This is a genomic window from Adhaeribacter soli (genome assembly GCF_008727925.1).
GTDB classification, from domain to species: domain Bacteria; phylum Bacteroidota; class Bacteroidia; order Cytophagales; family Hymenobacteraceae; genus Adhaeribacter_A; species Adhaeribacter_A soli.
The window spans coordinates 1-57,671 of sequence record NZ_VTWT01000014.1; the positions used below are offsets into that span (position 1 = coordinate 1).

The window sequence follows — 57,671 nt, forward strand, 5'->3', positions numbered from 1 at the left end:
GCTGCTGAATTGCGATGCAAAAGTAGCAGCCTTAAACGGAGTTTGCAAGCCACTGCTTCTTATTCAGCCTAAATTTTCGGTAACACACACGGAAACAGAAGGAAAAATTTTCAGGCTTTCTATTTTAAGTAGCTTACTCTGCTTTGGCTTTTGGCTTTTTATAGATAGGCACGGTGCTGCATGGTTCGCCATACATAATAGATGAGGCCACCGGCAGTAGTTTCTCCATGATCTTTACATAGGCATAGGTTGGTACCGGAACCTGACCACAACCTTTAATTACCAGTTTAGCATCTTCGTAATCTTCGGGATTTATTTTTTCGATGGCATTGTGAAACAGCTCCTGCTCCAGTGCTTCCAAATTGCCGAAGACATACTTATTAACGTGCGGCTGCAATTTGGTGGCCAGGAGCATGTAAGCCCAAGTTGGTACGATGGCGTCGGCGGAGCAGATGATGGCTACGTTTTTGCCGGCGTATTGCGACCAATCGTGCGTTTTGATGAATTCGCGGAAATCCTTTTCGCGGAGCATGAGCCCCATAAAGAGGTTTTCCTTTATATCGTAAACAACCCGTTCGCCGGGATGAATAAACTCTTCGAGGTTAATGGTAGTAAGGGCGCTTTGCGCTACCCGGTTTATGAATTCTGACATAATCTTAATTTTTAGCTTTGGCGGTAGTTACGTGTACTTCTTTCACATAGAACGGCTCGTAATATGCAACATTTTCGAATTGCTGCGCCTGAAAGTGCTGCCAGGCCAGTTGCGAAACGGCTTCGGCTGATGGGATAACAGTTTTCAGGAAGATTGCGTTTGCATTTTCCCCGTTTAAAGTTTGCCATTTGGCTGCCCCACTGCCGAAGAAGATGATTTTCTGGGTTTCCAGTTCTTCGGCAAAAGAAGCTTCATCCAGTACCATGGCCTGATCGTTCCTTATTTCTTCCAGCGAACCGGTGAACAAGCCCGTGTAAACTTCCATGCGGCGGGCATCGATCATGGGGCAGAACAGATATGCTTCCGGGTTGGCTGTGTGGGGAATTACCTGTTGGGCTAATGCTTTTAACGTGGAAACGGCAATGAGCGGGATATTCAGGGCGTAGCACAGGCCTTTGGCAGTGGAGGTACCGATGCGGAGACCGGTATAGGAACCTGGTCCGCCGGAAACTGCTACGGCCGAAAGCTCCTTCAAATGGAAACCACAGTTCTGAATTAATTGCTGAATGAGCACGGTAATGTGGGAGGAATGCGATTTTTCGAGCCGCAACTCCGAAGTACCGATCAGCTTTTCGTTTTGCGCCAGGGCAATGGAGCAAACGGTGGAGGATGTTTCCAGCGATAAGATTAAGGTCATGCTTTTATAATATCTGCAAAATTAATTCAAAAATCCGGATTGGCGGCATGCCGGCCAATACCAACTTCAGGAGGCACTTTTTTAACGGAAATGCCAGCGTTTTACAACAGAAAAGCTGCACCATTGCTGATGCAGCTTCTGAAAACGGTAGGTTTCCGGTTAGAAAACCCTTTATTTTTTATTTGGGTTCGATTTCAACAAGCCCTGGAATTTCTGAGGATCGTTGAGCACGTTCATGGCCGTGATAATATCCTGATCGTCGTCGAAGGAAGCTTCGATGGCGCCTTTCTGGAAATAGTAGCGCAAGGCAATTTCCTGCTCCAGCAATTCTTTGATCTCCGGTTTAAAGCGGCTCAGGTCGTTGGCTTTATTATGGGCGATCTTCTTTTTCAGAACATCCACATCGGTTTTGATATCGTCGTAGTGCTTTTCGTCTTTGGCTTTTTTCACCAGATCTTCTATCGATTTTTCTACGCTGGTAGAATAAGAAATGTCTTTTTTACCTAAAAACGCTACGAATTTCTGATACTCGGCATCGGAAATGCTGAATTCTTTGGCCGGTGGAATGGTAGGATGTTCGGAGCGGTACTTATTAGCGTATTCGAAAAGATAGCCTTTATTTACCAGCGTTTTGGAAATATCGGCAAAGTCTTTATCCTTCACTTCAACATCCGGGGCAACTCCTCCCCCGTCGAAAACGGTACGGCCGCCGGCAGTTTTAAAGGCTACCCGCAAGGAATCCGGAATTTTACCAAGGCTGCCGTCTTCTTTGCGGTGCGAATAATCTACTTCCTGAATGCAGCGGCCGCTCGGGATGTAATATTTAGCAGTAGTAACTTTCAGCTGGGAATTATAGGAAAGCGGACGCGTTGCCTGCACCAGCCCTTTACCAAAGGTCCTTTCGCCTACCAGAACGGCACGGTCGTAGTCCTGCATTACGCCGGAAACGATCTCGGAGGCCGAAGCGCTGCGGGAACTGGTAATAATTACGAGCGGGATCTGGGTATCGAGCGGTTCGTCGAGGGCTTTGTAAACTTTATTCCATTCGGTTACTTTGCCTTTGGTGCTTACAATGTCCTTGCCTTTTTCCACGAAGAGGTTCGAAATGTTTACCGCTTCGTTCAGCAAACCACCGGGATTATCGCGTAAATCGAAAATGATCTTTTGGGCGCCCATTTCCTTCAGCTTCATCACGGCATTTTTCACTTCGCGGGAAGCATCCATGGTAAAGCCGGAAAGCTGGAAGTAGCCAATATCATTCGTTACCATCCCGTAGTAAGGCACGTTATCGATCTGAATTTTATCGCGGGTAATAGCAACTTCGAACGGTTTTTCTACGCCGTAGCGCTTCACTTCCACTTTCACGACGGTACCGGCTTGGCCTTTCAGGAGCTTGCTTACGTCGGAAGAATTCTTTTTATCGAGCACCAGGCCGTCGATCTTCAGAATTTCATCGCCGATCAGCAGGCCTGCTTTCTGGGCCGGCATGCCTTCGTAAGGCAATTGCACAATGGTTTTGCCGTCGCGTTTGCCCACTACCGCGCCAATACCGCCGTACTGGCCGGTGGTCTGGGTGCGAAAATCTTCAATATCGTCTTCAGAAATATAATTGGTGTAGGGATCCAGACTTTTCAGCATGGCATCGATACCGGTTTTTACCAGCTTGCCGGGCGTTACCTCATCTACGTAGTAGGTGTTTACTTCTTTGAAAAGGGTGGCAAAAATATCGAGGTTTTTAGCAATGTCGAAATAACGCTCGTTTTCGGTCTTAAAAGAGAAAAGACCCAAACCCAGCCCACCGATCAGGAGACCGGCAACAGTTTTCTTCAGCATAGGAAATACGAAATAGTTTTGAAACCAAGGCCGGATATTAGCCTTGTTCTTTAAGCAAACGTTCTAAACCGGAATTTAGTTTTTTTTCGATTACGTTGTACGCCGATTTTTCTTTGCCGATGTAAATAATACCCACTACGGCGTAAGATTGCCCGTTTTCGGACAGCAACTTATGTTTATTCAGACGATACGCTTCGCGAATCTGCCTTTTTATGCGGTTGCGGTCGTGGGCGCGTTTGAAATATTTTTTGGAAACAGAAATGAGCACCTGCGGAAAATCGGGTGAAGGCGCTTCGGCTTTGAGGGAAACAAAGCGGAGGGGATATAAATTAAAAGCAGAACCCTTGGCGAAAAGCTGAGAGATCAGCTTTTTACTGCACAAGCGTTCTGCTTTCGAAAAAGTATGGGAAATGGTGCCTTCCGGTGCGAACTGAGATTTATCGGATTGCATTCGCGAAGGTTATACTGCAGGGCAGTAAACCGGGAAGATTAACCTTTGTGTCTTCTTTCGTCAGAAACAGTAAGTCTCTTTCTACCTTTTGCACGGCGGCTGGCTAATACGCGGCGGCCGTTAGCAGTTTCCATACGTGAACGGAAACCATGCTTATTTCTTCTTTTTCTCTGTGAAGGTTGGAATGTTCTTTTCATCTCGCACCAATTATTTTATTAATTCGGATTGCAAAATTAGGAATACTTTTCCCTAATTCCAAACAAGCTTCTATTTAAAATTTAAGAAAATGGATTTCCGGGGCATTAGCGGCACTTTTTAAGGTAAAATTGGTACTGTTTTCACCCCGGCTAATCTGCTAAAACTTCCAGATCATGGCAGAAAACAAGGTAAGCACCGATAAAATAACGCCAAACATCAGCACATCGTAACTTATGCGGAGGAACTTGTATTTACGGGCCACCGATACGCCCAACCCGTGCAGGTCGCGGACAAGGGCATGCTTGAGCTCAATTTCATTTGCAGTTAGTTTATCCATGGCGGCTTCGTATTCATCCAGCTTTATTTTATAATAATCTTCGAAAAACAGCAGGCTCTTCGGTTGCGTAAGAATATCTTCCATGGTATAAAAACCCCGCGCATTAAACGGACGGGTAGATATCATGGCCAGAATCATGGTGGCGGTGCAGGTAATAATAAGAATTATTCCCGGAATGAGGTAAACCGATGGCGCGGTAAAACGGTGCAGAAAAACAGAAAACGTAACCGAAATGATCAGGGTACAGGTACCAATTAAAATATTGGCCCGCCGATCGCCACGTAGGACACATGGTTGCGCGATATTGCCCGATACATGCCGGTGATGTTTCTTCTTCTTTGCTTTTCCTTTTTCTTATCCTTTTTCTTTTGCTTTTTCTTTTGCTTTTTCTGCTGGGATTCTTGCTCAGGCAAGGCCGGGTTCTCGTGGTTTGATTCGGGTTCTGCCATGAGTCGCAAAGAAATTAGTGTAGGCCGGAACGAAATACAACAGCTGTCTGACCAAACTACGCAACCTGCAATCGGAAGTTAAAAGATTGTTGGCGCTCATACATTTGCATAAACCCTGAAATTCTGCCATCTTTCCCGGTTTCCCGTAAAATGCTATTCTTTTAGCCGAAAAAAGTAAAGAACATGATCCATTACCACGTTTCCTATAATAATCCCCTCTCCTATTTTCTGCAAATTGAAATGCGTATTCCGGCTTTGCAGCAGCCGCTGCTGCACTTGCAACTGCCGGCCTGGCGCCCGGGCCGCTACGAGCTTCAGAATTTTGCCCAGAAAATAAGAAAGTTTGAAATAGTTGATGCCGACAGCCAGCCGGTGCATTACGAAAAAATAACCAAAGACCGTTGGCTGGTTCATACCGAAAACCTGCCGGAAATTACCGTACGCTACGATTTTTACGCGCACCAGATGGATGCCGGTGGAAGCTGGCTCGATGAAACGCAATTGTACATAAATCCGGTGAACTGCTTTATGAGCGCCGAAGGTTTCGAGAATTTGCCTTGCGAACTGGTACTGAATATTCCGGAAAACTGGCAGATCGCCTGCGGCATGAAAGCCAAGAACCAGAATACGCTCCTGGCCCGTAACTTCGATGAACTGGTAGATTGTCCGCTTTTTGCTTCCGCTACTTTGCAGCACGAAGTTTATACCGTGCAAGGCATCCCGTTCCATATCTGGATCCAGGGCAATTGCAAACCCGACTGGCCGGCTATTTTAGCCGACTTCCGCGATTTTACCGAGGAACAGCTACGTCTTTTCCACGATTTTCCGGTGCAGGATTACCATTTCATGTTCCAGATCCTGCCTTACAAGCATTACCACGGCGTAGAGCACAGCAATTCTACGGTTTGCGTTTTAGGCCCCGCCGATGCTTTGATGCAGCGCAATACCTACAAAGAGTTGCTGGGCGTAAGCTGCCACGAACTTTTTCATACCTGGAACATCAAGAATATTCGTCCGGCCGAAATGATGCCGTATGATTACACCCAGGAGAATTACTTTAAGACCGGTTTCGTAGCGGAAGGCATTACAACGTATTACGGCGATTATTTATTGGGCCGGTCCGGCGTTTTCAGTGCCAACCAGTATTTTGATGAGCTGAACGGCGTGCTTAAAAAGCATTACGACGATTATGGCCGCCACAACTATTCCGTAACCGATTCTTCCTTCGACACCTGGCTGGACGGCTATAAACCCGGCATTCCGGACCGCAAAGTTTCCATCTACCACAAAGGCGCCCTGGCTGCTTTAATCCTGGATCTGGAACTCCGCCGCGTGAGCGAAAACCAATATTCCCTGGATGATATTATGCGTCGCTTATATAATGAATTCGGCAAAACCGGCATTGGTTATTCCGAACAGGATTATATAAACCTGGTCCTGGAAACCGGCGGGCCTTCTTTCCGGGAATATTTTGAAGAGATCATTTACGGTACCGTTCCGCTGGAAAATTCGTTGGATACTGCGCTTCGGTTTGTAGGTTGCGAGCTCCGCGAAGAGAATAACCCGATCAGTTACGAACGCAAATTCGGTTTCCGGGCGGTTATGAAAAAAGAATGGCCGAACGTTTCCGCCATCATGCCCGATGCTCCGGCCGCCTTCGTTTTCACCACCGACGATGACATTATTGCCGTGAACGGCCGCCGCGTTGAAAACAACCTGAACGAGCTATTTAAGGAAGGCGAAAGCTTTGAAGTAGCCGTTTTCCGCAACTACCAGCTCCGCACCGTGAAACTGGAAACCAACGGTCGTAATTACCTGAGCAATTACATTGTAGCAAAACGCCCCGATGCCACCGAAGCTGAAAAAGATAATTTCCAACGGTGGCTGAATCAGAAGTTTTAAGGGGTTTTTGGGTTAAAACGGAAGCTAGGAGGGTAAAAGAAGCAGCAAGGTAAAATAGGTGTCATCCTGAGCGACAGCGAAGGACCTCGTCGGCTTGAAGCAGAAAAGTTAACTAAACGCAAAAATGAAAGGTCTGCATTTTTTCGTGTACATCGTAACGAACCCAACTAAAACGGTTTTGTATACCGGCGTAACCAACGATCTTGCAGACCGCATACAACAACATTACCAAAACCGAGGAAACAAAACTACTTTTACCGGCAGATATCACTGTTATAATCTACTTTACTACGAAACCTTTTCAGGAATTGAACAAGCTATAAGCAGAGAAAAGGAAATAAAGGGCTGGACCAGGGCAAAGAAGGAATGCTGATCGCCACTGTAAATCCGAATTGGGATTTTCTGAAAGCTTAATTTCTTTTAGTAAGCATTTCTGCAGTACGCCGACGAGGTCCTTCGCTCGCGCTCAGGATGACAGCTTTTAATTAGCTTTAGTAGCTATATTTAGACATTTAGAATCACATGGAAAACAAAACTTCAGCAACCCAGCACTTAGGGCATTCCAACGTAATGGGGCCGGAACTCCGGAAGCTGGTGGAAACACAATTATTAGCAGAGCTGCCCCATTATAAAATGGACAAGCCCAACTTGAAAATTGATTGGTCAAACAGTCAGGTTGAAGGGCACTCTACAGCTTATTTAGATGGAACAGTAGAAAACTATTCCGGAATTCTGGTACTGGATGAGAACAACCAGATTGTGGCTGATGGCTGGATGGAGTTTATTCTGGAACCGGATTTCTTCCTGGCTTACTGGGATCATATTACTACCCGCGAAGGCAAAAAGAAACTCAGCGAAAAGCAGATGCCCGGTATTCCGAAGCACGTCTGGAAGCAGATTCCAGAGGCGTTAAAGGAGAAGTATAGCAGGAAGCGGTTGAAGTAATTCAATTTATAAAGGTAGCATGAACCACAAAAAAGCGGCCCGGAAGCTTATTCCGGGCCGCTTTCCTTTTCATAGCTCCATTTTATTGATACAGATTAGTTATGCGTTTTATCGCTGGTTGGGTTGCTGCGGGCGTTATTGCCTTGCAGCGATTGTCCGCCCGAAACCGAATTATGCTGGCTGGAACCGCGACCGGTTGGGTTACCGCCTTTCGGGATATTCCGGTTTGGGTTCTGCACCGGACTGTCTTCACTCTGAAGCGTCGGGCGGTTATCGCGGGCAGTACCAGTTTTCTGAGGCTTCATTTTTTCATTCTGCTCCTCATTCGGAATCATGCCTTTTGCCCGCATTTGGTTCATTGCATTCTGGTCTTTATTCGGAATTTTCTTATCAAAATCTTTCATAGCCATGGTTTGGTCCTCCTTAATTAAGTTTGAACTGTCTGTTATTTTACCATTGGCCAGAGCAATTAGTTACAAACCAGACTTATAAGCAATAAAAAAGGGAACCTTACAGCTCCCTTTCTTCTCAAAATGCTATGCTTTTAATGCTAAAAACTAAACGGCTGCTTCTACGCTGAAATTCACCAGCTCCACGAACTGCTGCACGCGGGCATCTATTTCTGTCTGCTCCAGGTTGAGCATGCGCTCGGTGCCGAATTTCTCTACACAGAACGAAGCCATGGCAGAACCGTGAATAATGGCGCGCTTCATATTCTCGAAAGAAATATCGCCGGTGCTGGCCAGGTAACCAATAAAACCACCCGCAAAGGTATCGCCGGCGCCGGTCGGGTCGAACACATCTTCCAGCGGTAAAGCAGGCGCAAAGAATACTTTTTCCCCGTGGAACAACAAGGCACCGTGCTCACCTTTCTTAATGATCAGGAATTTCGGCCCCATGGCCATGATTTTCTTGGCAGCCTTCACCAGTGAATATTCGCCGGAAAGCTGACGGGCCTCTTCGTCGTTAATGGAAAGTACGTCTACCATCGCAATAGTTTCCAAAAGCTCCGGCAAAGCAATGTCCATCCAGAAGTTCATGGTATCCATCACGATCAGTTTCGGACGGTTTTTCAGACGCTCGATCACCAGCTTCTGTACCTGTGGCGCCAGATTGCCCAGCATCAGGTACTCGCAATTCTGGTAGCTATCCGGAATAACAGGATCGAAACTGCCCAGCACGTTCAATTCCGTTACAAGCGTTTCGCGGCTGTTCATGTCGTTAAAGTAGCGACCGCTCCAGAAGAAGGATTTTTCATCTTCTTTTATCTGAAGGCCTTCGGTATTCACGCCGTGCTGTTGCAGCAGGGCAATGTCTGACTTCGGAAAATCGCCGCCTACTACCGCGACCAGGTTTATTGGCTTGGTGAAGTAAGACGAACACAGGGAAATATAGGTAGCGGCGCCGCCAATAATTTTATCGGTTTTTCCGAACGGGGTTTCCAGTGCATCGAAGGCAACCGAACCAACAACAAGTAAGCTCATGCTTTTTTTAGTTAAGAGTTATGAGTTAAAAGTTATGAGTTGTTTTTAGAATTAGAAATTAAAAATTAGAAATTAGAAATGTTTTTTTTAGCCTTAAAGCCTACCGTTATCCGGATTATTAAAGCCACGAATCATTTCCACTTTTAACTCATAAATTTAACTCTGAACCAACCCAATTAACTGCAAATAAAAAAAGCCCCTGAAGGTTCAAGGGCTTTCGTTGGGTGACCGATGGGATTCGAACCCACGACTTCCAGAATCACAATCTGGTGCTCTAACCAGCTGAACTACGATCACCATGTTCAAATTGGTTTGCAAAAGTAGGCAGCATTTTTCAATAGTGCAATAGTTCGGCTACTTTTTTTCTAAAAAATCATACCATTTGCTCGTAAACTTTCTTCGTAAGGCTCTATGTGCACCATTACATTGTATACCTGGGGTTTGGCAGCAATAATAGCATCCTTTACCTGGTGGGCAATATCGTGGCCTTCACGCACCGTCAGGTCACCGTCTACAATTACATGTAAGTCCACAAAGTACTCGAAGCCCATTTTCCGGACCAGACACTTCTCCGTTCCGATCACATTGGGCACCGTAGCAGCCGCTTTGCGCACTTCCTCGGCAAACTCCGAAGGCGGCGCGGCATCCATGATCTCGGTAAAAGCCGGTATAAAAATATGATAGGCGTTCAGCACGATTATGCCGGAAGCAATTAAAGCAGCCCAATCGTCGGCGGTTTCGTAACCATCTCCGCCTATCAGCGCAATGGAAATTCCTACAAAAGCCGTGAGGGAAGTAATAGCATCGGCACGATGGTGCCAGGCATCGGCTTTTACGGCCGTGCTTTCCACTTCGGTGCCTACCCGGTGCGAATAGCGGTACAGGCCTTCCTTTATTACAATGATAATTCCGAGTACGATCAGGGTAAATGGTTCCGGCGTTTTATGGGGCGTAAGAATATGCTCCACGCTTTGAATACAGATCAGGATGGCTGCCCCAACCAAAGCTACCGCCACCACAATTGCCGCCAGCGGTTCCGCCTTCCCGTGGCCGTAGGGGTGGTCGGCATCGGGTTCTTTGGAAGCAGCCTTCAGCCCGATCCAGACAATAAAGGAAGTCAGCACATCGGAAGCGGATTCGATGGCGTCGGCAATTAAAGCATAGGAGTTCCCCAGAATGCCGGCGGCACCCTTAATCAGCACCAGGCCCATATTTGCCAGGATCCCGATCAGCGTAGAACGAAGGCCTTTTTCGGAGGGATGCGGAATTTCGGGATTTCGGCGTGCGGTGTTCAAGGTTGTGTTGTTTACCCCACCCAACCCTCCCCTAAAAACAGGGGAGGGCTTTTTGGGCGGTGCTTATTTTGAATTTTGTGGTTAAAATGATACGGTTTTGCGGGGAAAAGGTGAATCAGGAATAATGTCTGAACTATGATTCTTATGATTTCCCTGACTTCTATGATTCATGTACGGACAGGGCTTGACCTGTCCCACGCATTCCTGATCAGGCATTCCTTATCAAACATTTCAAATCAAGAAATCCTGTGCTTCTGAAAAATCCTTAAAAATCGTGTTCAAAAGATTATCGCAATAACGTACACCCAAAATCCTGAAAATCCTTAAATCCTGAAAGTCCTGATTCAGATAACCTACAAAGGTCGATCGAAGAGGAGGCGTTCGCCTTTTTTGCTTTCGTCGAAACGTCCGTTCTCGAAAGCTAAGTGGCCGGAAACGATGGTATGCGAAACCGAAGAGCGGAACGTTTTGCCTTCGAACGGCGACCAGTTGCACTTATAATAGATGTTTTCTTTGCTTACGGTGTAAGGCTCATTCAAATCTACCAGTACCAAGTCGGCCCAGTAACCTTCCCGGATGAAACCTCTTTCGCGTACCTGGAAACACTCGGCCGGGGCGTGGCTCATTTTTTCTACCATGCGCTCCAAGGAAATACGGCCGTCGTGGTAAAATTCGAGCATTAACTGTAAGCTGTGCTGCACCAGCGGTACTCCGGACGGCGATTTTTTGTAGCTCGCCTGTTTTTCTTCCCACAAATGCGGGGCGTGGTCGGTGGCAATAATATCGAGGCGGTTATCTAACAAGCCCTGGAATAAGGCTTCTTTGTGGCGGGCTTCTTTCACAGCCGGGTTGCATTTAATCTGGCTTCCCAAGGTAGCATAATCCGATTTATCGAACCAAAGGTGGTGTACGCAAACTTCGGCGGTAATGCGTTTTTCTTTTAAGGGAATATCGTTCCGGAAAAGGGCCAGTTCTTCTTCGGTGGAAATGTGCAGGATGTGCAGGCGGGTGTTGTGTTTCTCGGCCAGTTTAACGGCCATAAAGCTCGACTTAAAACAGGCGGCCGTGCTCCGGATCTCCGGATGGCATTCCACCGGAATTTCGTCACCGTATTTTTCTTCGTAGATCGTCAGGTTATCGCGGATGGTTTGTTCGTCTTCGCAATGTACGGCAATCGGCAGACGGGCTTTTTCGAAGATCTGCTCCAGGGTGCCTTCATCGTCTACCAGCATGTTGCCGGTAGAAGACCCCATAAATATTTTGATGCCGCAAACGGTGGCGCCGTTGGTTAACAGAACTTCATCCAGATTATCGTTGGTCGCGCCCATGAAGAAAGAATAGTTAGCCAGCGAGGTTTCGGCGGCGCGGTTAAATTTATCTTCGAGCAGTTCCTGGGTAGTGGCGTTCGGAATCGTATTGGGCATTTCCATGAAGGAAGTGGTACCACCGGCCACCGCTGCCCGCGCTTCGGAATGGATGTCGGCTTTGTGAGTTAAACCGGGCTCGCGAAAATGCACCTGATCGTCGATTACACCGGGCAAAAGATGCAGGCCGGTGGCGTCTATTTCGCGGTCACTTTTTTCGGTCAAATTACTACCGATTTTCTGGATACGGCCGTCGGAAATAAATACATCGCTCTGAAAAACGCGGCCTTCGTTTACCAGCGTGGCATTCTTGATCAGGATACTTTTCATGCCGCAAAGATAGGGAGAAGCAGTCGGATAGTTGCTCTTTCCTATCCGAACTTACCTTCATTGCCTGGCTTTATGGTTCTACAAGATCTGCAGGCACTACCTGGACTCTTAAAACCGCATCATACTCATCCTCAACAGATAAAACAAGCTGTTATAAAAAAAATATATTGCTATATAAAATTATGTCTGTAAATTAACCTGTCAAAAATACAAGTACTTCAGTAACTATTACAATCCTGTTTCAATTCATTAACCTAATTTTTATTTTATGCAGAAACATTTACTAAAACAAGGTACCGGATCCAGGAAAGCCTGGTTACCGGACCGATTCTCAGTAAAATGGCTGATGATCCTGGCAGCCCTATATTTGCCAGGATTTGCCGGCAGTCTCCTTGCACAAACCAGCGTGCAGATCGGAACCGGAACAGACATTGCGGCTAGCACTCTCTATGGCCCAGTTTACCGCTATTCGAGTACTTCTACGACCAATGGCGCCAGAACGAACATGCTCTGGACTGCTGCCGAAATGGCCGCTGCCGGCATTCCGAGCGGTGCTATTATTACCAAGATAGAATTCAACAAGGCCAATACCGCAAACTTTAACGGCAATGTGCCTTTTAAAATGCTGGTCGCTAACACCAGTAACACCGCCCTGAATACTACCGACACCTGGGCCAGTATTTTACAAACCCATACCCAGGTAATTAACAATACGGCTTTTAATTTACCAGCCACAACTGGTTGGGTACCTTTCACCTTCAGTGCCCCCTTTAACTACACCGGCGGCGCATTCGAGGTGGCAACCGAACACAGTGTTGCATCCTTGGCTCAGCCCCGTTCCACCGATAAAATCCAGTGGGAATTTACCAGCGGCCATGCAGGCAAAATTGTGGGAGTATCCGATCCCAACGGCGCGACTCTAAGCGGCACTGTAACAGGCTACAAAGAACGGCCTAATATCCGGATCACCTTTACCTCCAATACCTGCACCAGCCCACCTATAGCCGGAGCGACAGAGAGCTCAGCCAATATAGTTTGCCCAAACACAAGCTTCAACTTAAGCTTAAACGGCAACAGCATTGGCGTTGGCCTCACATTCCAATGGCAATCATCGCCAAATGGCACTACCTGGTCCAATATTCCAGGGGCTGAATCGGTAACTTTCACTACATCCCAGACTACTACCAATTATTACCGGGCGGTATTAACCTGCTCAGGCAGTAGTACCAGTTCTACACCGGTACAGGTATTTACGCCAGCCATTCTTTCCGGCACCTATACCATCGATAAAAGACAGGCTACTAATTTAAATACCCGCACATTTGCATCATTTAAGGAGGCGGTCGATATCATGACTTGCGTGGGCATTAACGCAGCTACAACTTTTAACGTAGCCTCTGGAAGCGGCCCGTATAACGAACAAGTAGTTATTCCAGCCATTACCGGAGCCTCTGCCAGCAACCGGATCACCTTTAACGGAAACGGAAACACCATTGGCTTTAATGCAACTGTTACCGGAGCCCGGCATATCTTCAAGTTAGACGGAGCCGATTTTATAACCCTGAACAATTTTGTAATAGATGCTACAGATGGTTCTTATGGCTGGGGTATTCATTTAATTAATGAAGCTGACAATAACAACATTACCAACAACATCATTAACAGCAGCCTTACCAGCGCAACTTCATCTGCTTTTGCGGGTATAGTGGCTACCAATTCCACTTCTACTGTCGGCACTGCCGGGAACAACGCCAATAATACTACTATTTCTGGCAACACCGTGAGCGGAGGCTATCATGCCATTTCGCTTTCCGGAAACGGGACCACTGCGCCGGCAATCGGAAACGTAATTACCAGCAACACGGTAAAGAATGGCTATATCTACCACATTCACCTGGAAGATCAGGATGGCACTCAGGTATCCGGCAACGACATTCACCGCATGGACCGGGGGACCGTTTCCTCTTTCTATGCCGTTTATGTAACCGGAGCAAGCCGCAATATCCTGATCCAGAAAAATAAAATGCACGATGGTTTTACAGCCTCACCGGGCAGCACGAGTGTGGCTTATCCGCTTTATTTTACCTCCGCTGATGCGCTGGTTGGTCAGGAAAACAAAGTGATCAATAACCTTATTTACAACATCAATACCAACGGTACCATTTACGGAATGTACAACAGCGGTTCCGACGGCGTATACTACTATCACAATACGATCTCGTTAGACAATACCGCCAATACTGGTACCATGCGGGGCTTTTACCAGACTACTGCCGCTACCAATATTAAATTCATCAACAATATTGTAGCCATGAATACCGGCACAGCCGGGGTTAAGCACGCGATCTATTTCGGAACGAATGCAACCGGTATCGAATCGAACAACAACGTGCTTTATCTGACCGGCGGAGCCAGTGGCAGCGGCATTGGTTACCTTACTTCCAACCGGGTAACTTTAGCCGACTGGACTGCCGCCACCGGCGACGATGCCAACAGCGTAAGCTCCGATCCGCTTTTTGTGGATGCTGCCAACGGCAACTTCATTCCAACTTCGTCTGACATAGATAATATAGGCAGAAATGTTGGCGTTACTACCGACTTTGATGGCGGCGCTGCCCGTAGTACAACTACCCCGGATGCCGGCGCTTTTGAATTCAGCCCTCCTACCCTGGATGCCGGAGTAATTGCCATTTCTCCGCTACCCACGCCGGTGGCTCCCGGCGTAAGTACGCCAATTGAAGTCACCATTCAGAACTTCGGTTTAGATCCGATCTATTCCGTAACTATAAGCTATAAAGTTGACGGAGGTACTGCTACAACCTATAACTACACCAATGCTTCGGGCTTGGCCTCAGGAGCAACCGATACAAAAGTGATCGGTAATTACGCTTTTTCTGCCGGCAGCCATACCCTGGAAGCCTTTACCTCCAAACCAAATGGTATAATCGATGCCAACGCGGCTAATAACAGCACCACCATTTCGGTTTATGCCTGCAGTCCGTTAGCTGGCGCCAAGACCATTGGCGGCACGGCCGGCCCGAACAACTTTGCTTCCTTTACAGATGCGGTAGAAGCCTTGAAGATCTGTGGGGTAAGCGGAGCGGTAACCTTTACGGCTATGGGCAATGCCACCTTTAATGAGCAGATCGAAATTCCGGCTATTACAGGCGCCAGCGCTTCCAATACCATTACTTTTGACGGCGCCGGGCGTACCCTTTCCTTCGACCCGACTGTGTCAGCAGCCCGGTATGTAATAAGACTGAACGGCGCTGACCATGTAACCATTAAGAACCTGAACATTGAGACCACCGGAACCGGAACCAGCGCCTACGGCTGGGGTATTCATTTCATTAATGGCGCCGACAACAATACCATTCTGAACAATACCATTACCATTGGTTCTACCAGCACTACCGAAAGCAATTCGGCCGGTATCGTATTCTCGAACTCTAATACTACTGCCACTACTACCGGCAACAATGGCAACAACAACGTAATTTCCGGCAATACGATTACCGGGGGGTATAAAGGGGTAGGGTTGTATGGTTTGTCGACAAGCACAGGCGCTAACCAGATCTTAAACAATTCCGTACAGGATGTCTACGCTACCGGAATTGAATTAGGAGGTGCTTACGCTACGCTGGTGGAAGGAAACAATATCAGCCGTCCAACCAGAACAACAGTTGGCACTTTTGAAGGAATAACCTTAAGCGGCGCCACTCAGAACTCCGTTATTACCAAAAACCGGATCCATAATACCCACGGAGGAGCTTCCTCTCTTTCCGGCCAGGTTAACGGCATTTATTCTTCCTCCAACGATGCACCGGTCGGTAAAGAAAATATTGTAAGCAACAACCTGATCTACAACATCAATAATACCGGTACTATTTATGCCCTGTATAACTCCGGCAGCGCTGGTGTTTTCTACTACCACAATACCGTTCATCTGAACAATACTGCCAACACCGGTACAAACCGGGGCTTTTACCAGACTACTGCCGCCACCAATATCCGGATCATCAACAACATGATAACGATAGCCGGCGGCACCACCGGAGCTAAGCACGCCCTGTATTTCGGAACCACAACTTCCGGTATTACCAGCAACCGCAATAACCTTTACCTGACGGGCGGTTCCAGCTCCAGCGGCGTTGGATTTTATTCCAGCAATCAGGCTACCTTAGCCAACTGGAAAACAGCAAACGGAGGCGCTTATGACCAGAACAGCATAAGCGAAGACCCGGATTATGTAACTACCGCTGGCGGCGACAACCTGAAGCCAAATTCCCCGGCCGTAAACAACCTGGGCCAGAACCTGCTTACCGTAGTTCCACAGGATGTACTGAACGTAAACCGGACCACCACGCCGGATATGGGAGCGTATGAGTTTACCCCACCAGCTACCGCCGATGCCGGAATTACTGCCATTCTTTCGCCAGGAATTTCACTGGCTCCGGGAACGAATGCCCCGATCCAGGTTACACTGAAAAACTTTGGCGGTGCACCGTTAACTTCTGCTACTGTTAAATTCAGCATTAATGGTACGGTAATCGGTTCTCCTTTTAACTTTACGCAAACGCCAGGCCTGGCCACCAATGCTTCTACCACTATTACCATTGGCAATTATACGTTTGCTACCGGCGGCACCTATACGTTACGAGCCTTTACCGAATTGCCGAACGGCACTACCGACATAGATCCGACCAACAACTTTACCGAAATAACGATAAGCGTTTGCAGTCCGCTTTCCGGTACCAAGACCATTGGCGGAACTCCGGCGGCAAACAATTACTATGCTACCTTTACCGATGCGGTAAAAGCACTGGTGGATTGCGGAGTAAGCGGACCTGTAACCTTTAACGTGGCAGCCGGTACCTACAACGAGCAAATTACAATCCCGGAAATTACCGGTGCCTCTGCTACCAACAGAATTACGTTTAATGGTAATGGCAGAACTATTGGCTTTACTTCAGCTAATACAAACCAGCGCGCTGTTATCAAGCTCGATGGCGCCGACTATATTACCCTGAATAATCTGGTAATAGATGCAACTTCCGGCACCTACGGCTGGGGTATTCATTTAACCAATGGCGCCAACAACAACACCATTACCAACAACACCATCAACAGCAGCCTTACCAGTACCTTAAATAACTTCAGCGGCATTGTGGCCAGCGGTTCAAATACTGCTGCTACTACCGATGGTGTGAACGCCAGCAACACTACCATTACCGGCAACACCGTGAATGGAGGCTACTATGGTATTATTCTGGTGGGCAACGGCGCTACCGGCCAGGCTATCGGCAATACGGTAATGAACAACACGGTGAAGAATTTCTATAATTACGGTATTTATTCAGATGGCCAGAATGGTACGGTAATAAGCGGGAATGACATCCATCGGTTAGACCGGGCCTCGGCCAGCTTGTCATCTTTCTATGGAATTTATGGTACTACCAGCAAAAACCTGCTGATCGAGAAAAACAAGATCCACGATCCGTTTGCTAACAACAATGCCAGCACCAGCTTAGCTTACGGCATCTACTTTACCACAAACGATGCCGCCGCTGGTTCCGAAAACAAAGTGATTAACAACCTGATCTACAACATTAAAAATAATGGTTTGGCTTACGGCATTTATAACTCAGGCTCAGATGGCGCTTATTACTACCACAACACCATCGACCTGAACCACCCGGCCAATACTAGCACCGTTCGCGGCTTCTACCAGACAACTGCCGCCACCAACATTGTATTTAAAAACAACAACGTGACCGTTACCGGCGGAACCACTGGCGTAAAACATGCTATTTACTTCGGAACGAATGCTACCGGTATTGTTTCGGACAACAATAACCTGTACCTGACCGGCGGCGCAAGCGGCAGTGGCATTGGCTACCTGACTTCCAACAGAGTAACCCTGGCTGACTGGACAACCGCAACCAGTGACGATGCAAACAGTGTAAGCGGTGATCCGGGATATGTAAGCGCTGCTACCGGAAACCTGAAACCTACCAGCGGAATCCTGAATAACAAGGGCGCCAACGTGGGAGTAACCACTGACTTTACAGGCGCATCCCGTAATGCAACTACTCCAGATCCGGGCGCTTATGAATTCAATGCACCATCGTGCGTGGCCGGCCAGTGGACAGGAGCGGTATCTACCGACTGGACCAATGCTGGTAACTGGTGCGGAGGTATATTGCCAACACTAACCACCGATGTTCTAATACCGGCAGGCACACCGTTCTCGCCCGTAATTTCTTCTAACCAATCGGTACGGAACATTACTATTAACACCTTTGCCAAGCTTACTATTTCCGGAGTACAGCTAAAAGTTTATGGCACGTATGTGAACAATGGTAATCTGGTAGACGGAACGGGTGTGAACGATGAGATCGCATTTGTGGGTACTTCTGTTCAGACCCTTGGCGGATCCGGTTCTTCCGTGATCAACAAACTGAACGTAGGTGCGGCAGGCGTAAACCTGGGTGGACCGGTTTCTATTAAACGCGCTATTGTTCTGAACGGGAACCTGGCGACCAACGGCCACAAGCTTACTTTACTATCTAACGCCGATGGCACCGCAATGGTGGTAAACAACAGCTTTGCCGTTACCGGTACGGTTACCGTGCAGCGTCACATCGACAACAGCCTGAACAGCTCGATCGGTTATCGTCATTATTCCTCCCCGGTACAGAATACAACCCTGGCAGATCTCGCCACCGGCGGCTATACTCCGGTCGTAAACCCTGCTTACAACAATGCTGTTAAACCAGGTTTGGTGCGGCCGTTCCCGAACGTATTCGCTTTTGACGAAAGCCGCCTGAACTCCGACAGTGCCCGCTTCGAAGACTTCGGTTTCGGCTGGGAATCGCCGGCCTCCACCAGCAGCCCAATGAGACCTGGTCACGGGTATTCGGTAAACACGCCGGTGCGGACGGTAGATTTTAACGGCACCCTGAACAACGGAACCGTAAACGTTGGCACTTTAACCAGAGGCGCTACGGCTAACTCCGGCTGGCACCTGCTTGGTAACCCGTATCCTTCGCCAATGGACTGGGATCAGGTAACCAAACCTGCCGGCATGATGAATGCAGTTTATACCTTCCGTTCTGACTCCCGCTACGGTGGCAGCTATGCTTCTTATGTAAATGGTGTAGGAAACCTGACCGGCGGTGTAATTCCGGCGATGCAGGGCTTCTTTGTGCGGGTTTCTTCAACGGTTTCCGGTTTCTCGTTCAGCAACGCCGACCGGGTAACCAATTATACAAACCCTTCCTTCTACAAAACTGCTGAAACCCGTCCGCTGGTACAGCTTAACCTGAGCAATGCTAAAGGCTTGGCCGATGAACTGTTCATTTACCAGGAGGCAGGCGCCACCGTGAACGATGATGCCGCATTTGACGCTTACAAAGTTCAGCCAAACAGCGCCGATGTACCAACCCTGTATGCCATTACGCCAAACGGCAAATCGTTAGCAATTAACGGGGTGCCGGTACTAAGCCAGGAAACGATAATTCCACTTGGTTTCTATGTGGGCGCTGCCGGAACGTATACCTTTGAACCGGCCCAGCTGCTTAACCAGGAAACCGGAGCGGAAGTGTACCTGGAAGACCGCCAGACCGGTACATTGCACAACCTGAGAACCAGTGGCAATTATACCTGTCAGTTGGTTGCCGGCAGCAACGCTACCCGTTTTGCCCTCCGGTTGAAACCAGCAGCCAAGGCTGTTAACCCGGTTGCCGTTCAGGAAGCCCGTTTATTCCCGAACCCGACTTCTGCTTCTAAGGGCTTCACCCTGAGCGTTGGCGGACTGACAGATGCCAATCTGAAGGTGATGGTTTACAACCAGGTTGGTCAGTTAGTAGAAAGCAGAACCATTGAGGCAGTAAACGGTATGGCAGAAGCCCAATTCTCTACCCGGAACCTGGCCAAAGGCATTTACTCGCTGAAAGTAGTTTCTGATAATTTCCAGACAACTAAAAAGGTGATCGTGCAATAAGCCCTTATACCTTAATTTTTTTAAAAACCGGAGGCCAACGCTTCCGGTTTTTTGTTTTAGAAGGGAACCGGTAAAAGCATATTTACCGCGCCAACCCGTCCTTCCGAAACTGCCTGAAATCGGGAAGCGCTTTTTAAGATAAAACCTATATCATTTTAGCTGGTTTCAGATGAATTGAAGAGAACGCAAGCCTTCCGGTGTTTTTCCGTACCTTTGCACACTATTTCAAGATTTTACCTGTACCGCCATGACCGAAGAAGCGAAAGACCAGCACGAAGACAACCAAAATGAATCTGCTGAAAACACGGAGCAATCTGCTGAAAATGCAAATAAACCCGAAGAAACAGCAGCGCCGGAGATTACTTTCGCCGATTTCAAGCTGAACAAGCAGTTGCTGAACGCCATTGAAGAAGCTGGTTTTACTACGCCAACGCCGGTGCAGCAGAAAACTATTCCGCTCATTACGGCCGGCCACGATGTAATGGGCATTGCTCAAACCGGAACCGGTAAAACCGCCGCCTTTGTACTGCCGATCTTAATGAAGGTGAAATACGCCCAGGGAAATAATCCGCGGGCTCTGATTGTAGTACCCACGCGCGAGCTGGGCATGCAGATCGAAGATCATATTAAAAAGCTGGCCAAATATACCGATATCCGTTTCTTTGCGATCTACGGCGGACTTGGTCCGAAAAGCCAGATCGAGCAGATCGAGAAAGGCGTAGATATTTTAATTGCCACGCCGGGCCGTTTGATGGAGCTTTACCTGAAAGGTGCTCTGATTCTGAAAGAACTGAAAACCCTGGTACTCGACGAAGCCGATAAAATGATGGACATGGGCTTTATGCCGCAGATCCGGGCCTTGCTGGAAGTTATTCCGCGCAAGCGTCAGAATTTGCTTTTTTCGGCTACCATGAGCCCGCGCATCGAGAAGCTTTCGGAAGAATTCCTGGAATTTCCGATGAAAGTGGAGATTACCCGCCAGGCCACGCCGGTAGATACGGTTACGCAAGTTCTGTACCACGTTCCGAATTTACCAACCAAAATAAACCTGCTGGAATACCTGGTGCGCGATGAAGAGAAATTTAACCGCGTAATGATCTTCTGCCGCAGCAAAGCTACCGCCGAAAACGTTTCGAAATTCCTGATCCGGAAAGTAATAGGCGAAACCCGCGTGCTGCACGGCAACAAGGGCCAGAACACCCGCATCAACGCCATCGAAGATTTCCGCAATGGCGATATTCGTTTCCTGGTTGCTACCGATGTGGCTGCCCGCGGCATTGATGTAAGTTTAGTAAGCCACGTAATAAATTTCGATGTGCCGGCCATTTACGAAGATTATGTGCACCGCATTGGCCGCACCGGCCGCGCTTACAACGAAGGCCACGCCATTACGTTCGCGAACGAAGCTGAACTTACCAGCATTGCCGAGATCGAGAAACTGATGCACATGAAGATTCCGGTAGCCGAGATGCCGGAGGAAGTGAGGATCGAGAAAACCGGTTTCGACGAAAAACAGAAAATTGCCAAAGACCTCGACAACCAGAAAAAGAAACTCGATCCGGATTTTAAAGGCGCATTCCACGAGAAGAAACAATACCTCCGCGAAGGCGTGATCGATAAACGGACCGGGAAGCCTTTTGTAGAAAAGAAACCGACGAAGATCAGAGGCTTCAGACGGAATAAGTCTTGACCCCACCCAGCCCTCCCCTAAATCAGGGGAGGGCTTTTTTTTTTGGTATATTGAAGGCCTAAATATTTAGCCTTCTCTGATTTTGATTTAATTTATTTTCTCCAAAATGGATATTTCTTCAAAAATAATATTCTATGGCAGCTCTTTAATTTTAATCATTTTAGCACTAGCCGGTATCGACAAAAAATTAAGGAACAATAAAACTCTTCTTAAATTAAGTGTTGTAATTTTAGTATTTGGCTTAAGTGGTTTTATGATTCGGAGAGAAGCAACAGCTGAAGTTGTTTTCTCAATGTCAGGCCCATTCATATATATATAGTTTCCTATAGCTTATTAAGACAACTTTATAAAAGTAATTACAATATTGAACCTACCTACACCTGGTTAACGGCTTATGATGTAGAAGAAATGCGCCAAGTAAATGTGTTCGATAAACTAGTTCATATTCTTCCACTTCTTTTAGGTTTCTTTCTACCACTTCTTATTGTTTAAACTGAAAACCTATATGGGTGAATTTGGGAGCATTTTCCCCAATGATACCCTTATTAAAAAAACCGCAATAACGTGCGGACAGGTCGCGACCTGTCCCTACGGGGGATCAATTCTGAAAATTCCGTAAATTCTGTAAATTCTGATTCAGACTAATGTCCTAATAATCCTTTAATCCTGAAAATCCTGATTCATTTACCAAGAAACGGCAGGTCCAGATGCCTTAAATGAAGGAGGGCGAAGGTAAAAACGGTACCCCAGAGCACGGCGCTCCAGAGCATGTGCAGCAGGATTTCGCCGCGTTTGGCGCCTAAAACGGTGGCAATGATGGTTCCGATAATGGGGCTTAGCAGCACCGGCGTAAGGAAAGCAATGCCGCCCATGCCGAACCGCTGCCACACTTTTACAATGCGGCGGCTTTTTTTATTGAAAACGGGTTTATTCTTAAGCTTTCGGTTTTTGGCGTAATTCTTCGAAACGGCAGTACCGATAATGCTGAAAAGCAGCACGCTGGTCATCATGCCGGCAACGGTCAGGCCGAAGGTGGTCCAGAAAGAAAAACCCAGGGCAGCGCCTGTGAGTGGCCCACCAAAGAACTTGACCATGCTGAGCAGGTAAACAGAAGAATATTTAACAATTACTTCGAACACTTTATAAACCTAACTGAAAGCTTTTATACGCAAAATAAACCCGACCGAAGGTTTGAAAACGCGAACTTAGCTAAAAGTTAACGTCCGGTGGCTATAGAAATTCGCCGGAAGCCGGAAGAAATTAAAATAAATTAGGGAAGGCTGTATTTTGCGCCGTACGCCAGGTTGCCCGCATCGCCCAGGCCCGGGATAATGTAGGCGTGTTCGTTCAGTTTTTCGTCTAAAGCGCCCAGCCAAATTTTTACGTTGGGCAACTCCTGCTGAATGTGGGCGATGCCTTCGGGACTAGCCACACAGGCAGCAATATGCGTTTCGCGGGGCGTGCCAAAACGAAGCATAGCCTGGTAGGTAAGCGCCAGCGATTTACCGGTAGCCAGCATGGGGTCTACCAGCAGCAGGATTTTATTTTCCAGAGAAACCGAGGTCATGTAATCTACCCTTACTTCCAGGTCGGCGGTACGTTCTACCCGGTAGGCAGCCACGAAAGCGCTTTCGGAAGCATCGAAATAATTCAGGAAACCGTGGTGAAAAGGCAGGCCGGCACGCAAAACGGTAGCCAACACCGGAAACTCGACAGGCAGATTGGCAGTGGTTTCGGCCAGCGGCGTTTGCACTTTCCGGGTTTCGTAGGGTAGCGTTTTCGAGATTTCGTAAGCCAGCAATTCGCCGAGGCGTTCCAGATTGCGGCGGAAACGCATGGTATCTTTCTGCACATTTACGTCGCGGAGCTGGGCCAGGAAATACCCGGCTATGGAATTTTCTTTCGTGAGGATGTACATTATTTCAGAAGCGGTTTCAGGTACCAGGGTAAGTTGTTCCGGCTTACGGAAAGGTAAGTTACGGGTTTTGCCCCAAAACTGCTATAAAAACGCGCCAGATTCGGTATGCTGCTGCCTTCGAAATCCAGAATGGTGGGCGTGCCTGCGTATTGCTTTATGATGCGGCTGATCAGAAAGGGCATGGCGCCGTGCTGTTTGCCGGTCTCGGAAGTAGCGCTAAAAAGGAAAATAAGCTTGCCCGGTTGTTTCAGAAACAAAGCGCCCGCAATTAATTCGTTGTTCTTTCTTATCTCTAAAAGCTGGGCCAGTGAGTTTTTCTGCAGAAAAACGTACTGTTTCTGGAACAAGGCATAATGCCGGTCTTTAACTTCTTTCAGTTCTTTGCCGCGTGTTTGCCGATACAGTTTTATCAGGTCGGGCAGGTTTTCGGTTTCCGTAACTTCGAACTTTTCTTTTTTGGCTTTTTTAATGTTTCGCTTCAGGTTGGTGGCAAAACTCTCCTTTAGAACTTCGTACGCATAGGTCAGGTTTAAATGGAACGTAATGCGCGGCACCGAGGAAAATCCCTTTGGCAAATGGCCCATTTCAAAAGTATTGCCCGTATTCAGCTGCAAATAAACCTTCCGGAGCCGCTTCGGAATTTGCCCCAGATACGGGGCCACCGTGGTTTCCCGGCTTTCCGGCGTGGTAAACAAGCCAAGCTGTTGCGAATGAAAAGGCTGATAGATAAACGGTTCGGTGAGCAGCTTTTTAAAAGGCAGGGGAAAAACTGAAACATACTTCCCGTGCTGCATTTCCACAATGGCATCCCAGCTTCCGCCGGTAGAAACGTTCAAATAACCGGCATAGGCATACACCAAATGCTGTTCCGCACGTTGCACGCACGCGTCCCAAAGGGTGAAGTCTATTTCGGAATGTTGCAGGTATTTAAGCACGGGTGCAAATTAGAGATAATGAATTAGAAATTAGAAATTAGAAATTAGAAATTTTAGGGCAAGGCTACAGGAAGATAATTGCGAGAATAATGCCTTTACCTGTTTTATATTCCAGAGAAATATTCATTGCCGTCTGCTTTAGCTGACGGATGCAGACTGCCAGAATTCAGCCTTAACCCTTCATGTTAATTGGATTTGGTTAAAGCCGAAAAGGGAAACCATTTAAATCCGTCAGCTAAAGCAGACGGCAATGAATTGAAATGATTTAGAAATAAACCTGCGTGCTTTCATTTTCCTTCAGGCAACTGTTATGTTTAAATCCTTGTCTTCCAGAACTAAAAACGCTATCAATTTCAACCTAAAACCCCGAAAAGCAGTACATTGGTTTTCTGTAACGGATTTCCGTTCTTTAGCTTTCTTTTAACCCGAATATGAAATTCCTTTCCGCTTTTTTTCTCTTTTTCTGTACCGTTTTTGCAACGTTTGCCCAGACTACCAAAAGCCCAAATGGCGGCTCCACCTATGTGCCGCTCAACGACGACATGTACCGGCTCATCGACCGCTACGCCCTGAAATACGCAGATAGCGTGCCGGAACTGCATACTTCTATTAAGCCTTACCTCCGGAAAACGGTAGCCAAGCTGGCCGAAAAAGCCCTCCGCGACAGCGCCAACCTCTCCGCAGCCGACCGATTTAATTTAACGTACCTGCTGCAGGACAACTGGAATTACCTTCCAGAGCCTGAGGTAAACCTGATTCCTGTTTCCGATACTACCGTTATGATTGGTCAAACTCCACAATACGTAGTAGGCCCTAATTTCAACACCAGCCGCAAACCCATTCTGAAGCACTTTTATAAGAACAAGACCGATTTTTACCACGTCGAAACCGAGGATTTCAGTTTGCGCGTGAATCCGGTCATTCATTTTCAGGGCGGTTTCGATACCGACAGCAGCGGTTTCCGCTACGTAAATACCCGCGGTTTGCAGGTAGAAGGTACAATCGATCGAAAACTAAGTTTCTACACCTTTCTGGCCGATAATCAGGCGCGCTTTCCGGAGTACGTGAACGACCGGATTGCCCGCGATACCATTGTGCCGCACGAAGGTTACTGGAAGAATTTCAAGGAAAACGGTTACGATTTTTTTACGGCCCGCGGCTACATTAATTATGCGCTCAGCAAACACATAAACGTACAGTTCGGCCACGACAAGAATTTTATTGGGAACGGCTACCGTTCGCTTATTTTATCGGATTACGCCCCGGCTTATTTTTTCCTGAAGCTGAACACGCAGGTTTGGAAACTTCAGTACGAAAACATTTTTGCCAGCATGAACGCCGACCACAGCATTGGCGATAGACTTTACCCGAAGAAATATTTTGCCTACCACCACCTGAGCTACAACATCAAGCCAAACCTGAACGTGGGCGTATTTGAATCGGTGGTTTTTGCGCGCGGCAAAGGCAATTTTGAACTGGAATACCTGAACCCAATCATTTTTTACCGCAGCGTAGAGCAGCAACTCGGCTCCGATGATAATGCTTTGCTGGGCCTCGATTTTAAATGGAACATCCGTCGCCGCGTGCAGCTTTACGGTCAACTGGTACTCGATGAATTTTTGTTGAGCGCCATTAAGGCCCGCAACGGCTGGTGGGCCAACAAGCAGGGCGGACAGTTCGGGGCAAAATACATCGATGCGTTCGGTTTGAAAAACCTCGACCTGCAGGGCGAATTCAATTACCTTCGTCCTTATCTCTACCAGCACGAAAGCCGCTTTACCAATTACCAGCATTACCAGCAGCCGCTGGCTCACCCCATGGGCGCCAACCTCTCGGAGCTGATTGGTATCGCCACGTACCAACCCATCGGCAAACTGGCCATTACCGGTAAAGCCATTTACACCTACTTCGGCGCCGACACCGACACCCTGAACTGGGGCGGCAACGTGCTGAAACCCTACGTACCGCACCCGCAGGATTATGGCAACAAAGTCGGTCAGGGCAACACCACCCAACAGCTGCACCTCGACCTGACGGTTTCTTACCAGCTAAAGCCAAACATGTTCATCGACCTGAAGCAGATCCTCCGCCACACCGATGCCGAGCTGAACCAGTTCGATAATAATTCCGCCTTCTCTTCAATTTCCTTCCGCTGGAATATCGGGCAACGGCTGCATGAATTTTAACCCCCATTTCAATATTCCTGTAGAGACGCCCTAATAGGGCGTCTCTACCATTAGGGCGTCTCTACATTTTCGCGAACATCCAAATTCATCTGAACGCTACCCTTCCAGCCCAAAAACCAACCCATCCGCGAAATCCAAAAACCCCGGACATTCCTAATTCTTAATTATTAATTATTAATTAAGAAGCCCGTACCTTTGCGGATAATGAAAACCTATTTACGTATTCTCAATTTTGCGCGTCCGTTTAGCCGGTACGTGCCTATATATTTTGTATTTACCCTGCTCGGCACCATTTTCGGGCTTCTGAATTTCACTTTCCTTATTCCGCTGCTCAACGTGCTTTTCGACGAGGTGCCGAAGAGCGAAGCCGCTCAGATGGCAAGCCTGCCGGAATTCTCAGTTTCAATCGAGTACGGCAAATCGCTTTTTAACTATTATTTCGGAAGCATTTTGCTGGAAACCGGCAAGGTCGGGGCGCTGAAATTTGTCTGCATCATAATTCTGAGTTCGGTATTGCTTTCTAATTTGTTTAAGTACCTGGGGCAGCGGGTAATCGTAAAATTGCGCGCACGCGTGGTGCAGAACATTCGCCACGACCTTTACGAACGCATTACCCAGTTGCAGCTCGGTTATTTTACGAACGAGCGCAAAGGCGATTTAATGAGCCGGATGACCAACGATGTGCAGGAAATTGAAAGCTCGGTGATCAGTACCTTAACCACCGTGGTGCGCGAGCCTATTGCCATTATCGGGTTCTTCGTGATCCTGTTTACCATGTCGGTAAAGCTGACTTTGTTTACGCTCATTATCCTGCCGCTTTCGGGTACCGTTATTTCTTTTCTTTCCAAAAAACTGAAGCGCCGGGCCAAAGAAGGGCAGCATTCCTTAGGTTCCATTTTATCCCTGATCGACGAAACGCTGGGCGGACTTCGGGTGATCAAAGGCTTTAACGCCCAACCCTACGTGATGCGGAAATTCAACGAAGAAAACGACCGCTACGCCCGCATTGTGCGCTCCATGTTCAACAGCCGCGATCTGGCTTCGCCCCTTTCCGAAGTGCTGGGCGTGGGCGTGGTAACCATCATTTTATACTACGGCGGCAGCCTGGTGCTGAGCAACCAGTCCGATCTTTCGGCAGCCGAATTCATTGCTTACGTGGTGTTCTTTTCCCAGGTACTGGTGCCAGCCAAAGCGCTTTCTTCTTCATTCAGCAACATCCAGCGCGGCCTCGTTGCCGGAGAACGGATCTTAGCCGTTATCGATACAGAGCCGGCCATTCGGGACAAAGCTGATGCCAGCCAATTACCGGGTTTTAATCAGGAGATCACCTTCCGGAACGTTAGTTTTTCTTATGAAAAGGATACGGTTCTCGACAATATCAACTTAACCATTCCGAAAGGAAAAACAGTAGCATTGGTTGGTCCTTCGGGCTCCGGAAAATCTACCATGGCTGATCTGCTACCGCGTTTCTACGACCCAACTGCCGGCCAGATCCTGATCGACAATGTAGACCTGAAAGATTGTACGCTGCATTCTATCCGAAACCTGATGGGCATAGTAACCCAGGAATCGATCCTGTTCAACGACACCATTTTCAACAACATTGCCTTCAACAAAGAAAACCCAACCATGGAAGAAGTGGTAGCCGCCGCTAAAATTGCGAACGCCCACGAATTCATTATGCAAACGCCGGATGGCTACAATACTTTAATTGGCGACCGTGGCAGCAAACTTTCCGGCGGACAGCGGCAGCGCCTGAGCATTGCCCGCGCCGTACTTAAAAATCCGCCAATCCTGATCATGGACGAAGCAACTTCTGCTTTAGATACCGAATCGGAAAAACTGGTACAGGATGCCCTGACCAACCTGATGAAAAACCGCACTTCCCTGGTAATTGCCCACCGACTCAGCACCATTCAGCACGCCGACGAAATAATAGTCATGCAGAAAGGCCGGATCGTAGAACGCGGCACCCACGAAGAACTTTCTATGAGCGGCGGCCTGTATTCGAAATTAAACCAAATGCAGGTTACGGCTTAAATGGTTTAATGGCTAAATTGTTAAATGGCTAAACAGTTGATTTGTTAATTATTTTAGCAACACATTCAGGAAGCTAACCTTTTGCGGAAACGATAGGTTTAAACCTTAAAAAAGTATAGCGTTGAAGGAAAAACCATTTAACAATTTAGCCATTAAACAATTTAACATATTGCTGGAATTAAGTAGTTTTACTTTTTCCGGAATTCACCTTAACGTTCATTTCTGATGGAAGCTTTAAGAAAATTTGTAAGTATCGTGGTGCTCCTCTTCCTGGTTTTTGCCTTGCTGGTTTTACTGAACGTAATCAGCACCGAATACCTCGACAGCACTTTTACCAGTTTCAATCCGGAAAATTATTATAAAACCATTTTTGGCCTGGCTTCCGGTTTGCTGCTGATTTATTTGCTGGTTTCTAATTTCAGCATTTTGGCCCTGAAGCGTGAGCGCACCGTTCTAAACAACCGGATAAACGAACTGAAAGCTAACCTCTACGATAAAAAAATAAACGAAGCCCGCGAACCGAATGGAGGTTTCCGCCCTACAGAGCCTACGCAAACGCAACGTCACGACCCGATTTTTCCGCCCGATAACCTGCAATAATTCTTATGATTACCTCCGACCTGATTTTAACCGAACTTTCCGAAGCCCGGCAGGTTTTAAATAACTTTTTAGCCAATCCGGCCAACATCGAAGCTATTGAAAAGGCTGCCGGAATAATGGCTGAAGCCCTGAAAAAAGGCGGCAAAATTTTAAGCTGCGGCAACGGCGGCTCCATGTGCGATGCCATGCACTTTGCCGAAGAATTGTCGGGCCGCTACCGTGAAAACCGCAAAGCCCTGGCTGCCCTTTCCCTCTCCGATTCCGCCCACATCAGCTGCGTAGCCAACGATTACGGGTACGATTACGTGTTCTCCCGGGGCGTGGAAGCTTTCGGCCGCGAAGGCGATGTATTACTGGCCATCAGCACCAGTGGCAATTCCAGAAACGTACTTTTAGCCGCGGAAGCTGCCCGGGAACTGGGCATGAAAGTAATCAGCCTTACCGGTAAAGACGGCGGTAAACTGGCACCTTTAAGCGATGTAGAAATAAGAGTGGAGCACTTCGGTTACGCCGACCGCATCCAGGAAGTTCACATCAAGGTCATTCACATTTTTATGCTGCTTATCGAAAAGCAATTGGCTTAATATGGGGTTCCCCATTTCGCTCCTTAACAAAAGTTACCTTAAAAGGAATTTATTTTAATAGGAAGCTGTTCAGCGCCTAATCCGGATTCCGGAGGCCAAACGCTACCCTTTTAAGACGAAAAAGTATGCTTACCAAAACCTACGGCAGTGCAGTCTTCGGCGTAAATGCCGCTACCATCACCATAGAAGTGAACGTTACCCCTGGCACCAAACTCTTCATGGTGGGCCTGCCCGATAACGCGGTAAAAGAAAGTGAGCAGCGCATCGAATCGGCCCTGAAGCATTACGGGTACCGCATGCCACGTCAGAAAGTGGTTATTAACCTGGCTCCCGCCAACATTCGCAAAGAAGGTTCCGCTTACGATCTTCCAATAGCTTTAGGCCTTTTAGCCGCTTCCGAACAAATGCCCGCCGACCGCCTGGGCGATTACCTGATCATGGGCGAACTATCTTTAGACGGTGAACTCCGTCCCATAAAAGGCGCTTTACCCATTGCCATCCAGGCCCGGAAAGAAGGTTTTAAAGGTTTTATTCTGCCTGCTCAGAATGCCCGCGAAGCTGCCATTGTGAATAACCTGGAAGTTTACGGGGTAAAGAACATCAAAGAAGCCATCGGCTTTTTCTGGGGCGACGATCCGGTAGAACGTGTAAAAATAGACACCCGCGAAATTTTCCAGAATACTGCCGATAAATACCTTGCCGACTTTGCCGATGTGCAGGGCCAGGAAAATATTAAACGCGCCTTGGAAATTGCGGCTGCCGGTGGTCACAACGTGATCATGGTCGGTCCGCCGGGCGCCGGGAAAACCATGCTGGCCAAACGCCTGCCTTCCATTTTGCCGCCTTTAAGTCTGCAGGAAGCCCTCGAAACCACCAAGATCCATTCCGTAGCGGGTAAATTAGGCGAACAGGCTTCGTTGCTATCAACCCGCCCTTACCGCGCCCCGCACCATACCATTTCCGACGTGGCGCTGGTTGGCGGGGGCGGCAATCCTCAACCCGGCGAAATTTCGCTTTCCCATAACGGCGTCTTGTTCCTGGATGAATTACCAGAATTCAAACGTACCGTGCTGGAAGTAATGCGCCAGCCGCTGGAAGAACGGAAAGTAACCATTTCCCGCGCCAAAGTTTCCATCGATTTCCCGGCCAATTTCATGCTTATTGCCAGCATGAACCCATGTCCGTGCGGCTACTACAACCACCCCGAGAAGGATTGCGTGTGCGGCCCCGGCATTGTACAGCGGTATTTAAACAAAGTAAGCGGCCCGCTTTTAGACCGGATCGATCTGCACGTGGAAGTAACGCCGGTAACCTTCGACCAGATGACGGAAACCCGCAAAACGGAAAGCAGCGCCGAGATTCGGGAACGCGTAATCAGGGCCCGGCAAATTCAGGCTGAAAGGTTTGAGAATCATCCGGAAATTCATGCCAATGCGTTAATGCCTTCGCAAATGGTAAAGGATATCTGCCAGATAAACGAAGCCGGCAAGAAGCTCCTGAAAACCGCCATGGAACGCCTCGGCCTTTCCGCCCGCGCCTACGACCGCATCTTAAAAGTAAGCCGCACCATTGCCGATCTGAGCGGAAGTCCGGAAATAAAAGTAGAGCACTTGGCCGAAGCCATTCAGTACCGGAGCTTAGACCGCGAGGGTTGGGCCGGGTAATCCGGGGCTTATCCGATCATCAGGCAAGCTTCTCATATTTATAATTCAACCTAATTACCTGTAAATTAATTTTATATAATTATCGGAAGCAACTAAAACATTAATTCCCAGAGCTGCAAAATTACCGCCCTTGTAAATCACCCGAAACAAGCCAAAACAAAAACAGCTTTCGTTTAAAAATATTTTAAAAATAAAATATTCTTTTTATTAAATTTGGAATTAAACAGGACTAGCTCAATCCTAGTCCTCTAATCCAATCATGAAGAAAATTATATTTTGTTTAAGCTTACTGTTTAGCAGCACATTAACTCAGGCTCAGGATCAGCCACTTAGCATCGGGCTAAAGGCAGGCATAAACGCTTCCGGAGGCTGGAATGCAGAAAATGTGGTCGGCTCCGGGAATACCGGATTCCATGGCGGAGCAGTCACGAACATCCGATTCGCTGATCGTCATGCCGTACAGACTGAGCTACTTTATTCCACCAAAGGCTTTAGTTATTCCGGAACCACGGCAAAACTACATTTAAGCTACCTGGAGCTCCCTGTGCTCTACCAATTCCATTTTACCCGGGTTAAGAAGGGAAAGTACTACACCCGTAGGCAAGCCACCGGTAACCTGTTTGCCACTGCCGGCCCACAGCTATCAGTACTTACCGGATCTAAAATTACTCAACCCGAAACTCCTGATACGGATCTATATGCTTATACCCGGCCGTTCGATATAAGTGCAGTAGCCGGTTTAGGTTACAGATTTAACCGTGGAATCACGATCAGTGCAAACTATGCCTTAGGCCTTCGCTACTTACATGGTGCCCCAAATCCTTTGATGCCCGAAAAGGTTAAAAATACTACCATTCAGGCTAGTGTAAGCTATCTGATTCCGGCAAGAATGTAAGCAGAGGCAAATCACCAAGGATTCTTTCCTAAAAATCAAAGAGCCGGTCCTTTTACAGAACCGGCTCTTTGATTTTCCACGGTATTTAAAACTCTCCCTGTTCTTAATGGGTTACTATCAGTTTCCGGTAGCTGGCTAGTCCATTACGAATTAACCTGATGGTATAAACCCCGGCTTTAAAATGCTGGCTCTGCAATTGGTAAGCATGCGAACCGGCAGTCTGTTTTTCTTCATCAGCAACTACCATTATTTCCCGGCCCAACGCATCGAGCACTTCCAGCCGCACAGGAGCCTGTTCTTTCAGGAAATAAGATAAGGTAACTTCGGCTTGCCCCACTGGGTTTGGATACACTCTAAAAGCGGTTTCTTCTTCCTGGACTGGTTTTTCGCCAGTTACCGCACCCCGGGTGTACCAGATCGGGGAAGTAACAATGCGGTCGCCATCGTTCTGAATAATTACGGCATAGTAATATGCACTTCCGGAGGCTGCATTATCCACGTAACTTAAAGCGGAAACGCCGGAGTTGGTTGAGGCTACCGAAACGGCATTCTGGCCGCTACCCGGCGTTCCTTTCATTAAAGTAATGGAGCGTACGGTTTCATTATCGGCATCAGTAACGTTTACGCTGATGTTAGCCTGGCTGCCGCCCTGAAAAATACTGCCCACGGGTTCGTTGTTCAGGGTAAAATTCACCTGGGTATTCCAGTCGTCGGAAGCATAGAAACGCCTTGCCCGTAAGGCCTGCATGAGGTCGGCTTTGGTTAACGCCGGCGCCATAACTACTAACCGGCCCGGCGTGGTGCGCCCGAAAGTGGTTTTATGGTTATCGTGATCGAGGGAAATACCTACATGGTAGCCCCGCGCCAGGAGCGTTCGGTAAACGCTTTCGTAGCTACTGGTTGAGGGGTTCAGGTAAGTAGTATTTACGGAAGTGGCAGGTCCGGAACGCATGGGCGTACCTACCAAAGCGCTGTCGGCAACCAGGTTAAAAGCAGCCGTAGCCAGGTTGTTGTAATCGCCGGTTTGCGGATGCGCCAGCAAGGCAAATGCTCCCGGCCGTTTATTTATTTCCTTGTAAAGGTTCTGATAATTCGATTTTGGCACATATACATTGTAATTCCCCGTTTCCCAGCCGATCAGATCGTTTACGCCGTAGACCAGCATGTGGCCGCCGCCGGAGATCACACCCCATTCCATGCCGTAAAGCGCCACGAACTGCCCGTTAACGGTGGCACTATCGGCCTGCCGCAAACCTTTGGCATAATTGGCCAGTTGCATGCCGGCTTGGCTGTGGTTGTGCTCTGAAATTCCCAGAAAATCAAAATTCAGCGAACCGGAAGCATAGACAAAATTCTGAAAAGGCGTTACATGCCCGGAGGTAGCATGATCCTGATTGCCATCGGAATAGCTGGAATGGGCATGCAGGTTGCCGTAGTAATAATTGTAAGTTCCTTGCTGTGCCCGCACCGCGAAAGCCCCCAACATCCCCAACAGGAAGGTAAAAGTTTTTTTCATGAAAAGATTAAAAAATTCTACCTGTAAAAATATACTAAAAAAGGTTGAAAAAATTGTAACATCCGGCCAACTTTTTGAAATTACAACTTACCGCTGCCACTTTTGTTTGTTACTGAAAAGTAAATTGCCTGCCGCTTCATATTTTTCTAATTTTGCAGCATGATCACAATCCGCGACGCCAAAATTTCCGACCTGCCAGCCATCGTCGATATTTACAATTCCACCATTGCCGGCCGCATGGTTACAGCCGATACGGAGCCCGTTACGGTAGAAAGCCGCATGGCCTGGTTCGAAAGCCATTCCCCGGAAAAAAGACCGCTTTGGGTTGCCGTAGAAGAAGATAAAATTGTGGCCTGGATCAGTTTTAAATCGTTTTACGGCCGTCCGGCTTACGACCATACTGCCGAAATTGCGCTCTACCTGCACGAAGCTTATCGGGGTATGGGCATTGGCCGGGAGTTGCTGGAGTACGTTATCAAGTTAAGTCCGAAGTTAAAACTCAAAACCCTGCTTGGTTTTGTGTTTGCTCATAATGCCCCGAGTTTAGGTTTGTTCGGCAAAGCCGGTTTCACCATCTGGGGACATCTCCCGAAAGTAGCCGAAATCGACGACAAAGAATACGACCTGCTTATCCTAGGCCTTCGCCTGAAGACCAGCAAACCCAACGCCCCCGAAGTAATCCCTGGCCCTTCGCTGAATTAGTCCTTTGAGCGGGCGCATCAGTTAGAATGTCATGTTGAGCGATAGCGAAACAACTCGTCGGCGGGAAGCAAAGCTGTTATTTCAGGCTTTTCTGCTGTTGGCCAACGAGGTCCTTCGCTCCCGCTCAGGATGACAGGTGTATTTATAAGTTAGCTACTAATAACTAAATACTAATCACTATTCATTAATCACTAGTCACTAGTCAAAACCGGTACCCCACGCGCCATTCCAGCACATCGGCGGCAAAACCGTGGATTTTCAGGTCTACTGCGCCGAAAACCCTGGGAGTAAAATGGTATTTCAGGCCGAGGCGTTCGTAGTAGGCGGTTGCGCTTTTATAAGGACGGTACACGTAATAGCCAACTTGCTTTTCCAGTGCCAGGTCGCCGAAAACCAGTTCATGCCCGATAAACAAGCCTATTTTTTTGGTATCCGGAAAGGGCTTACCGGTTAAAGTAGTGTCGGTTTGCTGCTGAATTTTTAAGGAACGGTCGAGAAAGCCTTCGGCGCCTAAGATAAAATTGCTTTTCCGGTTCAGGGGTTTTCCAAAGGCCAGGCTTAGCGATTGCACCAGGTATTTACGGGTATCGGAAGGCCCGATCTGTCGCCAGCCGGCCGTGGTGCTTATAGTATAGAATAACTCCCTATTCCATTCCGGCAACGCCTGTTCCTTTGTTTCGAAAGCCCCAACGGTATGGAAGTTGGCTCCTAAACTAAACGTCGGTACATTAATACCCAGGTTCGGTTTTTTGGTGGCCCCGTTCGAGTAATGGTTCAGCCCCAGCCCTACCAGCAGCGAAACTTTTGGCAAAATGCGGTAATCGTACTCGAAGCGGGTCTGCAAGGCTGCATTCAGGGCCGAACTGGCTACGCTGTTCTTGTGGTTCGTTTCCTGATCGTAGCCGGCCGTTAAATAAGCAATACCCAAGCCCAGCCGGTAATTCAGTTCGCTTTTTTTGGTGCGCAGCAAGGCTTTATTGATGTACGTGCTCACCGCATAAGATTGCCCCAGCGCCGGATTATGATAATCGAAGTACGCAAAAGAATACCCCACTTTCGGGAATTTGTAAAGCTGATGCCAGTACTTTTTACCGGTAGTCTGTTGCTGCACGTTCAGTTCGAAACCGGCAGGGTGCGACACGGCCAGGTGGCGCATATGCGGTGAATGCGCAATAATAAAGCCGCCGTGTACATAACCACCCACCAGCCAGGGCTGTACGTGGCCGGCAGTCTGGGCAACGCTCCGGCAGCTTATAAAACACAGAAAAAGGAACAGCCCAAAGCGCATGCAGTAAACTTCTAAACGAATGTATTTTCAAAAATACAAACCTTTACTTAAAGCCGGAACAGCAATTTAAGCCGGATTCCCGTATAGCTCAAAAATCGTATCTGTTTCTATGAAAAAACTACTCTTCCTCGCGCTTTTAATTGGCAACGGCCTGGTTATGCAGGCCCAGGACTTCCGCTTCGGCCTGAAGGGGGGCTTCAACTACTCCGATATAAAGGGCAAAGACCTGAACGATGACATGCACCGCTCCAAAATTGGCTGGCATGCAGGCGCTATGGTGAATATTCAGTACCCGGGCAATACCTGGTTTTCCGTTCAGCCCGAACTTATTTATTCCCGGAAAGGCTATACCAATTACAGCCCTAAACAGGAGGTTCGCGACGCAAGCAACAACCTGCTTTACACGGCTCTGGAAGGCGGCCTGGTGCGGCTGAATTACCTCGACCTGCCCATAATGCTCAATTTCAAAACCGGCGTGGTGATCTGGGAACTAGGCCCGCAAATTTCTTACCTGGTAGGTTACCGCAACGATGCCATGATCGAACAAACTGCTCCCGACGGCACCAAAACAACCTTGTCCAGCGAGTTCCGGCGTTTCAGCGAAGACCGGCTAAGGAAATTCGATGTGGGTCTGGCTACCGGTTTCCGCCTCGAAACCCAGAACGGCGTAGCGCTAGGCCTTCGCTTCAACCAGGGCTTTCTGAAACTGGACAACGGCGAAGCAGCGATCCTGACGGTACCTCGGGCGCCGAACGGGGTAAACCAGCACTTCCAGGTCTTCGCCTCTTACCTGATTCCGGAGTAATTTCATAGAATGGCCGATTGTTCGAAATTCGATTGTTCGACTCTTAAAAAAGAGGCTTCCTTCGAAAGGCTATTATTTTCAACTAAAACCAGAGAAGCGTTAGCTAAGAAATATCTCCCAGGCGAAGCATGTCGGTTTGAGCGCAACAATTAGAATGAAGCAATCGAAAATTCGAACTTCGAAAAATCGAACAGTCGAATTTAAAACATTCGAAATATCATATATTACTAGACCCTATCCAATTATCAGTCAGGAACATAGGATGCAAACAAAAATATTATAAAAACAATATTCAGCCTGAAACCCTATCGGCAGAATACGTATAGATAAAGCAGACTAAAACATGTTAAACCAACTTAATATTTCTTTAAAACTAAAAACAAAATCTGACAACTATGAAAAAGTCTTTACTGTTAATTTTAGCCGTTTTCGCCTTTACCTATGCCAATGCGCAAGGCTTTAGACTGGGCGTAAAAGGCGGGGGGAATTACTCCTCCTTATCCGGAGAGGATCAGGATTTTGCTGGTATCTATACAGATGACAATGTTTATTTCGGCGATGCAGATTACAAATTCGGTTACCATTTCGGACTTACCAGCCTTTATGAAATCGATGATTTCTGGGGAATTAAAATAGACGCCTTATATACAACCAAAGGTTTCCAGATTAAGGATAAACAAGCCGACCTTAGCTCAGACAACATGGGAGGCACAACTGAATTTGAAGTAAAACGCTCCCTTAATTACATTTCCGTTCCGATCCTGTTGAACATCAATGCTGGCGGCCTGTTCTTTGAACTTGGCCCGGAAGTCGCTTACCTGACAAACAGCAATTCCGAAGTTAAAACCAAACGTTTTAAACCTAACGGCGACAAACTCGGAGACTCCGATAAAACAGAATCAATTTCAGCCAAAGGAGATCTTGCCAGCTTTGACTTCGGTTATGTAGCCGGCCTCGGTTACATGTCCGACATGGGCTTAGGCATTGGCTTACGTTACAACGGCGGCTTTAAATCCATCTACGACACCAAAGGCACGGAAGAACCGAACATCCGCAACAACAACATTACTGTTTCGCTGTTCTACATGTTTGGCGGCGGCGGAAACGGTGGTGGCGGTTCCACCAAAGTAAAATACAAAACCGAATAGTACCGATTAAAAACGCTATTATTTTACCCCAAAAAACCGGATTGTTCCCCACAGTCCGGTTCTTTGTTTTCCGGCAGTATCACTTTCCTGAAATGTAATCAACAAACCTATGAGGCTTTAAAAACCTTACAGGTATCTACACCCGAAAACAATATCTATTCTATTAGCAAACCCCAACCCGCTGCCTTGCGTTTTCAGGTAAAACAGCCGCAAAAAAACGAGTATCTTTGCCGCTGAACTCGATAAGTTTTTTCATTTGAAAGTATCTGATTTTCTAGAACTCTACCGCCACGATGGCCTGGTGCAAACCATTGCCGAACACCTCCGCACGCCCGAAAAAACCCGTCTGCAAATAAAAGGCCTCGTAGGCAGCCAGGATGCTGTTTTGGCTTCGGCGCTTTACACGGCTTCCGACCACCACCACGTATTTGTGCTGCACGATAAAGAAGAAGCGGCCTACTTCTTAAGCGACCTGCAAAACCTGATCGGCGACCAGAAAACCCCGCTCCTGTTCCCGACTTCCTACAAAAAAGCTTACCAGTTCGACGAAACCGAAAACGCTAACATTCTCATGCGCGCCGAAGCCCTGAACCAGATCAGCGCACGGCATCCGCAAGGCGAATTAATTGTAACGTATCCGGAAGCGCTTACCGAAAAAGTGATCAATAAAAAATCGCTGGTGGCCAACACTTTCGGGGCAAAGGTGGGCGAAAAACTCGATACCAATTTCCTTTCCGAACTGCTTTCTACCTACGATTTTGAGCGCACCGAATTTGTGTACGAGCCCGGTCAGTTTGCCATTCGCGGCGGCATCATCGATATTTTTTCCTACGCCAACGACCTGCCTTACCGTCTCGAACTTTTTGGTGATGAAATTGAAAGCATCCGGACATTCAACCCGAATACCCAGCTTTCGGTCGAAACCAAAAAGCAAATTTCCATTATCCCGAACGTTCAGACCAAACTCTTACAGGAAACCCGCGAATCGTTTTTAGCTTTCCTCCCGGAAAATACCCGTCTGTGGTTCAAGGATATCCGGCAAACGCTCGAAGTCATAAAAGAGCAATTCGAGAAAGCCGCTCAGGCTTTCGAGCAAATGCTGGAAGAAAGCTCCGGTGTGCAGATCGTTTCCAAACCGGAACAGCTTTTCGAGAACGGCAAAGACTTTAAAAAGCAGCTGGAGAACTTCGATGTACTGGAATTCGGCAAGCGTTTTTACTTCAAAGAAACTACCGTTTTTCCGTTTCCCGGCCATCCGCAACCATCGTTCAACAAAGATTTCGGCTTACTGGTGAGCAACCTTCAGGAAAACCAATCCAAAGGCTTCTCCAACGTTATTGCCGCCGAATCGCCGAAACAGATCGACCGCCTCACCACCATTTTCGATGAGCTCGACCACGACGTGCGGTTCCAGCATTTGCTTATTTCCCTGCGCGAAGGTTTTATCGACGACCAACTGAAACTGGTTTGCTACACCGATCACCAGCTTTTCGAACGTTTCTACCGCTACAAAGACAAACCGAAGTTCAGCAAAAACAAGGCTTTAACGCTGAAGGAACTTCGGACCTTACAGCCCGGCGATTACGTAACGCACCAGGACTACGGCATCGGAAGATTTGCCGGCCTGGAAAAAGTGGATGTAGGCGGAAGACTGCAGGAAGCTATTCGGCTGGTTTACCGCGACGACGATTTGCTTTACGTTTCCATTCACGCACTGCATAAGATTAGCAAATACTCTGGCAAAGAAGGCACCCCACCGAGCATGAGCAAACTGGGTTCGCCGGAGTGGGAAAACAAGAAAAACAAGGTCAAGAAGAAAGTTAGAGACATTGCCGCCGAGCTGATTAACCTTTACGCCAAACGCAAAACGGCTCCCGGCTATGCCTTCACCCACGATGGATTTTTACAAGCCGAACTCGAATCTTCCTTTATTTACGAAGACACCCCGGACCAGGCCAAAGCTACCGAAGACGTAAAAGCCGACATGGAACAACCGCACCCAATGGATAGATTGGTTTGCGGCGACGTAGGTTTCGGCAAAACCGAAGTGGCCATCCGCGCCGCCTTTAAGGCTGCTTGCGACGGAAAACAAGTAGCGGTGTTAGTTCCAACTACCATTCTGGCCATGCAGCACTTCAAAACCTTCCGCGACCGCCTGGAGAAATTCCCGATCACAGTGGAGTTCGTGAACCGCTTTAAATCGCCGAAGCAAATAAAAGATACGCTCAAACGGGTGGAAGAAGGCAAAGTAGACATCCTGATCGGGACGCACCGCATTGTAAGCAAAGACGTGAAGTTCAAAAACCTGGGCTTAATGGTGATCGATGAGGAACAGAAATTCGGGGTAAAAACAAAGGAAAAGCTGAAGGAAATGCGCGTAAACGTAGATTCCCTAACGCTTACGGCCACGCCAATTCCGCGCACGCTGCACTTCAGTTTAATGGGTGCCCGCGACCTGAGCATTATTGCCACGCCGCCGCCTAACCGCCAGGGCGTGCAAACCGAACTGCACGTATTCGACGAAACCATTATCCGCGATGCCGTGAGCTATGAACTCAAACGCGGCGGCCAGGTTTTCTTTGTGCATAACCGGGTAAAAGACATCGAAGAAATTGCGAACCTCATTCTGAAACTCGTGCCGGACGCCAAGGTAACATACGCCCATGGTCAGATGGACGGCGACATGCTGGAAAAACGCATGATGCAGTTCGTAGACCACGAATACGACGTACTGGTTTCCACCAACATCATCGAATCCGGCCTCGATATTCCGAATGCCAACACCATCATCATTAATCGCGCGCACATGTTCGGTTTAAGCGATCTGCACCAGATGCGCGGCCGCGTAGGCCGTTCTAATAAACGCGCTTTCTGCTATCTGCTCACGCCACCGGTTTCCGGCCTTCCTTCCGATGCCCGCAAACGCCTGAGCACGCTGGAAGAATTCTCCGACCTGGGCGACGGCTTTAAAGTAGCCATGCGCGACCTCGATATTCGCGGCGCCGGAAATTTACTGGGCGGCGAACAAAGCGGTTTCATCAACGACCTCGGGTTTGAAATGTACCATAAGATCCTCGACGATGCGGTAAAAGAACTGAAAGAAACTGAATTCCGCGACCTTTTCCTGACCGATGCCGAAAAGCTGAACGAATTCTTGGACGTACAACGCGAATGCTCCATCGAAACCGACCTGGAAGTACTGATTCCGGAAACCTACGTAGCCAACATTTCGGAGCGCTTAAACCTCTACAGCAAGCTCGATAATGTAAAAGATCTGAACAGCTTGGAAACCCTGCAGGCCAGCATAGTAGATAGGTTCGGACCGTTGCCAAGAGAAGTGGTACAACTCATCGAGATCGTAAAATTACGCTGGGATGCCCAGGAAATGGGCTTCGAAAAACTCACCATCAAGCGGGAAACCATGAAAGGTTATCTGCCGACCGAAAACAACGAAAAGTACTTCCAGGGCGAAGCCTTCGGCCGCATTTTAAGTTTTGTACAAAGTCACGCGAAAACCGCCCGCTTAAAAGAAACCAAAGACAAGCTGATCGTAATTTTCGACAACGTAAAAACCATAAAAGCTGCCCGGGAGATCTTCGCGGAACTGTTGGAAAAACGCTAGGATTCAGGGCAAAAAAGTCCTGTTTCCTGCTTTGAAGACAACGTTTAACGGTCATATTAGCTGGTTCAGGTTTAAGCGAAATTTGCCTGGTACACAGCCAATTTAAATTATAGAATTTGCTTGACGGGCTTTGTAACCCCGTCTTAACCGAGCCGTGGGATTTGTAATCCCACTCTCTAAAAATTAACTTAACTCTGTACTTAGTTCAAGTTTAAGCGAAGCGGTAACTTGAACCTATAAATGATCTGAAGTTTATAACTTCAGTGAGGCTAAAGCCTCAAAACAGCTACTACGGGTTATTTGAAAACAGGCAGCTTTTGCGGATATTTTTATCCGAAAACTTCCTGCCGGGGATCTATTGATCCCCGAATTGTGGTCTGAAAATGGTTCACGCGGGTTAATAAACCCGCTACAAGATGCTTCCGGATCGATAGATCCGAAAGAGCAAACGGCCTCAAACAAAAAAACCGCCTTAAGCACTTTTCCGTTACCATATTCCTGAAATCCTTTGCCGTCTGCTTCAGCTTGCGGTTTTCGGGCCAGCCTGATCAGCGGCATTAGCCTAAGCCATTTTCCCGCAACATTAGTTAAATAAATACCGGTGGAATTAGTTTTTCTACCGGGTTTTGTTGCTATCTTCAGGCCGCTTTAAAGCAAGCCTTTTAATTGCCTCACGCCGCTAAAAACCTGCCTGCCATGGAAGCAGCCACTACCAACACGCACGCCATAAACTACCAGCATTTACTCAATGCCCTACCCGGCCTATACCTGATCCTGTGCCCGGAATTGAACATCCTGGATGCCACGGAAGCCTACCTGCAGGGAACTTTAACCAAGCGGGAGGAAATTATCGGCCGTTATATTTTCGACGTTTTTCCGGAAAATCAGGCTACCTCCGAAGCCCGCTCCGGCGAGACGCTCCGCCATTCGCTTACGCACGTGCTTACTTTGCGCACGCCCCATACCATGCCCGTTTTGCGCTACGACATTCCCCTGCCGGCAGCCTTAGGCGGCGGCTTCGAAGAGCGCTACTGGCTAACTTCCCATACCCCCGTTCTCGACCCAGCCGGCGAGATCCTTTACATCGTTCAAAAAGTGGTAGACGTAACCATGCAGCAACTGGCTCACCGCGACATCCGGGCAAACCGCGAACGCTTTGAGCTGCTGGCCCTGGCTACCAGCGATGCCGTATGGGATTGGGATCTGCTAAGCAACCACCTGTGGTGGAACAGCACGTTCCAGGATATTTTTGGCTATGAAACCCACCAGATTGACGACATCTGGATCTGGAGCGAAAAAATTCATCCTGAGGACCAGAAAAGGGTAAAGGAAAGCATCCACCAGGTTGTAAGCAAAAGCGGAAAAAGCTGGAGCGATACCTACCGGTTCCGTCGGGCAAACGGCACGTATGCCACCGTATTGGACCGGGGTTTTACGCTTCGCGACGAAAATGGCAATGCCTACCGCATGGTGGGCACCCTGCTCGATATTTCCCGGCAGATCCAGGCCGAGCTGGAACTGAAAGAAAGCAAAAACCAATTCCAGAACTTAATAGAATCATTGCCCTGCCCGGCCTGGACCAACACGTCCGAAGGCGTAACCACTTACCTGAATAAAGCCTGGTACGACTTTACCGGCATGGAGCCCGGCAACTTTGAGCGAACTTTTTCCTATTTTCATCCAGACGATGTAGCGCCGATGTTTGCCTTGTGGGACGAATGCCGGCCCCAGGGCTCCGTTTATGAAATTGAATTCCGCATCAGGTCCAGGGAAGGAGATTACCAGTGGTTTTTAGCCCGGTCGGTCCCCCTTATCGATTCCGAAAACAGAGTAACCCTGTGGCTGGGCACCTGCATTAACATCCACGAACAGAAGTTACAGCAACAAAAATTACTCGCCCGGGAAAGTTACCTGGACCGGATCCTGAAAGTGGCACCCGTTCATCTGGCCGTATTAAAAGGCGCTGACCTTATGGTAGAATACCTTTCTCCCGGTTTCCAGAAGCTGCACGCAAGCCCGGTAGAGGGCCAGCCCTTGGCCATCGCCATACCAGAACTAGCAGACCAGGGATATCATGCCATCATACAGGCCGTTTATCGAACCGGCGAACCCTACTACGGCCGGGAAATGCCCTTGCTGGTCGGCCCGAACGCAAATGGTTTGCCTGCGGAGGTTTTTTTTAATGTAACCTACCAGCCCCTGCAAAATACCGCCGGGCAAACCGAAGGCGTAATCGTTACGGCCAGCGATGTCACCAAACAGGTAAAGGCCAAAAAACAGGTAGAAGAACTCTATTGGGAACTCCAGAAATCGAATGAAAGAATTGTGCAGATCCTGGAAGCCCAGCCTTTAATGACCTGGACCGCACTACCCGACGGACAAATTAATTATTACAACCAGCGCTGGTACGAATACACCGGGGCCACGTTCGAGGAAAGTAAAAATTTCGGCTGGCAAAAGTTCATCCATCCGGCCGATCTGGCAGAAACCCAGGATAAATGGAACTCAGCCCTTCAAACCGGAAATGAATATGTACATGAAAACCGGTGGCGCTCCGCTCAGAACGGAACGTATAACTGGTTTCTGGAACGCGGCGTGCCTATCCGGAACCAGCATGGTGAAATTACTTTTTGGATAGGCTCATTAACCAACATACAGGAACAAAAAGCGCTTTTAAGCGAACTCCTGGAAGCCAAAGAAAAATTCGAATTCCTGGCCGATACCATACCCCAACTGGTCTGGACCACCGATGCCAACGGTATTCATGATTACTTCAACAAGCGCCTGGCAGAATACATCGGCTATACGCTGGAAGAAAGCTACCAGGTGGAGTGGCTAACCCACATTCATCCCAACGACCGGGAACAATGCAACAACGCCATGCAACACGCCCTCCGGACCGGAACCTATTACGAGGCTGAATTCCGGATCAGGAGCAAGACCGGTACCTACCGTTGTTTTTTAGGGCAGGCCCTGCCTGTTCGGAACGAAGCCGGTCGGATAATAAAGTGGTTCGGCACCTGCACCGACATCGAAGACCATAAAAAAGCAGCCGAAGAACTCAAAACCAAAAATGCCGAACTCCGGAAAATAAATCAGGACCTGGACAGCTTTGTTTACACGGCTTCCCACGACCTGAAAATGCCGATTATCAATATCGAAACCATCTTCGGGGACCTTATCCGCGCTGCTGAGTTTCACGACCCGGACGCCGATAAGCTCATTTCCCACTTTCAGAAATCGCTCAAACAGATCTACGGCACGATAGATGACTTAAGCCAGGTAGTAAAAGTACAGCGAAACCTCGACGACGGCCGCGACTTTGTAGACCTGAAAGAAATTACCAAAGCCATAAAAACCAGTATCAAAGAACTTATTTCCAGCACCACCGCGTCCATTAAAACCGATTTTAAGGAAGCCCCCGCAATCTGGTTTTCGAAACCAAACCTGAAAAGCGTAATCTATAACCTCATAACCAACAGCATTAAATATGGGGCCAAAGACCGCGCGCCAATAATTCGATTAAAAAGCAGCCCGGCTGGCGAATACACCCTGCTTACCGTAACCGATAACGGCATTGGCATAGACCTGAACCGGCACAGCGAAAAACTTTTCCAGATGTACCGCCGCTTTCACAACCACGTACCCGGCACCGGTCTGGGGCTTTACATCGTACACCGCATTATGGCCAACAACGGCGGCCGCATAGAACTGGAAAGCAGCATAAACCAGGGCACCACTTTTAGGCTCTATTTTAAAAATAAGCCGCCGGTATTGTAATTTGCGCGTAATAATTACTGAAGACCAAACGGTAGCAAGCATTATAATTAATGGGAAAAGAGAAGTTTAAGATAAAGGTTACTTCAGCAAGAAAAGTATATGAATTGCTGGAATTGGTCAGACAGAAACCATATTTTCTAACTTCAAAATCTATTACCGCTCTTCAAGACTTTTTGAATGGTTATATGCAACTTGGATTTGCTGATGACATTTATAATTCAGGTGATCCAAATTTTGAAGAATTTAAATATTGGATTTTAAACAAAGACAAAGAAGTTGAGGGAACTTCAAATCCTTTTTCGCGGGTATTATTAAAAGAGTGTGATGGAGATGAAGAAAGAGCGTTTGAGAAGTTTTTTGTTTATTTAGCAGAGTTCAAGCTAGAAAACCGGTAGCTACTTAAACATTAGATTCGCCGTCGTTTAGTTAAATCCGGTATGAAAGAACACCCAGAAAGTATAAATACAAACCCGGAGCGCCAGATCCCGGACCTTACCGTAACGCTCCTGCAAACTGACCTTGCCTGGGAAAACCCCGAAGAAAACCGTAGGATATTTGCTCAAAAAGTCGAATCACTGACCTCTCCTACAGATCTCATCGTTCTGCCGGAAATGTTTACCACTGGCTTCACGATGAATGCGGCGCAACTGGCCGAACCGCCCAACGGCCCTACTACCCAATGGCTCCTCCAAATGGCTGAAAAAAGCCAGGCAGCCATAACCGGAAGCATTATTGTGCAGGAAAACGGCCATTTCTACAACCGCTTGCTTTGGGCTCAGCCCGATGGCACGGTTTACACCTACGACAAACGCCACCTGTTCCGGATGGCCAAAGAAAACGCTGTCTATTCCGCCGGAAAAAGTAAGTTAGTAGTTACCTGGAAAGGCTGGCGCATTTGCCCTTTGGTTTGCTACGATCTGCGTTTCCCGGTCTGGAGCCGCAACACCCACGAACAGTCCTACGACCTGCTTCTTTACGTAGCCAATTGGCCCGAAAAAAGAGCCCGCGCCTGGTGCAGTTTGCTACCGGCCCGGGCCATCGAGAACCTGAGTTACTGCATTGGCGTGAACCGCACGGGTACCGATGCCAATACCAGCTACGCCGGCGATTCTGCCGTGTGCGATCCGCAGGGGAACAGCATTTTCCTGCCTGCCAACCCGGATATCATCCATACCCAAACCCTTAGCTATACTGAGTTAGCTTCTTTCCGGAAGCGCTTCCCCGCCGATCTGGATGCCGATATTTTCACCCAGCTCTGATTTCCTACAACCTATAGCATAAAAAAGAGCCTGCTCTCAATCTGAAATCATAAATTCCAGACTGAAGGCAGGCTATTGATTAAATTAACCTTTCAGAATTTCAGCAGGGTTAGTGCTGCACGATAAACGTTTTACCGGCCGAACGAAAATCCGGAGTAGAGATTTTCAGGAAATAAGCGCCGGCTTTTAGATTTAAAATATTCAGTTCGTGCACCTTCCGGAAACCGGCTTTACTTTCCAGCAATTGCCGGCCCGTCATATCGTAAACGCTTACCTGCACGTTTTCTTCGCTGCTTACAGTTACCATTTCCCTGGCCGGGTTCGGGTAAACCTTTAATGGCAGCGCCGAAATTCCCTCCCTTACGCCCGAAACAACAGAAGATTCATTTTTCAGGTAAAGCAGGCCGCCCCCATCGGTACCCACAACCATCTCCGGTTTCTGGTCGCCATCCAGGTCGGCGGCGGCGGCAAAGATCCGGGGACCGAATGCCGGTGCATTTAAACCGCCCAGCAGATTATTATAAAGCACCTGCGTGTGAGGGATAAAGGTTCCGCCCAGGTTATTCATGATATTCGGGTACAGACGCAGGCTGCCGCTGTTGTCAGTCAGGGCCAGATCCGCTACGCCATTATTGTCCAGGTCGGCAATAATAGGCTGCACGCTGGCCCGCATATAATCACGGGGAATATTGCCGAAATTATCGTTAAACAACTGCCATGAAGAAAAGCTGCCGGGATTGGCGCCCACACGGCGGTAATAATGAATGGCCCCGCTGCTGGGGTTATTCGGATTCTGGCTATCGGTGCCCAACAGTACATCCAGGTCGCCGTCGCCATCCAGATCGTAGAAGAAAACGGCATCCCGCACGTTTATTCCCAAGGAAATACCAACCTGGTTAGCGCGGGAAAAGCTATAAGGCTGGTTCGGCTGGGCCGAATTCGGAATATAATCTACGTAGGCGGCGGAACCGCTGCTGTGGAGGTATTTCACAATAAGGTCTTTGCTGCCGTTTCCGTCCATATCGCCGAACTGCAGTTTAATCCCTTTGTAATCGGCCTGGCTGAACTGCAGGTAATTGTTGTCTACCAGTTTGAAAACCGGTTTGGTAGCGCTGCCTACGTTCTCAAACAAACTTACCGTGCTCCGGAACTGGGAAGCCCCCAGGCGGTAATCGGCAAAATTCGACACGAGCATATCCAGGTCGCCGTCGGCATCTATATCTGCAAAAGCCGGAGCCGCCATTGCTCCGAGATCCAGCATCTGATCCTGCAGAAAGTTCTTTTTCTGGAAAGTAAAGGTCGGCACAATCGTCGCGGAGGTATTCTGGTACAGCCAGGAAGAATGATTCAGATCGGCCATATCCTGGTTATCGAGCAGGAACGGCGCTACGAGCAGGTCCTTCTTGCCATCGAACGTAACGTCTTCGTAATAAGCAGCCGGGAAATTTACCATGCTTGCCGGATTGGCCATATTAGGGTAAGCAATCTGCATCCCCGACGATACCATATTCGCTGCTGTGGGTGTACCCGCATTCGTTAAGCGCACCAGGTCCGGGCACATGTCCGCGCCCACTAAAATATCCTTATCAGAATCACCATCCAGGTCCAAAGCCGTAATACTGGCGCCACCGCCGTGTTTCACCTTGCTTGTACGGCACGAGGCGCTTCCAAAAACAAAGGCATTACAACCACTACTGCAACGGCTAAACCCACCCCACTGCGTGGTTTCCCGGGTAAGCCGCATGCTGTCGGCCGGCGCATTCTGTTCAACGGTAAGGTTTTTGTAATATTCAATTGTTTCAGCATTAAAACCGTCATAAACCAGCATATCCAGATCCCCGTCGTTATCCATATCCGTAAAGGATGGCAATACATAAGCGCCCAGCGGGATATTGCTGAAGTTATCGAACTTCATTTTATGCGGCCGGCTTACGAAGGTAAGCGGCCCGGCGGCCGGGCTAACGTTCTTATAAAGCAGGGTGTGCATATTATTCCCGGTAAACAGGTCCTTCCGGCCATCGCCGTCCACATCGCGGAGCAGCACCCAGTAGGTCATGCCTTTCGGGAACAGGGCTTCATATTCCGGGGCGTACTTCCAGCGCCAGGTTCCGGTAGTATTATCGGCCAGAAACGTGTAGGACTTATTGTTCATCCGGTCAAAGGCGTATAAGTCTTCTACTCCATCCAGGTTCAGGTCGATCTTGGAGTAAACCGGCGCGTTCAGGCCGCCCATCCAGGGCTGCCGGAGCGTATCGCTGCTAATTACAACTTTCACTTTGTTTTCCTGACGGAAGTCAAACCCCTGTGACCAGGCACAAAAGGAAAACAAACTAAAAAGGAACGTAAAAATGTGCTTCATATCTGCTATTGGAATTAGATTCTTAAAGTTAATTAAAATTCAGCAAAACAATTTTGTACTTACCTGTAACGGCAAGTACCTTAAATCAGGAACGCAGAAAACTTAGTACCCGGTATATTCTGGAAAAGCTTTTCAGTTAACCATACCGCATTCCCGGTAAACCATGCTATTTGAGTTTAATGTTGCACAACAATAGTTTTTCCGGCGGAGCTTCTGTTTTCGGCTATTGCTTTTATAAAGTAGATCCCCGGCAAGAACCCGGAAACATCTACCCGGTGGTTCTGTTGCTTTCCCGCCGGACTGGCATAGAGCATTTTACCGGCCTGGTCGTAAATTACAAGTTCGGTTTTGGCAGCACTGCTAACGGTTATGATTTTGCTGGCCGGGTTCGGATATACTGTAAACGCTAATGGCAATTTTTCCTCAGTTAATCCGGTTATAGTACTTTCGTTTTCGAGGTAAACCAGGCCGCCGCCATTGGTGCCGATAATAATTTCCGGTTTCTGATCGCCGTTCAGATCGGCCGCGGCCGCATGCAGCGTGTGCTTCAGGTTTGTAGGTACCAGATTGTTTAAAAGGCTATTGAAAAGGATATGGTTTTGTCCCGAAAAAGTGCTACCGCTATTTTGGAAGTTGCTGTAAACCGTAACTTCCCCGCTGAAATTTGTGATAAGCAGGTCCATGTTTCCGTCTGCGTTCAGGTCAGCAATAAGGGGCTGCAGTTGTCTGTTTGCCTGACTCCGGGGAAGGCCGCCCAAGTTATCGGAGGCCAAAGCCCAGGATGAAAACTGATCTGCCGCCGCTCCGGTACGCCGGTACCAGGCCAATGCGCCGCTGCTGGAATTAACCAGTTGCTGCCTGGTGCCAATCAGCAGGTCCAGGTCGCCGTCGCCGTCCATATCATAAAAGAGCGGGGTATCTTCGGAATTAATGGTTACAGAAATCGGCGTCTTAGCGGCCGGGTTAAACTGATAGGGCTGGCGCGGTGCGGCAGAATTCGGAATATAATCCATTAAACGGAATGTTCCATTCGGCCATACATAACTCATGATCAGATCCGGGCTGCCATCGCCGTTCATATCGCCGAATTGCAGCTTTATGGAGCGGTAATCAAGCTGACTAAGGTTCAGGTAGTCGCTATTGGTGAGTTTAAACACCGGTTTAGTAGCGTTGCCCACATTGGTAAACAAACTCACCGCGCTCCGGAACCGGTTGGCGCCGGTACGGTAATCGGCATAATTTCCTACCAGCAGGTCCTGGTCGCCATCGCCATCGATATCGGCAAATACCGGCGAGGCGGCTTCCCCGAAGTCCAGCATTTCATCCTGTAAAAAATTATTTTTTACATAGTTGAAAACCGGCGGGGCGGCAGCATTGGCCGCGTCGTTCCGGTAATACCAGGCGGAATGGTTCAGATCGGCAAGATCGTGGTTGTTGTAAAGAAAAGGCGCTACCAGCAGGTCTCTTTTACCATCAAAATTCACATCTTCGTAATACGCGGCCGGGAAATTCACGAAGCTGGCCGGATTAGCTGCATTCGGATAAACCGTTTGCGGACTGGAAGCCGTTATAGCCGCCACCGCCGAGGTACCGTTATTGGTAAACCGTACCAGATTGGGGCATAGATCCGAACCCGCCAGAATATCCTTATCACCGTCGCCATCCAGGTCGAGCGCAGTAAGGCTGCCGCCGCCCAGGTGCATTATTTTGCCAACCCGGCAACTGCCCGTGCCAAATGCGAAAGTGCTGCAAGCCGGGAGGCAACGGCTAAAATCGCCCCATACATTGGTTTCCCGCGTAAGCACCATGCTATCCGGACGGTTTGCAGGATTGCCTGCCGTTAAATTTTTGTAATATTCCACTTGTTTGCCATTGCTGTCGAAGACCAGCATATCCAGATCGCCGTCATTGTCCACATCCGTAAAATCGGGCAGAATATAACCTCCTGACTTCAGGGTAAGACCAGCGTCGAATTTCAGTTTGTGCGGCTGCGTTCTGAAAGTAAGCGGCCCGGCGGCTGAGGTCATGTTCTTATAAAGCAGGACATTGTTATCGTTGCCGGTAAAAAGATCTTTCCTGCCATCCCCATCTGCGTCCCGGAGCAAAACCCAGTTCACCATTCCGGTAGGAAAGAAAACTTCATATGCCGGGGCATACTTCCAGCGCCAGGTACCGGTAGCATTTTCAGCCAGAAAAGTGAAGGATTTACTATTCATCCGGTCGAAAATGTACAGGTCTTCGGTACCATCCTGGTTCAGGTCGATTTTGGAAAAAACCGGCGCATTCAGGCCGCCCACCCAGGCTTGTTTTAAGGTATCGCTTCCAATTACTACTTTTACATCCTGCTGCTGCCGGAATCGAAAGCCCTGCTGCGCCTGCAGGTTGTAAGCGCATAGCATAAAACAAATTAATCCGGTTAGTTTCCTAAAAGTCAGGTTCATAAAAGCAGCTTCATTTTAACGTTGTTAATTTCGCAAATAAATGTCAGAAAACATTACCTCTTTATATCAGAAATTTCTAAGCTGCGATTTTGTAAGCACCGATTCCCGGGCCGATCAGCAGAATTCCCTGTTTTTTGCCCTGAACGGACCGAATTTTAAAGGCGCAAAATTTGCGGAACAGGCATTGGCCAAAGGCGCCCGCTTTGCTGTAGTAGATGACGAAGAAATGGCCTCGGACCGTTGCCTGTACGTGGAAAATACCCTGGAAGCTTTGCAGGAACTGGCGCGTTATCACCGGCAGCAGCTTCGCATTCCGGTACTTGGCATAACGGGCAGCAACGGCAAAACCACTACCAAAGAACTGACCAACGCCGTACTGAGCCGGAAATTCAAGACGCTTTACACCCAGGGTAACCTGAATAACCACATTGGTGTGCCCTTAACCTTGCTTCGCATAAAACCGGAGCACGAACTGGCTATTATCGAAATGGGCGCCAACCATCACGGCGAGATCGATATGCTCTGCCGCATTGCGCTGCCCACCCACGGCCTGATCACCAACATCGGGAAAGCGCACCTGGAAGGTTTCGGCAGCCTGGAAGGCGTGGCCCGTGCCAAAAGCGAATTGTACCGCTATATTGACGAAACGAAGGGCACTATTTTCGTGAATACCAATTCCGACCACCTCATGCGGATGTCGCGCCGGATCGAAAGCAAAGTTACTTACCCGAACGCCGGCGATTTTCTGCACCTGGAATTGCTGGAAGCCACCCCGCTCGTAAAATACCGGAGCGAAAGCGGTGCTGCCGTAACCACGCACTTAATGGGCTCTTATAATTTCGACAACATTGCCGCGGCGGCCTGCATCGGGAAGTATTTTGAAGTGCCGGAAGAAAAAATAAATGAAGCCATTGCGGGATACGCCCCAGCCAATAACCGTTCCCAGGTGATCCGGAAAAACACGAACACGATATTGCTGGATGCTTACAATGCCAACCCCAGCTCCATGGAAGCAGCCATAAAGAATTTCGGCAGCAGCGCCGAAAAACCGAAAGTGCTGATCGTGGGCGATATGTTTGAATTGGGTCCGGAAAGTGAAAGCGAACACCGGAAACTGGGTGAACTGATCGCGGAACAGCCGATCGAAAAAGTACTGCTGTGCGGTAAAGAGATGCAAGCCGCCGCCGTAAACCCGGATTTCCTGCACTTCGAAAGCAAAATCGATCTGGAAAACTGGCTCAAAGCAAACCCGATCACCGACAGCCACCTGCTCATAAAAGGCTCCCGCGGAATGGGCCTGGAAACGGTACTGGAATTGCTGTAAAAAGGTAGAAGGACAAAAGATAAAAGAGGAAGGAAACTCAGGTCATTACCCTGGCCTGTCCCCCGACAGGCCGGAATACTGTTGCTAAAGTCAGGTAGGGAACTTGATAGCCATTTTACAACTATCCCAACTCTTTTAAGGCTTCTTCACAGGTTACTTGTTTACACATTGCTGCAGTGCTTTCGGCCTGTCAGGGGACAGGCCGAGGTAAATTGCTGTAAAAGGTAGCAGGAAGAAAGATAAAAGAAGAAGGAAAATCAGACCATCAAAATGAAGAAGCCCCATGCAATGCATGGGGCTTCTTGGCTTCAAATGCTTTCAATAAAGAGGCATTTAACTTTCTACCTTAATCTTTTATCCACCTCAAAACGGCGATACAAAATCCTTAAACGCCGGCAGGATCTTATCTTTTTCGGAAACGATCGGGTCTTTCACGCCCCAGTCAATATTCAGGTCCGGATCGCTCCAGCAAAGGCCGCTTTCCGATTCCTGATGATAGTAACTGGAACATTTATAAAGGAAAACCGAATTTTCTTCCAGGGCTAAAAAGCCATGGGCAAAGCCTTCCGGCACGTAAAGCAGGTTGTTCTGGTCGGCGTTTAACTCGCGGGCCAGGTGTTTCCCATAGGTAGGTGAGGCTTTCCGGATATCTACAATTACATCGAGCACCCGGCCGGCCACTGCCCGCACCAGTTTTGCCTGGGCAAAAGGCGGTTTCTGAAAATGCAGACCCCGCAAAACATTTTTAAAGGAAACCGACTGATTGTCCTGCACAAAAACCGTGGGAATACCGGCCTGCTGCATTGCCTTTTCGTTGAAAGATTCCATGAACCAGCCCCGGTTATCCTTGAACTGCTTCGGAAAGAATTCGACCACGCCCTTTAAAAAATGTTCTTTGTATTCCATGAATTGTATGCTAACCTGGTAGTTTTTCAGGCGTTTCCCCTAGTGTTTCAGCGTGGTAATATCGTTAATGGTTTGCAGGTAGCGGTTTATCACGTGCTTTTCGTCGAATTTATCCAGGGCAAGCTGGCGGCTGGCGTGGCCCATGGCCTGTAATTCCGCATCCGAAAGCTGCAGTACCTGTTCCATTTTCCGGGCCAGGTCCGCACCGCTTCGCACCTCGCATAAATAGCCGTTTTGCGCATCTACTACGGTTTCTTTGCAGCCCGGCACGTTGGTAGTTACAATGGGTTTGCCCATGGCGGCCGCTTCCAGCAGGGTTTTGGGAGTTCCTTCGCGGTACGAAGGCAGTACCACGCAATCGGCTTTGGCAATTACCGCGGCTACATCGTCGGAAGTGCCGAGGTATTCCAGTTCACCGCCTTTTATCCAGTCTTCAAAAACGCTGCGTTTTACGCCAATATTCCCGGCCTCGTCGAAAGCACCTAAAAGCTGCACTCTGATTTGCGGATATTTCTTTTTCAGTTCTTTGGCCGCTTCTACGTATTCCACGATGCCTTTTTCGTAAAGCACCCGGGCAATCATCAGAAAACGGAAATCAGGATTACGGGCAAAACTTTCGGCGGGAATGAAACGCACTGTATCTACGCCGGAACCAGGTAGCACCTCGGTGATTTCACGCTTTACTAAACTATGTTCCAGGAAAAGCTCCTGATCGTCGCGGTTCTGGAAGAATACTTTCGCCGGAAACTGGAATGCGAATTTATATAAACCTAAGGCTACCTTAGAAACCAGGTTCTTCACAATAAACACCGTTCCCAGACCCGAAACATTATTTATTACCGGAATTCCAGCAAGTTTGGCTGCCAGTGTTCCGTAAATGTTAGGCTTAATGGTGTATTGCAGAATAACGTCGGGCTTAACGGTTTTATAGATCTGGTAGAATTGTTTGATAAGCAGCAGGTCTTTTACCGGGTTGGTGCCCTTGTTTTCCATTTGCACCGGCACGAACTGCATGCCGGCCTCTACCAGGCGCTGGGAATAAGCATCCTGCGGCGCAATGGCTACTACTTCGTGCCCGGCCTGCATGAGGGCTTTGGCCAGGTTCATCCGGAAATTAAAGATGTTCCAGGAGGTATTGATTACGATAGCAATGCGCATGAAAATATCCGTTTCTCCGGCAAAGATAGGACAGTTCGCGGAAAAAACGGATAACCAGGATAAAAGGAAGGATTAAAGCATGCAAGATTGTTTAGCCGGGCTGCATGCAGGCGCCTGCCTGATGCAGCTGAACCATGCTCATGCGGGTACCTGACGGTGTGGAAAGGCATTCCTTTCAGCGTGGCACCCCGTCAGGTTTATAACCTGTTCAGCATGAAAATAACCAGAAAAAGATGCAACCTAGCCAATGGCCAGTCCGGATAGCAGCGCGAATGCTGCCAGGGTTGCAACCAATAAACTTGCCGGAGTTTTTTTTAATGTACCTAACCTTACCATACCAACAAACATTTAAAAATGGATCGAATCGTTTATAGCTCTATTTACTGTAATTCCTTTTCCTAAGTTAAGGCTTTCGGTACGAAGAATTTGGACTTTTGCAGTTTATTGCGTAAAGGAAACTCCAGAACAGAGGAATAATACCTAACATTGGGTAAACAAAAACCGGATTCTGCGGGGAGTATTGATTTTCCGGTTAACAAAGGCCGGGCATGTTTTACGCAAGCTCTTTTGTCTGAACACGATTTTAAGGATTGATGGGATGGACAGGATCCTATTTAAAAAATAGATTCTATTTTTTAAAGAATTACTTCGGGGTCGGAACGGAGCGAACAAAAGTGATTTTCACGGATAGCCTGGTGCATGACCAGGTTATTTATTAGAAAGTGGGATCACAGATCCCACGGCTCGGGTAAGATGGAATTACAAATCCCGTCAAGCAAAGGGAATTTGAAACTAAGTAGCAAGACTAAAATAACCGCATAATCTGGAAGGAAACCATACTGTGTATAATATTGAATTATGGAGCCTTATGCGTTTCCAGTCCAGATACTAATATCCAGCTACCAGTGTCTCTCTCCTTATTGGGAAATTTAAATCCTGTCCATCATAAAAATCCTGAAAATCGTGTTCAGACTAAAAGGCGCTTTCAGGATTTTTGAAAAAAACCTACCGTTTTACCAGCCCTTCCGGTTTTTGATTTAGCTTTGCAGAGAGGTATTCCCGCTTACGTTTTATTTGAATTTCAAACTATGTCCATAAATGCCGTACAACACACCCACGTGCTGGTAGTCATTCTGTTCCTGATCCTTTTCATTATTAAAGCCTTCCTGCTTTTTACGAACAAACACCACACCCTCGAAAAGATCAAGAAAAGGACCAAAGTGCTGGATATGGTCTTCGGAACGCTGATTTTGCTTACGGGCGGCTACTTGGTTTTGCAGTACACCGGCATGCCAACCTGGTTAATTGTGAAAATACTGCTGGTACTGGCGGCCATTCCGCTGGCCATAATCGGTATTAAAAAACTGAACAAACCGCTTACGGCGCTGTCGCTGGTTATTTTTATGTACGTGTACGGCATGGCCGAAAACCGCAGCCTGAGCATGACCAAAGACCAGCCGGAAGCCAATACCGGAACTACCGTAAAAGCGCCGGATGAGGCAGTAATTATGCAACCAGCCGACGGCACCTTGGTAGAGCAGGACACCGCTACCGGCCCGAACATTGAAGGCGAATTAATTGACAATGCCCTGACCAACGCAAAAGAAATTTACAACCGGCAATGCGCCAGCTGCCACGGCGACAACGGCAAAAAGGGCTTGGGCAAGGCCACCGACCTTTCCGTAAGCCGCTTATCGGCCGAAGCGAAGAAAACAATAATTCTGAACGGTAAGGGATTGATGCCAGGCTTCCGCGGACAGATCTCGGAGCAGGAGGCCGAAGAACTGGCCGCTTACCTGGAAACATTGCGAAATTAAAACCAGCTTCTTAAACTTAACGTTTTACACAACATTGCCGCCGGTTAGCTTACCGGCGGTTTCCTTTTGAAAAACTTTCCTGCCAGGCATATTGCTGCAGGAAAACTATAAGAATTAACCTGAAACCTATATGGGTAAGCAAAAATCTTACGAAACCGCCAAAGAACAGGAAACTGCTGTGCTGGTAGCGGTAACCCGCAAAACACAACCCGAAGAAAAAACCCGGGAATACCTGGATGAACTGGCTTTTTTAACCGAAACTGCCGGCGCCAAAACCCTGAAACGCTTTTCACAAAAACTGGAGAAACCCGATACCAAAACCTTTGTAGGTTCCGGAAAGTTGGCCGAGATCAAAGCCTATGTAAAGGAGCACGACGTGAACATGGTGATCTTCGACGATGACCTGAGCCCTTCCCAACTCCGCAACCTGGAGACCGAGCTGGAAGTGAAGATTGTTGACCGGAGCTTATTGATCCTGGATATTTTTGCCCTCCGTGCCCAAACAGCCCAAGCGCGTACCCAGATCGAAATGGCCCAGTACCAGTATTTACTGCCCCGCCTTACCGGTTTATGGACGCACTTAAGCAAGCAAAAAGGGGGTATCGGCATGAAAGGTCCGGGGGAAACGGAGATCGAGACCGACCGCCGGATCGTGCGGGAACGCATCTCGTTGCTGAAAGAAAAACTAAAGGAGATCGACAAACAGAATTTTCAGCAGCGGAAAGCGCGGACCAACCTGGTGCGGGTGGCGCTGGTGGGTTATACCAACGTGGGAAAATCTACCATCATGAACCTGCTTTCCAAATCGGATGTGTTCGCGGAAAACAAGCTGTTTGCTACCGTAGACGCCACCGTGCGGAAAGTGGTGCTGAACAACGTGCCCTTCCTGCTTTCCGATACGGTAGGGTTTATCCGGAAATTACCGACCAAACTCATCGAAAGCTTTAAATCTACCCTGGACGAAGTGCGCGAAGCCGACCTGCTGGTGCACGTGGTAGATATTTCGCATCCTTCGTTTGAAGAGCATATTGAAGTGGTGAACCGCACGCTGGAAGAAATTAACGCCGGCGACAAGCCCATTCTGTTGGTATT

General features: G+C 48.2%; 43 protein-coding genes and 1 tRNA gene (1 of these 44 running past the window's edge). 23 read left to right on the forward strand and 21 right to left on the reverse strand.

The annotated features are described in order from the left end of the window. Positions 1-133: 133 nt before the first annotated feature. The 7 genes from F0P94_RS18725 to F0P94_RS18755 all read right to left on the reverse strand — a co-directional run bounded on the left by F0P94_RS18725 (position 134) and on the right by F0P94_RS18755 (position 4,617). Positions 134-652, reverse strand: coding sequence for a DUF2480 family protein (locus tag F0P94_RS18725; RefSeq protein ID WP_150905953.1), 519 nt, complete (start codon positions 650-652; stop codon positions 134-136). A gap of 4 nt (positions 653-656) precedes the next feature. After that, a complete protein-coding gene (tsaB, locus tag F0P94_RS18730; RefSeq protein WP_150905955.1) occupies positions 657-1,349 on the reverse strand; it encodes a tRNA (adenosine(37)-N6)-threonylcarbamoyltransferase complex dimerization subunit type 1 TsaB in 693 nt (230 codons plus the stop codon). A 171-nt stretch (positions 1,350-1,520) separates the two neighbouring features. Then, positions 1,521-3,182, reverse strand: a complete 1,662-nt coding sequence (locus F0P94_RS18735) for a S41 family peptidase (protein ID WP_150905957.1) — start codon at positions 3,180-3,182, stop codon at positions 1,521-1,523. A gap of 37 nt (positions 3,183-3,219) precedes the next feature. After that, the gene (gene rnpA, locus F0P94_RS18740) at positions 3,220-3,633 is read right to left on the reverse strand and encodes a ribonuclease P protein component (RefSeq protein ID WP_150905959.1); all 414 of its coding nucleotides are present in this window, start codon (positions 3,631-3,633) and stop codon (positions 3,220-3,222) included. A gap of 38 nt (positions 3,634-3,671) precedes the next feature. Beyond that, positions 3,672-3,830, reverse strand: a complete 159-nt coding sequence (gene rpmH, locus F0P94_RS18745; RefSeq protein WP_150905961.1) for a 50S ribosomal protein L34 — start codon at positions 3,828-3,830, stop codon at positions 3,672-3,674. 158 nt (positions 3,831-3,988) lie between these two features. Further along, complete coding sequence (locus F0P94_RS18750) at positions 3,989-4,471, reverse strand: Pycsar system effector family protein (RefSeq protein WP_317133069.1); 483 nt, start codon at positions 4,469-4,471, stop codon at positions 3,989-3,991. Continuing rightward, complete coding sequence (locus F0P94_RS18755; RefSeq protein ID WP_150905965.1) at positions 4,423-4,617, reverse strand: hypothetical protein; 195 nt, start codon at positions 4,615-4,617, stop codon at positions 4,423-4,425. The genes F0P94_RS18750 and F0P94_RS18755 overlap by 49 nt, the downstream gene beginning before the upstream one ends. A 183-nt stretch (positions 4,618-4,800) precedes the next feature. Here F0P94_RS18755 and F0P94_RS18760 point away from each other — a divergent pair, with 183 nt between their 5' ends. From F0P94_RS18760 to F0P94_RS18770, 3 genes are all read left to right on the forward strand, one after another. Next, positions 4,801-6,519 (forward strand): M61 family metallopeptidase, encoded by a 1,719-nt coding sequence (locus F0P94_RS18760; protein WP_150905967.1) that lies wholly within the window; start codon positions 4,801-4,803, stop codon positions 6,517-6,519. 124 nt (positions 6,520-6,643) lie between these two features. Then, positions 6,644-6,892, forward strand: a complete 249-nt coding sequence (locus F0P94_RS18765; protein WP_317133067.1) for a GIY-YIG nuclease family protein — start codon at positions 6,644-6,646, stop codon at positions 6,890-6,892. A gap of 149 nt (positions 6,893-7,041) precedes the next feature. Next, positions 7,042-7,464, forward strand: a complete 423-nt coding sequence (locus tag F0P94_RS18770; RefSeq protein WP_150905969.1) for a hypothetical protein — start codon at positions 7,042-7,044, stop codon at positions 7,462-7,464. 95 nt (positions 7,465-7,559) lie between these two features. Here the strand turns inward: F0P94_RS18770 and F0P94_RS18775 are convergent, their stop codons facing one another. The 5 genes from F0P94_RS18775 to F0P94_RS18795 all read right to left on the reverse strand — a co-directional run bounded on the left by F0P94_RS18775 (position 7,560) and on the right by F0P94_RS18795 (position 11,937). Next, positions 7,560-7,868 (reverse strand): hypothetical protein, encoded by a 309-nt coding sequence (locus tag F0P94_RS18775; RefSeq protein WP_150905971.1) that lies wholly within the window; start codon positions 7,866-7,868, stop codon positions 7,560-7,562. Positions 7,869-8,021: 153 nt separating this feature from the next. After that, positions 8,022-8,948 carry a PfkB family carbohydrate kinase gene (locus F0P94_RS18780; protein WP_150905973.1) on the reverse strand — a complete coding sequence of 309 codons (927 nt, stop codon included), beginning with the start codon at positions 8,946-8,948 and terminating at the stop codon, positions 8,022-8,024. Positions 8,949-9,171: 223 nt separating this feature from the next. Beyond that, a tRNA-His gene (locus F0P94_RS18785) sits at positions 9,172-9,245 on the reverse strand. A 68-nt stretch (positions 9,246-9,313) separates the two neighbouring features. Then, entirely contained in the window at positions 9,314-10,243 is a 930-nt protein-coding gene (locus F0P94_RS18790) for a cation diffusion facilitator family transporter (RefSeq protein ID WP_225307292.1), read from the reverse strand. Positions 10,244-10,596: 353 nt separating this feature from the next. Beyond that, on the reverse strand, positions 10,597-11,937 hold the full coding sequence (locus F0P94_RS18795) for a dihydroorotase (protein ID WP_150905975.1): 1,341 nt from the start codon (positions 11,935-11,937) through the stop codon (positions 10,597-10,599). A gap of 268 nt (positions 11,938-12,205) precedes the next feature. Between F0P94_RS18795 and F0P94_RS18800 the strand changes: the two genes are divergently transcribed. The 3 genes from F0P94_RS18800 (at position 12,206) to F0P94_RS18810 (ending at position 21,951) form a co-directional block, all read left to right on the forward strand. Further along, entirely contained in the window at positions 12,206-19,942 is a 7,737-nt protein-coding gene (locus F0P94_RS18800; RefSeq protein WP_150905977.1) for a CARDB domain-containing protein, read from the forward strand. A gap of 247 nt (positions 19,943-20,189) precedes the next feature. Next, positions 20,190-21,632 carry a DEAD/DEAH box helicase gene (locus F0P94_RS18805; protein ID WP_150905979.1) on the forward strand — a complete coding sequence of 481 codons (1,443 nt, stop codon included), beginning with the start codon at positions 20,190-20,192 and terminating at the stop codon, positions 21,630-21,632. Between the two features lie 106 nt (positions 21,633-21,738). Continuing rightward, positions 21,739-21,951, forward strand: a complete 213-nt coding sequence (locus F0P94_RS18810; protein WP_150905981.1) for a hypothetical protein — start codon at positions 21,739-21,741, stop codon at positions 21,949-21,951. 361 nt (positions 21,952-22,312) lie between these two features. Here the strand turns inward: F0P94_RS18810 and F0P94_RS18815 are convergent, their stop codons facing one another. The 3 genes from F0P94_RS18815 to F0P94_RS18825 all read right to left on the reverse strand — a co-directional run bounded on the left by F0P94_RS18815 (position 22,313) and on the right by F0P94_RS18825 (position 24,485). Next, complete coding sequence (locus tag F0P94_RS18815) at positions 22,313-22,726, reverse strand: hypothetical protein (protein WP_150905983.1); 414 nt, start codon at positions 22,724-22,726, stop codon at positions 22,313-22,315. A 176-nt stretch (positions 22,727-22,902) separates the two neighbouring features. After that, positions 22,903-23,550, reverse strand: coding sequence for a uracil phosphoribosyltransferase (gene upp, locus F0P94_RS18820; RefSeq protein ID WP_150905985.1), 648 nt, complete (start codon positions 23,548-23,550; stop codon positions 22,903-22,905). Next, positions 23,550-24,485, reverse strand: a complete 936-nt coding sequence (locus tag F0P94_RS18825; protein ID WP_150905987.1) for a GNAT family N-acetyltransferase — start codon at positions 24,483-24,485, stop codon at positions 23,550-23,552. Before F0P94_RS18825 ends, upp begins: the two co-directional genes overlap by 1 nt. A 431-nt stretch (positions 24,486-24,916) precedes the next feature. Here F0P94_RS18825 and F0P94_RS18830 point away from each other — a divergent pair, with 431 nt between their 5' ends. The 6 genes from F0P94_RS18830 to F0P94_RS18855 all read left to right on the forward strand — a co-directional run bounded on the left by F0P94_RS18830 (position 24,917) and on the right by F0P94_RS18855 (position 32,454). Continuing rightward, positions 24,917-26,671: a capsule assembly Wzi family protein gene (locus tag F0P94_RS18830; protein WP_150905989.1), complete on the forward strand. Its 1,755-nt coding sequence runs from the start codon at positions 24,917-24,919 to the stop codon at positions 26,669-26,671. Positions 26,672-26,875: 204 nt separating this feature from the next. Continuing rightward, the gene (locus tag F0P94_RS18835) at positions 26,876-28,711 is read left to right on the forward strand and encodes an ABC transporter ATP-binding protein (protein WP_150905991.1); all 1,836 of its coding nucleotides are present in this window, start codon (positions 26,876-26,878) and stop codon (positions 28,709-28,711) included. A 225-nt stretch (positions 28,712-28,936) separates the two neighbouring features. Continuing rightward, positions 28,937-29,311 carry a hypothetical protein gene (locus F0P94_RS18840; protein ID WP_150905993.1) on the forward strand — a complete coding sequence of 125 codons (375 nt, stop codon included), beginning with the start codon at positions 28,937-28,939 and terminating at the stop codon, positions 29,309-29,311. Between the two features lie 5 nt (positions 29,312-29,316). Continuing rightward, entirely contained in the window at positions 29,317-29,895 is a 579-nt protein-coding gene (gene lpcA / locus F0P94_RS18845) for a D-sedoheptulose 7-phosphate isomerase (protein WP_225307293.1), read from the forward strand. Positions 29,896-30,020: 125 nt separating this feature from the next. Then, on the forward strand, positions 30,021-31,559 hold the full coding sequence (locus F0P94_RS18850) for a YifB family Mg chelatase-like AAA ATPase (RefSeq protein WP_150905995.1): 1,539 nt from the start codon (positions 30,021-30,023) through the stop codon (positions 31,557-31,559). 259 nt (positions 31,560-31,818) lie between these two features. Continuing rightward, positions 31,819-32,454, forward strand: coding sequence for a porin family protein (locus F0P94_RS18855; protein WP_150905997.1), 636 nt, complete (start codon positions 31,819-31,821; stop codon positions 32,452-32,454). Positions 32,455-32,557: 103 nt separating this feature from the next. On the opposite strand, the gene F0P94_RS18860 is transcribed toward F0P94_RS18855, so the two are convergent. Beyond that, entirely contained in the window at positions 32,558-33,970 is a 1,413-nt protein-coding gene (locus F0P94_RS18860) for a CehA/McbA family metallohydrolase (RefSeq protein WP_150905999.1), read from the reverse strand. On the opposite strand from F0P94_RS18860, the gene F0P94_RS19770 reads away from it, so the two are divergent. Next, a complete protein-coding gene (locus F0P94_RS19770) occupies positions 33,969-34,133 on the forward strand; it encodes a hypothetical protein (RefSeq protein ID WP_191907105.1) in 165 nt (54 codons plus the stop codon). The two genes, F0P94_RS18860 and F0P94_RS19770, sit on opposite strands and share 2 nt — an antisense overlap. Then, a complete protein-coding gene (locus F0P94_RS18865; RefSeq protein ID WP_150906001.1) occupies positions 34,130-34,672 on the forward strand; it encodes a GNAT family N-acetyltransferase in 543 nt (180 codons plus the stop codon). The genes F0P94_RS19770 and F0P94_RS18865 overlap by 4 nt, the downstream gene beginning before the upstream one ends. A 202-nt stretch (positions 34,673-34,874) precedes the next feature. On the opposite strand, the gene F0P94_RS18870 is transcribed toward F0P94_RS18865, so the two are convergent. Continuing rightward, complete coding sequence (locus F0P94_RS18870) at positions 34,875-35,960, reverse strand: acyloxyacyl hydrolase (protein ID WP_150906003.1); 1,086 nt, start codon at positions 35,958-35,960, stop codon at positions 34,875-34,877. 109 nt (positions 35,961-36,069) lie between these two features. Between F0P94_RS18870 and F0P94_RS18875 the strand changes: the two genes are divergently transcribed. The 6 genes from F0P94_RS18875 (at position 36,070) to F0P94_RS18905 (ending at position 46,574) form a co-directional block, all read left to right on the forward strand. Then, positions 36,070-36,765, forward strand: a complete 696-nt coding sequence (locus F0P94_RS18875) for a porin family protein (protein ID WP_150906005.1) — start codon at positions 36,070-36,072, stop codon at positions 36,763-36,765. 395 nt (positions 36,766-37,160) lie between these two features. After that, positions 37,161-37,913 (forward strand): porin family protein, encoded by a 753-nt coding sequence (locus tag F0P94_RS18880; RefSeq protein ID WP_150906007.1) that lies wholly within the window; start codon positions 37,161-37,163, stop codon positions 37,911-37,913. A gap of 256 nt (positions 37,914-38,169) precedes the next feature. Next, entirely contained in the window at positions 38,170-41,535 is a 3,366-nt protein-coding gene (gene mfd, locus F0P94_RS18885; protein ID WP_150906009.1) for a transcription-repair coupling factor, read from the forward strand. A 666-nt stretch (positions 41,536-42,201) separates the two neighbouring features. Further along, the gene (locus F0P94_RS18895; RefSeq protein ID WP_191907106.1) at positions 42,202-45,315 is read left to right on the forward strand and encodes a PAS domain-containing sensor histidine kinase; all 3,114 of its coding nucleotides are present in this window, start codon (positions 42,202-42,204) and stop codon (positions 45,313-45,315) included. Between the two features lie 50 nt (positions 45,316-45,365). Continuing rightward, entirely contained in the window at positions 45,366-45,710 is a 345-nt protein-coding gene (locus tag F0P94_RS18900; RefSeq protein WP_150906015.1) for a hypothetical protein, read from the forward strand. Between the two features lie 42 nt (positions 45,711-45,752). Further along, the gene (locus F0P94_RS18905; protein ID WP_317133068.1) at positions 45,753-46,574 is read left to right on the forward strand and encodes an amidohydrolase; all 822 of its coding nucleotides are present in this window, start codon (positions 45,753-45,755) and stop codon (positions 46,572-46,574) included. Between the two features lie 109 nt (positions 46,575-46,683). On the opposite strand, the gene F0P94_RS18910 is transcribed toward F0P94_RS18905, so the two are convergent. Continuing rightward, positions 46,684-48,933, reverse strand: coding sequence for a T9SS type A sorting domain-containing protein (locus F0P94_RS18910; protein WP_150906017.1), 2,250 nt, complete (start codon positions 48,931-48,933; stop codon positions 46,684-46,686). A gap of 176 nt (positions 48,934-49,109) precedes the next feature. After that, complete coding sequence (locus F0P94_RS18915) at positions 49,110-51,374, reverse strand: T9SS type A sorting domain-containing protein (RefSeq protein WP_150906019.1); 2,265 nt, start codon at positions 51,372-51,374, stop codon at positions 49,110-49,112. A gap of 40 nt (positions 51,375-51,414) precedes the next feature. Between F0P94_RS18915 and F0P94_RS18920 the strand changes: the two genes are divergently transcribed. Beyond that, positions 51,415-52,698: a UDP-N-acetylmuramoyl-tripeptide--D-alanyl-D-alanine ligase gene (locus F0P94_RS18920; protein ID WP_150906021.1), complete on the forward strand. Its 1,284-nt coding sequence runs from the start codon at positions 51,415-51,417 to the stop codon at positions 52,696-52,698. A 363-nt stretch (positions 52,699-53,061) separates the two neighbouring features. Here F0P94_RS18920 and rfbC read toward each other — a convergent pair whose 3' ends face one another. Together rfbC and F0P94_RS18930 are read right to left on the reverse strand one after the other, a co-directional pair. Beyond that, the gene (rfbC, locus tag F0P94_RS18925; RefSeq protein ID WP_150906023.1) at positions 53,062-53,604 is read right to left on the reverse strand and encodes a dTDP-4-dehydrorhamnose 3,5-epimerase; all 543 of its coding nucleotides are present in this window, start codon (positions 53,602-53,604) and stop codon (positions 53,062-53,064) included. 39 nt (positions 53,605-53,643) lie between these two features. After that, positions 53,644-54,762: a glycosyltransferase family 4 protein gene (locus F0P94_RS18930; RefSeq protein WP_150906025.1), complete on the reverse strand. Its 1,119-nt coding sequence runs from the start codon at positions 54,760-54,762 to the stop codon at positions 53,644-53,646. 1,088 nt (positions 54,763-55,850) lie between these two features. Between F0P94_RS18930 and F0P94_RS18935 the strand changes: the two genes are divergently transcribed. Further along, positions 55,851-56,579, forward strand: a complete 729-nt coding sequence (locus tag F0P94_RS18935; protein WP_150906027.1) for a SirB2 family protein — start codon at positions 55,851-55,853, stop codon at positions 56,577-56,579. A gap of 130 nt (positions 56,580-56,709) precedes the next feature. Then, positions 56,710-57,671 carry the 5' portion of a GTPase HflX gene (hflX, locus tag F0P94_RS18940; RefSeq protein ID WP_150906029.1) on the forward strand. The gene runs 241 nt beyond the window's last position, so the window shows 962 of its 1,203 coding nt (coding positions 1-962); it begins with the start codon at positions 56,710-56,712; its stop codon lies off the right edge, out of view.

Excerpts from the sequence above, each read along its gene's own strand:
- F0P94_RS18725 (WP_150905953.1), bottom strand. The coding sequence starts at position 652 with ATGTCAGAATTCATAAACCGGGTAGCGCAAAGCGCCCTTACTACCATT.
- tsaB (WP_150905955.1), bottom strand. The coding sequence starts at position 1,349 with ATGACCTTAATCTTATCGCTGGAAACATCCTCCACCGTTTGCTCCATT.
- F0P94_RS18735 (WP_150905957.1), bottom strand. The coding sequence starts at position 3,182 with ATGCTGAAGAAAACTGTTGCCGGTCTCCTGATCGGTGGGCTGGGTTTG.
- rnpA (WP_150905959.1), bottom strand. The coding sequence starts at position 3,633 with ATGCAATCCGATAAATCTCAGTTCGCACCGGAAGGCACCATTTCCCAT.
- rpmH (WP_150905961.1), bottom strand. The coding sequence starts at position 3,830 with ATGAAAAGAACATTCCAACCTTCACAGAGAAAAAGAAGAAATAAGCAT.
- F0P94_RS18755 (WP_150905965.1), bottom strand. The coding sequence starts at position 4,617 with ATGGCAGAACCCGAATCAAACCACGAGAACCCGGCCTTGCCTGAGCAA.
- F0P94_RS18760 (WP_150905967.1), top strand. The coding sequence starts at position 4,801 with ATGATCCATTACCACGTTTCCTATAATAATCCCCTCTCCTATTTTCTG.
- F0P94_RS18765 (WP_317133067.1), top strand. The coding sequence starts at position 6,644 with ATGAAAGGTCTGCATTTTTTCGTGTACATCGTAACGAACCCAACTAAA.
- F0P94_RS18770 (WP_150905969.1), top strand. The coding sequence starts at position 7,042 with ATGGAAAACAAAACTTCAGCAACCCAGCACTTAGGGCATTCCAACGTA.
- F0P94_RS18775 (WP_150905971.1), bottom strand. The coding sequence starts at position 7,868 with ATGAAAGATTTTGATAAGAAAATTCCGAATAAAGACCAGAATGCAATG.
- F0P94_RS18780 (WP_150905973.1), bottom strand. The coding sequence starts at position 8,948 with ATGAGCTTACTTGTTGTTGGTTCGGTTGCCTTCGATGCACTGGAAACC.
- F0P94_RS18795 (WP_150905975.1), bottom strand. The coding sequence starts at position 11,937 with ATGAAAAGTATCCTGATCAAGAATGCCACGCTGGTAAACGAAGGCCGC.
- F0P94_RS18800 (WP_150905977.1), top strand. The coding sequence starts at position 12,206 with ATGCAGAAACATTTACTAAAACAAGGTACCGGATCCAGGAAAGCCTGG.
- F0P94_RS18805 (WP_150905979.1), top strand. The coding sequence starts at position 20,190 with ATGACCGAAGAAGCGAAAGACCAGCACGAAGACAACCAAAATGAATCT.
- F0P94_RS18810 (WP_150905981.1), top strand. The coding sequence starts at position 21,739 with ATGGATATTTCTTCAAAAATAATATTCTATGGCAGCTCTTTAATTTTA.
- F0P94_RS18815 (WP_150905983.1), bottom strand. The coding sequence starts at position 22,726 with ATGGTCAAGTTCTTTGGTGGGCCACTCACAGGCGCTGCCCTGGGTTTT.
- upp (WP_150905985.1), bottom strand. The coding sequence starts at position 23,550 with ATGTACATCCTCACGAAAGAAAATTCCATAGCCGGGTATTTCCTGGCC.
- F0P94_RS18830 (WP_150905989.1), top strand. The coding sequence starts at position 24,917 with ATGAAATTCCTTTCCGCTTTTTTTCTCTTTTTCTGTACCGTTTTTGCA.
- F0P94_RS18835 (WP_150905991.1), top strand. The coding sequence starts at position 26,876 with ATGAAAACCTATTTACGTATTCTCAATTTTGCGCGTCCGTTTAGCCGG.
- F0P94_RS18840 (WP_150905993.1), top strand. The coding sequence starts at position 28,937 with ATGGAAGCTTTAAGAAAATTTGTAAGTATCGTGGTGCTCCTCTTCCTG.
- lpcA (WP_225307293.1), top strand. The coding sequence starts at position 29,317 with ATGATTACCTCCGACCTGATTTTAACCGAACTTTCCGAAGCCCGGCAG.
- F0P94_RS18850 (WP_150905995.1), top strand. The coding sequence starts at position 30,021 with ATGCTTACCAAAACCTACGGCAGTGCAGTCTTCGGCGTAAATGCCGCT.
- F0P94_RS18855 (WP_150905997.1), top strand. The coding sequence starts at position 31,819 with ATGAAGAAAATTATATTTTGTTTAAGCTTACTGTTTAGCAGCACATTA.
- F0P94_RS19770 (WP_191907105.1), top strand. The coding sequence starts at position 33,969 with ATGAAAAGATTAAAAAATTCTACCTGTAAAAATATACTAAAAAAGGTT.
- F0P94_RS18860 (WP_150905999.1), bottom strand. The coding sequence starts at position 33,970 with ATGAAAAAAACTTTTACCTTCCTGTTGGGGATGTTGGGGGCTTTCGCG.
- F0P94_RS18865 (WP_150906001.1), top strand. The coding sequence starts at position 34,130 with ATGATCACAATCCGCGACGCCAAAATTTCCGACCTGCCAGCCATCGTC.
- F0P94_RS18870 (WP_150906003.1), bottom strand. The coding sequence starts at position 35,960 with ATGCGCTTTGGGCTGTTCCTTTTTCTGTGTTTTATAAGCTGCCGGAGC.
- F0P94_RS18875 (WP_150906005.1), top strand. The coding sequence starts at position 36,070 with ATGAAAAAACTACTCTTCCTCGCGCTTTTAATTGGCAACGGCCTGGTT.
- F0P94_RS18880 (WP_150906007.1), top strand. The coding sequence starts at position 37,161 with ATGAAAAAGTCTTTACTGTTAATTTTAGCCGTTTTCGCCTTTACCTAT.
- F0P94_RS18900 (WP_150906015.1), top strand. The coding sequence starts at position 45,366 with ATGGGAAAAGAGAAGTTTAAGATAAAGGTTACTTCAGCAAGAAAAGTA.
- F0P94_RS18905 (WP_317133068.1), top strand. The coding sequence starts at position 45,753 with ATGAAAGAACACCCAGAAAGTATAAATACAAACCCGGAGCGCCAGATC.
- F0P94_RS18910 (WP_150906017.1), bottom strand. The coding sequence starts at position 48,933 with ATGAAGCACATTTTTACGTTCCTTTTTAGTTTGTTTTCCTTTTGTGCC.
- F0P94_RS18915 (WP_150906019.1), bottom strand. The coding sequence starts at position 51,374 with ATGAACCTGACTTTTAGGAAACTAACCGGATTAATTTGTTTTATGCTA.
- F0P94_RS18920 (WP_150906021.1), top strand. The coding sequence starts at position 51,415 with ATGTCAGAAAACATTACCTCTTTATATCAGAAATTTCTAAGCTGCGAT.
- rfbC (WP_150906023.1), bottom strand. The coding sequence starts at position 53,604 with ATGGAATACAAAGAACATTTTTTAAAGGGCGTGGTCGAATTCTTTCCG.
- F0P94_RS18930 (WP_150906025.1), bottom strand. The coding sequence starts at position 54,762 with ATGCGCATTGCTATCGTAATCAATACCTCCTGGAACATCTTTAATTTC.
- F0P94_RS18935 (WP_150906027.1), top strand. The coding sequence starts at position 55,851 with ATGTCCATAAATGCCGTACAACACACCCACGTGCTGGTAGTCATTCTG.